Raw genomic sequence first — 57,671 nt, forward strand, 5'->3', positions numbered from 1 at the left:
GAGCATTATCCGGAGGGTTCGTTTTTTTATTTATCATAATCAGAGGAGGCGTCTTTAAGGAGAAAGAATTAACACTATTTCCTTTCGGCAGCAAATTAAGCCTTTTATTACCTAAGAAGAATAGGAGTTAGAAAACCATGGGCAAAACAATTGAAGTTCTCGGTCTAGGAGCGGGAGATCTCGAACAGCTCCCCTTTGGCGTTTACAAAAAATTAATGAAAGCAGGGCATGTTTACTTAAGAACAAGGGAACATCCTGTTATTGAGGAGCTAGTTCAAGAAGGACTGGGATTTACATCATTTGATTCTATTTATGAAAAGCATGACCAGTTTGAAGAGGTATATCAAGAGATTGTTCAGCTTTTGCTTGAAAAGGCAAAAACGGAGCAAGTGATATATGCTGTGCCGGGTCATCCTCTTGTTGCTGAAAGAACCGTTCAATTACTTTTACAATATGGCCCAAAAGAGGATGTAGGTATTATCATCGGCGGAGGTCAAAGCTTTATCGACGCTATTTTTCAATCATTAAAAATCGATCCTGTAGAAGGTTTTCAGCTGCTAGATGGGACCTCACTCCAATCCAGTCAACTGCAAATTGACCAGCATATTTTTATAAGTCAAGTTTATGACCAGTTTGTCGCTTCAAATATTAAATTGACCCTAATGGAAAGACTTCCTGATGATTATGAGGTTGTCATTGTTCGGGCTGCTGGGAGCAGGAATGAAAGCATAGAGCACGTTCCTTTGTATGAGTTAGACCGTAAAGTAACCCTTGATAATCTTACATCTGTTTATGTACCTCCTGTAGAAGATGAACAAATTTTGTTGAAAAATTTCTCAAAGCTGCGGGAAATTATTGCTGTATTAAGAGGCCCGAATGGTTGTCCATGGGATAAGGAACAAACACACGAGTCATTAAAAAAGTACTTGATTGAAGAAACCTATGAAGTAATTGATGCCATCAATAGTGGTGATATTGATCATTTAATAGAAGAGCTTGGTGATGTGTTGCTACAGGTTATGCTTCATGCACAAATTGGTGAGGATGAAGGCTATTTTGCAATTGATGATGTCATAGAGGTACTAGCAGCTAAAATGATTCGCAGACATCCACATGTTTTTGGGGATGTTCAAGCAGAGGATTCTAAAGAAGTACTACGTAACTGGCAGGAAATAAAGAAGCAGGAAAAGGGCGAAAAGGAGTCTTCGCTACTCGACGGAATTTCCAAATCTTTGCCGAATTTAGTGAGAGCCTTCGAAATTCAGAAGAAAGCGGCAAAAGTTGGCTTTGATTGGAAGGAGATTACACCGGCTTTAGAGAAAGTGAAAGAAGAACTTGGTGAGTTTGAGAATGAGGTTCAGCAAGAACGCCTTGTTCATGCAAAAAAAGAATTTGGTGATATCCTATTTGCTTTTGTGAATGTTGCAAGGTTTTTAGATATACATCCTGAAGAGGCGTTATTTGAGACCAATCAAAAGTTTATTAGAAGGTTTCAATTTATAGAAGAAAAGGTAAAGAAAAGTGGTAAGGCTATTGAGGAGCATTCACTTGAGGAACTCGATCAATTTTGGGATGAAGCAAAATTAAAGGGACTATAGAAACGGGGGATCATTTGTGAGATTAGATAAGTTTTTAAAGGTATCAAGATTAATAAAAAGAAGAACTCTGGCAAAAGAGGTATCCGATCAAGGGAGAATTCTTATAAACGGGAAAGAAGCAAAAGCAAGCTCAACAGTAAAAGTTGGGGATGAGCTTACTATTCGTCTTGGTCAAAGACTTGTTACGGCAAGAATTGACCAAATTCAAGATACAACTCGCAAGGAAGCGGCAGCTGAAATGTACACGATTATTAAAGATGAAAAAACCGGTGAATCACAGTTCTAACAGACGCCGGTAAAAGGCTTGTTCTAATTCATTTATCCCTTACATAAAATTGTACTAAATGGTTGTACAAATGATTGTGAGGGATGAATGATGAGCCAATATTATGAAACAAACCCTGTCAAAAGTACCGTTCCAGAGCATGATGTTATCATGAGGGGAAGAAAACTTCTCGATATAACAGGCGTTAAACAAGTAGAGAGTTTTGATAATGAGGAGTTCTTATTAGAAACTTCCATGGGCTTTTTAGCGATTAAAGGGCAAAACCTGCAAATGAAAAATCTTGATGTAGAAAAGGGGATTGTCTCCATTAAGGGAAAGATATTTGATTTAGTTTACTTAGATGAACAGCATGGGGAGAAAGCTAAAGGGTTCTTTAGTAAGTTGTTCCGATGACACTCTCCACTCAATTTCTTACCATGCTTTCGATGATTGGAATGGGCTCGTTGTTTGGGGTTATGTTTGATACCTATCAGCGCTTCTTAAATCGGCCTAATCGCAAATCATGGATTGTTTTTATAAATGATTTGTTGTTTTGGGTAAGCCAAGCCCTAATTATTTTCTACACTCTATTCCTTGTGAACAATGGAGAACTGCGTTTTTATATTTTCGTTGCTCTTCTTTGCGGTTTTGCGGCCTACCAAAGTCTATTTAAAGGGATATACTTAAAACTGCTTGAAGCCATAATAAAAAGTGTAATAGCACTTTATCAATTTTTCAGAAGGGCTTTTCAACTGCTTATCTATAAACCTGTCGTAGGCATTATTCAGTTGTTAATTTCTATTGTAATTCTACTTGGCAGGGGGACTTTTTCCCTTGTCAAATTTGTTTTAAAGATTTTATTATTTATTGTTAAGCTAGTTTGGGTCCCAATTGTGAAGATAATGATAATACTTTGGAAACTTTTGCCGAAAGGTATTAAAAAATACGTCGAGAAGTTATATAATAAAACGGCAGGAATTTTTATGGAAATCAAGAACTATTTAGTAAAGTGGAGTAAAAAGTGGAAAAGACCCAAAAAGTAAGGAGGGATGGGAACTGAGTTCAGTAAACGAAAAGAATATAGCCAGAATTCAATCAACGTATGTCCACCAGCAAGAAGTAGCAGAAATAGCTTCAGCTAGAAAAAGGAAGTTATTGTATAGAAGACTTTCCTTGTTTTTAGTTTTTGCTGCCGTCATGTCATATTTAATGATTACTAGCTTTATTTCCCAGTCCTCAGCATTAGATAAAAAGGTTGCACAAAAGAGGCACCTGGAACAAGAGCTGAAACAGTTAAAAAAACAACAGGAAATCCTAAAGGAAGATATCATTAAGTTAAATGATGATGATTACCTTGCAAAGCTTGCTAGAAAAGAATACTTTTTCTCAGAGAATGGTGAGATTATCTTCAATATACCGGAGAAAAATGAAGATAAAAAACCCAATAACTAGTCTTATTGACACTTATTTTTCCCATTTTGTATAATATAAAGTAAGTATGATTTTTTTATTTCTTAAGGAGGAAAATTCTTTTTATGTCAATCGAAGTAGGCAGCAAGTTACAAGGAAAGGTAACAGGGATTACAAATTTCGGAGCTTTTGTGGAGCTGCCTGGTGGCTCAACTGGACTCGTCCACATCAGTGAGGTTGCTGACAATTATGTGAAAGATATCAATGATCATCTTAAGGTTGGTGACCAAGTAGAGGTTAAAGTCATCAATGTCGAGAAAGATGGGAAAATTGGGCTATCCATAAAAAAGGCAAAAGATAGACCAGAGGCACCGCAAAGATCCCATTCAAACTCAAACTCACATTCACAACGTCCTCCTCGTCAGGGCAGACAAAATGATCGGAATGCTCCAAGAGTAGAGACGTTCGAGTCAAAGATGGCGAAGTTTTTAAAAGATAGTGAGGATCGTTTAACTTCTTTAAAACGCCATACTGAATCTAAGCGTGGCGGAAGAGGAGCTAGAAGGGGTTAACTTGTTGCTTATTTATATAGACATATATTGCCTATTTAAGACAGGTCTAGTGGCTTGTCTTTTTTTGTTTGCCAAAAAATAAAAAGCGTCGAAATTATCGACGCTTCCGCTTTTCTGATTGTCTAGCTGCAGCGCCTAGGGGCTCGGGTCATAAGCCAATCCGTCAAAAAGGTTTAAAGAGCAACCTTTCTGCCGGCTCGTCTTATGCCTGTCGCCCCTGGACACTAAGGGAAGCTCCCTAGAATAACCCTCGCAGGAACAAGCTGTGCTTGTTCCGAAGGCGCTTTCGCTTTTCGTATAGCGGCGGAGGGGATCGAACCCCCGACCTTACGGGTATGAACCGTACGCTCTAGCCAGCTGAGCTACACCGCCAAGTATCTAAGACACAAGGAATATAATACAGATGAAAACAAATAGTGTCAATAAATTTTTTTAAAACTTTATTTTTCGCTCCCTATTCCGACATCTTTGCGATTTGCCAACATTATTTGAATAAATATAGTGGAAACCGTCGAACGAAACTTTGCATATGTTCACTAATTTGACAAAATTTTGAATCTATTAATTTTATAATAGTCGTTAACAAGAATTAATAGAGGAGTGTGACTTATGGAAAAGCTAGAACGGAGTTTACTAGAACCGGTCGGAGAGGTTAACTTTCGATCCTCTAAATGGTCTTGGGACAGCGTCTTGAAGAAATTCCAGTTAAAAGTTGAATCCTTCTTCCTTATAAAGGGTTACCTATTACTAATTGTTGGTTTTTTATTAGGAAGGGCTTTAATATTATCCACGCTTGCTCCCTTTAGTCTTCCTTTTTTCGCTGCCGTCTTTTTAATAAAAAGAGATCGGTCACCACTAGCATTAGTAGGATTGGTTGCGGGCGCAGCAACTGTCTCTTTGAAAAATGCAGCATTTACCTTTTTAGTATCCATCCTTTTTCTAGTCATCTATCGAATTAGCGAGAGATGGATCAAAAATGAAATGAGAATCATTCCGCTTTTTGTTGCGATCATTCTAGGGATGGGGAAGTTGGCTGAAGCCTTTATTATTTCTAGACAGCTGACACTTTATGATGCGATGATGGTAGGTGTCCAGGCGAGTCTGTCGTTTATTCTAACGCTTATTTTCTTGCAGAGCATTCCCTTATTAATTCTGAACAAGCGCAGACAATTGTTAAAAACGGAGGAAATTGTATGCATAATTATTATGCTTGCTTCCATCATGACCGGAACAATTGGCTGGAAAATTTACGATTTATCACTTGAGCATATAATGTCTCGCTATCTCGTATTAGTATTTTCATTTATCGCCGGTGCTACAGTGGGTTCGACAGTAGGTGTCGTAACGGGTTTAATCTTTAGCCTTGCGAGTGTTTCAAGTTTCTATCATATGAGCCTTCTTGCGTTTTCGGGTGTATTAGGCGGCCTATTAAAAGAGGGGAAGAAGATAGGCGTTGCAATTGGTTTGTTTATTGCAACACTTTTAATTGGAATGTATGGTCAGGAGGGCGGTACCGGCTCTTTAGCAACTACACTTTTGGAGTCCGCGGCAGCCATTGTCCTTTTTCTATTAACACCGCAGCTTTTTACTTCTAAATTGGCCAAATATATTCCAGGTACACCAGAATATACAACGGAACAGCAAAAGTACATGAGGAAAATGCGTGATGTGACAGCACAAAGAGTGGCTCAATTTTCTAGTGTCTTTCATGCACTTTCTAATAGTTTCTCGCAAATGGAAACAAAGCCTCATGATAGAGAAGATGAACGAGAAATGGATTATTTTATGAGCCATGTAACGGAAAAAACCTGTAATACTTGCTTTAAAAAGGAGCAGTGCTGGGCGAAGAATTTTAATACGACCTATGGATATCTAGAAGAAATTATTCATGAAATGGATCAAAACGAAGGTGTTGTTTCGCCTAGGTTATCTCGTGAATGGGATAAACACTGTACCCGGTCAAAAAGAGTATATGAGGCTGTCGGACAGGAGTTGACCTTTTATCAAGCTAATCAAAAATTAAAGAAACAAGTTCAGGAAAGCAGGAAACTAGTAGCAGATCAACTTCTTGGTGTCTCAGAGGTCATGGAAAACTTTGCAAAAGAGATACAGCGAGAAAGAGAGAACCATCATAAGCAGGAAGAGCAAATTCTGGAATCCATACAGGCATTTGGAGTTCAAGTTGAACATGTCGAGATTTATAGTCTTGAGTCAGGAAATGTGGATATCGAAATGTCTGTTCCATTTTGCAATGGACATGGGGAGTGTGAAAAATTAATCGCACCCATGCTATCTGATATCCTCGGCGAACAAATTATTGTTACCTCTGAAGAATGTGCTGCCTATCCTAACGGGTTTTGCCATGTAGTGTTCCAATCATCAAAAGCCTATACTGTTGAAACGGGAATGGCCCATGCTGCCATGGATGGCGGTTTTGTTTCAGGTGACAGCTATTCAACAATGGAACTTGGGTTAGGAAAGTTTGCTATTGCAATAAGTGATGGAATGGGGAATGGAGAAAGAGCTCATTATGAGAGCAAAGAGACACTACAGCTATTACAAAAAATACTGCAATCAGGTATTGATGAGAAAGTTGCTATAAAATCAGTCAATTCAATACTATCGCTGCGAACAACAGACGAGATTTTTGCCACATTGGATTTAGCTATGATTGATCTTCAAAACGCTTCAGCGAAATTCTTAAAGATAGGCTCAACACCTAGTTTTATTAAAAGGGGAAATAAAGTAATTAAAATACAAGCTAGTAATTTGCCGATTGGAATACTAGAGGAATTCGAAGTGGATGTAGTGAGTGAGCAACTAAAAGCAGGAGATTTACTCATTATGATGAGTGATGGAATCTTTGAGGGGCCTAAGCATGTAGAAAATTATGATTTATGGATGAAACGAAAAATACAAGAATTGCAAACCGATGATCCTCAGGAAATTTCTGATTTAATATTAGAAGAGGTGATTCGTTCACGTGATAATTTGATTGGTGACGATATGACTATTGCTGTAGCAAAGATAAAGCACAATACACCTAAATGGGCTAGCATCCCTGTGACAAAGATGAAGAAACGAGCGTAATCAATTATTTTACCCTGTTTATCCTTTAATATGTATAAATCGCCCCCACAGTGTCGAAAATGGGAATAACTCGAAACGTGGAGGGAGAATGGGTATGTATACAGGGAAAATTCGTCAGATTTTATTAATAACGGACGGCTGTTCCAATCAAGGGGAAGATCCGATTGCTATGGCTGCATTAGCAAAAGAACAAGGTATATCTGTAAATGTTATCGGTGTAATGGAGCAAGATGTGATTGATGAAAAGGGAATGACGGAAATTGAAGGAATAGCCATGTCTGGAGGCGGAGTGAGTCAAATTGTTTATGCTCAGCAGCTCTCACAAACCGTTCAAATGGTTACAAGGAAAGCAATGACACAGACAATCCAAGGGGTAGTAAACCGAGAACTTCAGCAAATTCTTGGTCGTTCACAGACAATAGAAGATCTTCCGCCTGAGAAAAGAGGGGAAGTAATGGAAGTAGTCGATGAACTTGGAGAGACTGTCGAATTAGAGGTGTTGATTCTTGTCGATACAAGTGCAAGTATGAAACACAAGCTTCCAACCGTTAAAGAAGCCCTGCTTGACCTATCCCTTAGCTTAAATGCGCGTTCAGGTGATAATCAGTTTGCTGTTTTTGTATTTCCCGGGAAAAAGAATGATGTCGAAAAAATACTAGATTGGACACCAAAACTACAATCTTTGACAAGTATCTTCTCTCAGCTGACAACAGGCGGAATCACTCCAACAGGACCAGCCATCCGTACAGCACTATCATCATTTGATTCAAAACGTTCATTAAGGAGTCTCATGACCGGTGATGATGAATCATTCCTTGAAGAGTCGATGTAAAGTAGCTCCAGGCACAGTTATAACAGGGAAATGGCATTCAAATAAATATACAGTTTTGAAGGAACTAGGATATGGAGCAAACGGCATTGTCTACCTTGCAAAGTCTAAAAATTCGCAAGTAGCCTTAAAAATGAGCGATAACGGGATGTCCATTACCTCAGAGGTGAATGTATTAAGGTCGTTTGCAAAGGTCCAAGGGTCTACCCTCGGGCCTTCTTTACTTGATGTAGATGATTGGACTAGTAATAAAGGGCAGATTTCCTTTTATACGATGGAATTTATTCAAGGACCAGATTTGCTCACTTTTATTCAGAATAAGGGGAAATCATGGACCACTGTTCTCTTTCTTCAATTATTAAATGACCTGAATAAACTTCATGAGAATGGCTGGGTATTTGGCGATTTAAAACCAGAAAACCTAATTGTTACAGGCCCAACCCCTAAGATTAGATGCATTGATGTTGGCGGTACAACGATTCAAGGGAGAGCCATTAAAGAATTCACTGAATTTTATGATCGGGGATATTGGGGATTAGGCACGAGAAAGGCAGATCCCGCTTATGACTTATTTGCTCTTGCTATGATTATGATTAATACCGCCTATCCAAAACGCTTTAACAAAACAACAGGCGGTATTTCACAGCTCAGAGAGTCGATTAGAAGACAAAAGGAATTACATCCATACGAAAAGGTCATCGTAAAAGCACTCCAAGGACACTACACCAATGCACTTCAAATGAGAACAGAATTAATGATGCTTGCAATGGACAAGAATAATCCTGGTCTAAACAATAGATCGACCGCAGCGAAACCCACTAGCACCATTCAAACTCAAAAGTTCAGTCAGACAGGAAGTCAGCCAAAGACTCGGCAAAATTACCGAAAGAAAAAGAAAAAAAGCCGCTGGGCAGAAACATTCATCATCACGATGTCTATTGCACTTTTATACTTTCTGTATATTTTTCAAAAACTTCTTTAATTTTTTGAAACCAATCGTTATTCATAACGTATAAAAGGGAAGCAAAAAAAGACCTAAACAAATAGGTCTTTGTTTTTGATACTTTTGTCATAAAAGTGGTAAGCTAGGGTTATTAAATAAATCAGTAAAGAAATTTTTTTAAGGAAGAATGCAGAATGTTAGAAGCAAAGGTAGCAGCACTGCTTAACCGCCACTTATTTGATATTAATAATAAAAAGATAGTGGTTGGTGTTTCGGGCGGTCCCGATTCACTTGCATTGCTTCACTATTTGTGGGTACAACAGGAAAAGAAGAACCTCTCCATTGTTGTCGCACACGTCGATCATATGTTTCGCGGCCAAGAGTCATTAGAAGATGCTTTATTCGTGAAGGATTATTGTGAACAAAAGGATATTCCTTTTGAAATGGCACGAATAAATGTTCCTGAGATAATTAAAAAAACCAAGAAAAATGCACAGCTGGCTTCAAGACAGGCGAGATATGATTTTTTTGGAGAAATAATGGAGAAATATGGTTATAACTATCTGGCCCTGGGTCATCATGGAGATGACCAGGTTGAGACAATCTTAATGCGGATGACAAGAGGAAGTTCCAGTGCCGCGAGAGCGGGTATTCCATTTATGAGACCATTTGCAACTGGATACATTTTTCGGCCTTTCTTGTCTTTAACGAAGGCAGAGCTTGAGGAATATTGTCAGCAGCAAAATTTGGTGCCAAGAATTGACCCAAGTAACAAGAAAAGTATTTATAGCAGAAATCGCTTTCGAAACGAAATTCTTCCATTTTTAAAAGCAGAAAATCAACATGTTCATGAACATTTTCAACGGTTTAGTGAAGAACTACAGAATGACGAAATACTTCTTCAGGAATTAACTGTCCAAAGAATGAATAAAGTAATGAAAAAGAAAGAAAAGAATAAAATTACCATTGACATAATTCCTTTTTTGGAAATGCCAATTTCTTTACAAAGAAGAGGTATTCAACTAATATTAAACTATCTTTACAAAGTAATACCAGTGTCACTTTCCGCTTTACATATTGATCATGTTTTATCTTTAATTCGACATCATCATCCTTCTGGAACACTTGATTTTCCCGACGGTTTAAAGGTCATTCGCTCGTATTCACTACTCTGTTTCGATTTTGAAAAAAGTGAGCCGCTCACTTATTATTTCGAAATGATGGAACCTGGTGTGATTGAATTACCCAATGGGGGAAGTGTGAAAATGGATGTTATTGATGATAAGAATAACATCATTGAAACAAAGGGAAATTATGCATTATTTCCAGCTGAAAAGATTAAACTTCCCATTACGATTCGAACGAGAAAAATGGGGGACCGTATGAACTTAAAAGGTATGTCAGGCACAAAAAAGCTAAAAGATATTTTTATTGATAGCAAAATTCCTATCCAGGATCGCGATGCTTGGCCTGTAATTACTGACAAAAATGGGTGTATTCTTTGGCTTCCTGGAATAAAAAAATCAGCTTTTGAAGGCATTAATCATTCAACAAGTCAGTATATACTACTCTCATATCATAAGTAATGATCTTCTAGGAGGCACAATTATTATGAAACAGGATATTGAAAAGGTATTATTTTCTGAAGAAGAGATTCAGGAAAAAATCAAGGAATTAGGGGCCCAATTAACTGAAGAATATCAGGACCGCTTTCCGCTTGCAATCGGCGTCTTAAAGGGTGCTATGCCGTTTATGGCTGATCTGCTAAAACGTATGGATTGCTATTTGGAAATGGATTTTATGGATGTATCCAGTTATGGTACAGCAATGGTTTCTTCAGGAGAAGTAAAAATCCTCAAGGATTTAGATACTTCAGTAGAGGGAAGAGATATCCTAATTATTGAGGATATAATTGATAGCGGGTTAACACTCAGCTATCTAGTGGATTTATTCCGTTACCGAAAGGCAAAATCAATTAAAATTGTTACCTTACTTGACAAACCAACAGGAAGGAAGAGTGCGATTCAGGCAGATTATGTAGGGTTTATTGTCCCAGATGAATTTGTGGTTGGGTACGGATTAGATTATATCGAAAAATACCGAAATCTTCCATATATTGGTGTTTTAAAACCAGAAGTATATAGCGATAATCTATAAGTGAAAACTAAAAAGGCTATTGCTGCTGTATAGTCAAAAAGGTTACTCAGTAAACACAGTAATTTACGAATTGGAATGATTTTCTATGATACTATCTAAAAAAGTTTTTATCGCGGGAGGAGGTAAGAGATGAATCGGATTTTCCGTAATACCATCTTTTATTTATTGATATTTTTAGTCATTATTGGTGTGGTAAGCTTCTTTAATGGCAGCAACGAACCTACGGATAACATTTCCTACAATGAGTTTGTTGACCATTTAGAAAAGAATGAAGTGGATTCATTTTCTATGCAGCCTGAACGTGGTGTATTTGAAGTTCGGGGAAAGTTTGAGGACGGAGTTAAAGATGGTAAGAACTTTTTAACATACGTTCCAAATAGTGAAAAAATCCTAGAACGAATCGATGCAGCTGGTTCAAAGGTAGAAGTCATGCCTGCTAAGGAAACAAGCGGCTGGGTAACATTCTTTACTTCCATTATTCCATTTGTAATCATCTTTATCCTATTCTTCTTCTTATTAAACCAGGCTCAAGGCGGCGGCAGCCGTGTAATGAACTTCGGGAAGAGTAAAGCTAAGCTTTATAACGATGACAAGAAGAAGGCCCGTTTTAAGGATGTAGCAGGTGCTGATGAAGAAAAGCAAGAATTAGTTGAAGTAGTAGAATTCTTAAAAGATCCAAGAAAGTTTGCGGAGCTTGGTGCACGTATTCCAAAAGGAGTTCTGCTTGTAGGACCTCCGGGAACAGGTAAAACATTACTAGCACGTGCAGTAGCAGGTGAAGCTGGTGTTCCTTTCTTCTCAATCAGTGGATCTGACTTTGTTGAAATGTTTGTCGGGGTCGGTGCTTCCCGTGTACGTGATTTATTTGAAAATGCAAAGAAAAATGCTCCTTGTATCATTTTTATTGATGAAATTGATGCAGTAGGCCGTCAGCGTGGTGCAGGTTTAGGCGGCGGTCACGATGAACGTGAACAAACATTGAATCAGTTGCTCGTTGAAATGGATGGATTTGGCGCTAATGAAGGAATTATCATTATTGCAGCAACAAACCGTCCGGATATCCTTGACCCTGCATTATTACGTCCTGGACGTTTTGACCGTCAAATCACTGTTGACCGCCCTGATGTAAATGGCCGTGAAGCAGTCTTAAAAGTACATGCAAAGAACAAACCGTTGGATGAATCTGTTAACTTAAAAAATATCGCCATGAGAACACCTGGTTTTTCTGGTGCTGACTTGGAAAACTTATTGAATGAGGCGGCCTTAGTGGCAGCACGTCAAAATAAGAAAAAGGTTGATATGGAAGATATTGATGAGGCAACAGACAGGGTTATTGCGGGCCCTGCTAAAAAGACTCGTGTGATTTCTGAAAAAGAACGCCGAATTGTTGCTTTCCATGAAGGCGGGCATACCGTAATCGGATTAATTCTTAATGAAGCAGATATGGTTCATAAGGTTACGATTGTTCCTCGCGGTCAAGCGGGCGGTTACGCAGTTATGCTTCCAAGGGAAGACCGTTACTTTATGACGAAACCTGAATTACTTGATAAAATCGTTGGCTTATTGGGTGGACGTGTTGCCGAAGAAATTGTTTTTGGTGAAGTAAGTACAGGTGCTCACAACGACTTCCAGCGTGCAACAGGGATTGCCCGAAGAATGGTCACTGAATTTGGTATGAGTGAAAAACTTGGAGTTGGACAGTTTGGTCAATCTTCAGGAGGTCAGGTATTCTTAGGGCGTGATATTCATAATGAGCAAAACTATTCTGATGCCATTGCCTTTGAAATAGACCTTGAAATTCAACGCATTCTTAAAGAATGTTATGAAAGAGCGAAAACCATTCTTACTGAGAATAGAGATAAGCTTGATCTGATTGCTAAGACTCTTCTTGAAGTTGAAACACTGAACGCAGAACAAATTGAATACTTAATTAAAAATGGGCGTATGCCTGAAACTGCTTCAGAGTTAGAGAGCTTTCAAGCTGATACTAAGAAGTCAGATGACGTCAAAGTAAATATTAATAAAAAGAAGGATGAAGATCCTTCCAGTCAGAATTCTGACTCTGAAGAAAAATAATTTTTTTAAAAGAGTGCTTATAAAAAAGCACTCTTTTTTTTCACGATAAAAGTAATTGTGATATGATGTTTGCAGTGTGACACAAGAAAAATCAGAAAAGTGAGTGATTCTTTTGATTTTCGTATTTGACGTGGGTAATACCAATACTGTTTTAGGTGTATATAAAGGGGAAGAACTTAAATATCACTGGCGGGTAGAAACGAACAGAAATCGAACAGAGGATGAGTTCGGGATGATTATTAAATCCCTTTTTGATGCTTCTGGGCTCTCTTTTTCGCAAATTGATGGAATTATCATCTCATCGGTTGTTCCGCCAATCATGTTTGCCTTAGAAAGAATGTGTAAAAAATACTTCAATCTGACTCCACTGGTAGTTGGACCGGGTATGAAAACGGGCTTAAATATTAAGTATGAAAACCCGAGAGAGGTAGGCGCAGATCGAATTGTTAATGCAGTTGCAGCTATCCATGAATATGGCAGTCCTTTAATTGTTGTCGACTTTGGTACGGCAACAACATATTGCTATATTAATGAACAGCGTCAATATATGGGTGGTGCTATTGCCCCTGGGATTGGTATTTCGACGGAGGCGCTATATTCAAAGGCTGCAAAACTGCCAAGGATAGAGATAGCACGTCCAGAGGGCGTAATTGGAAAAAATACCATTGCTGCAATGCAGGCAGGAATTGTCTACGGATATGTGGGTCAGGTCGAAGGTATTGTAAAAAGAATGATGGATCAGAGCGATCAAAAACCAACAGTTATCGCCACAGGAGGATTATCCTCTTTGATAGCTCAAGAATCAAAGATTATTGATATCGTCGACCCATTTTTAACGTTAAAGGGATTACAGCTAATCTATAAGAGAAATATGGAGAATATAAAGAGTAACAACTAGAAAGGAGTTACATAATGAGTGATTATTTAGTAAAGGCTTTGGCTTATGATGGACAAATTAGAGCGTATGCAGTCCGCTCAACGGAAATAGTTTCAGAAGCACAGCGCAGGCACGAAACATGGCGAACAGCCTCAGCTGCCCTAGGACGTTCCTTAACAGCGGGGGTTATGATGGGGGCAATGTTAAAGGGTGAAGATAAATTAACGATAAAGATTGATGGAGGCGGCCCAATTGGTGTCATCTTAGTTGACAGTAATGCCAAGGGTGATGTTCGTGGGTATGTATCAAATCCCAAAGTTGATTTTGAAGCAAATGAACATGGAAAGTTAGATGTACGCCGTGCGGTTGGCACTGAGGGCACTCTTTCTGTCGTAAAAGACACGGGCCTTCGTGATTTCTTCTCAGGTTTAGTACCAATCGTCTCTGGTGAATTAGGGGAAGACTTTACTTATTACTTTGCTACTTCGGAACAAGTACCTTCCTCAGTTGGAGTAGGTGTTCTTGTAAATCCTGATGACACGATCCTTGCGGCGGGAGGATTTATTTTTCAACTAATGCCTGGAATTAAGGATGAAACCATTACTAAGGTAGAGGAACGATTAAAAACAATTGCGCCTATTTCAACATTGGTAAAACAAGGTCTGTCACCAGAAGAAATCTTAGAAGAGCTTTTTGGGAAGGATCAGGTAAATGTATTAGAGACAATGCCTGTTCAATTTAAGTGTGTATGTTCTAAGAATCGTTTTGCAGACGCGATAGTTGGTTTAGGGAAAAGTGAAATTGACGATATGATTACTGAAGACGGACAGGCTGAAGCACACTGCCATTTTTGTAATGAAAAGTATCTATTCACAAGGGAAGAGTTAGAGGAATTAAAGAGTCAGGCAAAATAAAAGCGCAGGGGGAGGAGTAGGTTGAGGCGAAAGCATCTATGGATTGTGATTGCAGCACTTATTCTGTTGAACTGTCTAACGCTTATGTTTTTTCTTGCCAAAGTGAATGAGTTGAGCGGGACAGCTGTCAGCAAAGAAGTCGTAGCATCAGTGGGGAGTAGTGAAATTACAAGGCAGGAATGGCTCAATGAATTAGAAGTAAGATATGGCAAAGATGTTTTAAAAGACATGATCGATCAAAAAGTGATAAAAGAAATGGCTGCTAAATATAATATAAAGGTTTCCGAAAAAGACGTGGAACGGGAGTATAGAATTCTCCAGACTACATATAGCTCGCCGGGTGAAAATAAAAGGACATCCGAGAAGAACTGGAAAGAGCATATTCGAAACAGTCTTTTGCAGGAAGAAATTTTGACAAGAGATGTAGAAGTGACAGAAAAAGAAATGAAAGCCTATTTTGAGGAGAATAAAAAGCTCTTTACCATTCCTGATGCCTACCATGTATCACATATAATTGTAAAATCAAGTAACGAGGCGGAAAAGGCAATCAAGGAGCTCGAGGAAGGTTCTAGTTTCTCTGCATTGGCGATGGAGCGTTCCATTGAGGAATTTTCTGCTAATGATGGTGGAGATATTGGTTTTATTATGGAAGGGGAAGAACGCTATCCTTCTGAATATTTAAAAGTGGCAAAGAAGTTAAAAGAAGGTACTTGGAGTGACCCCATTCAGGTAGAGCAGGGTTTTGCTATTGTTAAACTTGAAGGGAAAATGAAGGGCAAAAAGTATTCCTATAAGGATGTTAAACAGCAAATTCGCCGAGAAATCGCTCTCGAACAAATGAAAAACTCAGCTTCTGCCTCAACCTTCTGGGATGAAGTGAAGGTTAACTGGTTTTATGGGAAAAAAGAAGCAAATTAAGAAAGTACAGAAAATTTTTCTGTGCTTTTGTTTTATCATTTTGGCAATTATGCTGTGTGAAATGGTTGACAAAAGTACTAGAAAACTGGTAAATTCTTTATAATACCAATAAAAATACTCGGAATAAAGAAAGAGGTGCTCTAATGGTACGTGTAGCAAATTCAGTTGCAGAATTAGTTGGTCAAACTCCTATTGTCAAATTAAACAGATTAGTAGATGAAAACAGTGCAGAGGTTTATTTAAAGCTTGAATATTTTAATCCAGGCAGTAGTGTAAAAGACCGTATTGCTTTAGCGATGATTGAAGCAGCGGAAGAGAAGGGTTTAATTAAGCCTGGTGTCGATACGATTATTGAGCCTACAAGTGGAAATACAGGTATTGGTTTAGCTATGGTTGCAGCAGCAAAAGGATACAAGGCGATTTTTGTTATGCCTGAAACGATGAGCTTAGAGAGAAGAAATTTACTTCGTGCTTACGGAGCGGAGTTAGTACTTACTCCAGGACCTGAAGGAATGAAAGGTGCGATTGCTAAAGCAAATGCACTTGCTGCTGAAAATGGATACTTCGTACCGCAGCAGTTCGAAAACGAAGCAAATCCTGAAGTACACCGCAGAACAACTGGTAAAGAAATTGTGGAGCAAATGGACCAGCTTGATGCGTTTGTTTCAGGAATTGGTACTGGCGGTACTATTACCGGTGCGGGTCAAGTCATTCGTGACAAGTTCCCAAATGTAAAAATTTATGCGGTGGAGCCTACTGATTCACCAGTATTATCTGGTGGTAACCCAGGTCCACACAAAATTCAAGGAATTGGAGCAGGATTTGTTCCTGCCGTTTTAAATACAGAAGTATACGATGAAGTGATTCAAGTTCAAGCTGAAGAAGCTTTTGCAGCTTCTCGCAGAGCAGCAAAAGAAGAAGGAATCCTTGGCGGAATTTCTTCAGGAGCAGCTATCCATGCCGCTTTAGAAGTTGCCAAGAAACTTGGAAAAGGTAAAAAGGTACTTGCTATTATTCCTGATAATGGAGAACGTTATTTGAGCACACCGCTTTACCAATATGAAGGTTAATTCATAACTCGAAAGAGGTTCTAGCACTAAAGCTAAAACCTCTTTTTTGCTTTAAAAAACAATCTTCTTGTATGATGTAAGAAGTAAACAAATTATGTGGAGGTTATAAGTGTGCATACATCAGGGGATTACAGTATTAAATGCGGACCGTATCATTTGGATTTCAGTAAAAAGACATATATTATGGGGATTCTAAATGCGACCCCTGACTCTTTTTCAGATGGAGGAAAATATAATAGTTTGGAACAGGCTGTGGAGCGCGCAAAGGAAATGGTTGAAAATGGCGCAGATATCATTGATATTGGCGGTGAGTCAACGCGTCCAGGATATACAGTTATTTCTGAAGATGAGGAAATTGAGCGTATTGTTCCAGTTATTGAAGCCATTTCTAAGCATGTAAGTGTTCCTATTTCCGTCGATACATATAAAGCAAAGGTTGCACAGCGTGCGCTTGAGGCCGGTGCCCATATCATTAATGATATTTGGGGGGCTAAGGCAGATGATAAAATGGCAGTTGTAGCAGCAGAATATAATGTTCCCATCATTCTTATGCATAATCGACATGAACGAAACTATAACATTTTTATAAGAGATGTGTTAAATGATCTTTACGAGAGTATAAACATTGTGAAGCATGCCGGTGTTAGAGACGATCAGATTATTTTAGACCCAGGCATTGGTTTTGCGAAAGATTTAACAGAAAATATTTTAATGATGCAGCACTTAGATACGTTAACGGCACTCGGTTATCCTGTACTTTTAGGGACATCAAAAAAATCGATGATTGGACAAGCTTTAAATCTTCCTGTGAATGAAAGGATGGAAGGGACTGGAGCAACGGTATGCTTTGGTATACAAAAAGGATGTCAAATTATTCGTATACATGATGTTAAAGAGATGAGCAGAATGGCGAAAATGATGGACATTCTAATGGGGAAGGGTGTCAGCCATGGATAAAATATTCGTTAATCAAATGGAATTTTACGGATATCATGGTGTTTTTCCAGAGGAAAACACTCTAGGACAGCGTTTTATCGTAGATTTAATGGTTCTGGCGGATTTAAAAAAAGCTGGTGAAACAGATGAACTAGCATATTCGGTTAACTATGGTGAATTATTTAAAGTATGTAAGGAAGTTGTGGAGGGTAAACCATATAAGCTTGTTGAAGCAGTTGCAGAAAAAATTGCAAAAACTGTTTTGGGGCAATTTCCTCTTGTTTCAGAGGTAACAATAAAGGTAATTAAACCAGATCCGCCAATTCCTGGTCATTATCGATCTGTAGCAGTTGAAATAACAAGGAGAAGATAATTATGGGAAATACAGCATTTATTGCCCTTGGATCTAATATCGGAAACAGGTATGATTATTTATCGGAAGCCATTGAACACCTGGCAAAACATCCAAAAATCAAGTTGGTAAATACATCCTCTGTATATGAAACGGATCCTGTTGGATACGAAGAACAAGATTTATTTTTAAATATGGTGGCCGAGATTCAAACGGACATGAGTGCCTTTGAATTATTAGATTTTTGTTTGAAAGTCGAATTAGAACTTGGGAGAAAAAGGGAAATTGTGTGGGGACCAAGAACAATCGACCTTGACATTCTTCTTTATAACCAAGAAAATATAAAATCAGAGAAACTTATTATTCCGCATCCAAGGATGCTAGAGCGGAATTTTGTCATGATTCCATTGTCAGAGATAAGAACTGACATTATCATTCCAAATTTAGAAAAACCACTTGAAGCATGGATCAAAGAATTACCTAACAAAGAAGGAGTCCGAATATGGAAGCGGAAAAATGGGGAAGACGTATTCGAGCCTATCGGAAGCTAAAAGGCTACACACAGGAGAGCTTCTCGAAGGAGCTTGGTGTATCAGTATCAATTATTGGTGAGATTGAAAGAGGCAACCGCCTGCCGACAGGTGAGCTGCTTAAGAAGATCGGTCAAACCTTAAATATTACCATAGAAGAACTATCACCGAATGAATAGGGAGGGATTAAAAATATGTTGAAAATCGGCAATATTGAAATGAAAAATCCAGTCGTTTTGGCGCCGATGGCAGGCGTATGTAACTCTGCCTTTCGTTTAACGGTTAAAGAGTTCGGAGCTGGCTTAGTTTGTGCGGAAATGGTCAGTGACAAAGGGATTGTCCTTAAGAATGAAAAGACGATGAATATGCTTTATATCGACGAACGTGAAAAACCACTAAGCCTGCAAATTTTCGGCGGGGAAAAGGAAACACTTGTAGAAGCAGCACGATTTGTAGATAAAAATACAAATGCGGATATCATTGATATCAACATGGGATGTCCTGTACCGAAAATTACTAAATGTGATGCAGGAGCGAAATGGTTGTTGGACCCAGATAAGATTTATGAAATGGTAGCCTCAGTTGTAGATGTTGTTGAAAAACCTGTTACTGTTAAAATGCGTATGGGCTGGGATGAGGAACATATCTTTGCCGTTAAAAACGCTCAGGCAGTAGAAAGAGCTGGCGGTCAAGCTGTTGCACTTCATGGGCGTACACGTGTTCAAATGTACGAAGGAACCGCAAACTGGGATATTATGAGAGAAGTAAAGCAGGCTATTAATATCCCATTGATCGGGAATGGTGATGTTCAAACTCCACAGGACGCAAAAAGAATGCTGGATGAAACAGGTGTGGATGGGGTCATGATAGGAAGGGCTGCCTTAGGAAACCCATGGATGATCTACCGTACAGTTCAATACCTTGAAACAGGAATTTTAATGGACGAACCAACTGTTCGTGAAAAAATGAATGTATGTATCTTGCATCTTGACCGGCTAATTGCTCTTAAAAGTGAACATATTGCTGTTCGTGAAATGCGTAAGCATGCGGCATGGTATCTAAAAGGTGTAAAAGGAAATGCACGAGTGAGAAATGCGGTTAATGAATGTAATACTCGTGATGAATTAGCAGGGTTGTTAAATGGTTTGGCAGCTGAAGCAGAAGAAAAAGAAAGCCAACTTATCGTAGGATAAATTTGACTTTAGCAATAAGCTTTCCTATAATATTTTTATTTGATAAACACTGCCAGTGAATATACTGGCAGTTTTCTTTTATATTAATCTTTTTTGATGTCTGAATTGTCGAGATTGTGTAAAATAATAAAGTATGCATAAAAAGTGAACTATTTACAGCATTAAATCTTAGTTTACATAAAAAGAAGTAATTGGAGTTGATAAAGCATGAGTCAAGAGGAATTAAATGACCAGTTGAGGGTCAGACGGGAAAAAATGAATACGATGCGTGAAAACGGACTAGATCCGTTTGGGAAACGTTTTGAACGTACTCACAGTATCATTGAGTTAGTAGAACAGTATGGAGAGTCAGAGAAGGAAGAACTCGAGGCTAAAAATGTGGAAGTGACTCTTGCAGGCCGGATGATGACAAAGCGCGGAAAAGGTAAGGCGGGATTTGCTAACATTCAGGATCTTACTGGACAAATTCAAGTATATGTTCGTGTAGATGCGATTGGCGCGGAAGCTTATGAAGTGTTTGATTCATCTGATTTAGGAGATATCATCGGTGTAACTGGAACTTTATTTAAAACAAAGGTTGGAGAATTATCAGTTAAGGTTCAAAACTATACATTTTTAACAAAAGCACTCCGACCGCTGCCAGATAAATTCCATGGTCTAAAGGATGTAGAGCAGCGATATCGTCAGCGTTATTTAGATTTAATCGTAAGCCAAGAAAGCAGAGAAACCTTTATTACACGCAGTAAAATTATCCAAGCAATGCGCCGTTATCTTGATGACCATGGCTATTTAGAGGTTGAAACTCCGATGATGCATTCGATTGCCGGAGGTGCTTCTGCAAGACCGTTTATTACACATCATAATGCACTTGATATGGAACTATACATGCGTATCGCTATTGAACTTCATCTAAAGCGATTAATCGTTGGCGGACTTGAAAAGGTGTATGAAATTGGCCGTGTATTCCGTAATGAAGGTGTCTCTACACGCCACAATCCAGAGTTTACGATGATCGAGTTATACGAGGCTTATGCAGATTATCAGGACATTATGAGTCTGACTGAAAATCTGATTGCACACATAGCGCAAGAAGTATTAGGCACAACTACTGTCCAATATGGAGAATATGAAGTCAACTTAAAGCCAGAGTGGAAAAGACTGCACATGGTAGATGCGATCAAAGAATATACAGGAGTGGACTTCTGGAATCATATGAGTGTAGAAGAAGCCCGCGCGCTTGCAAAGGAACATGGAGTAGAAATTACTGAACATATGCTATATGGCCATATTGTTAATGAATTCTTCGAGCAAAAGGTTGAAGAAAAGCTAATACAGCCAACTTTCATTTATGGTCATCCAGTTGAAATTTCTCCACTTGCTAAGAAAAATGAAGAAGATCCAAGGTTTACAGATCGTTTCGAATTATTTATTGTAGCTCGTGAACATGCAAATGCATTTACGGAGTTAAATGATCCAATTGACCAAAGAGAACGCTTTGAAGCGCAATTAAAAGAGCGTGAACAAGGTAATGATGAAGCACATGAAATGGATGAGGATTTTGTAGAAGCATTGGAATATGGTATGCCTCCTACAGGTGGATTAGGGATTGGTATAGATCGTCTTGTTATGCTGCTAACCAACTCTCCATCGATTCGCGATGTATTATTATTCCCATTAATGCGTCATCGTTAAGAAGAAATAAGAAAAAACACCGCGATAATAGTGCTGAGGCTGTCGAGAAAATTTCGACAGCCTTTATTTTTTCTATTAACTTTATTCATACACCGGCATTAGTACCAATCCTCTTAGTGGCACGTGGGATTTGTCCTTAAGGGCGTGGATGAAGGACAAAACTTTTTGATGGGACGAGAGATTTTTCCTTAAGGGTGAGGATGAAGGACAAATCTTTTTGGTGGGACGAGAGATTAGTCCTAAAGAAGATAGATGATAATCAAATCTTTCAGGCAGTACCTCATGAATAAATGCTCACTCCTTTAAATTAAAAAAGAAATTTGAAAATTATTATTTTAGTATATTTCATAAATATGTTGGAAAAGCTATTGCACTGAATCAATAATGGTGGTATATTAATATCTGTTGTTGCGAGACAACAAGCATTTAAAAAGTTTTTTAAAAAAGTTATTGACTTTTAGTTAACAACTTGATAAGATAATAAAGTCGCCTTTGAGCGAAGTAAGTAATTAATTGTTCTTTGAAAACTAAACAAACAAGAACGTCAACAAACAATTTTTTAGCTTTTTAAAAAGCTAAGCCAACGTAACAAAATGAGCTATATCAACTTTCTTGGAGAGTTTGATCCTGGCTCAGGACGAACGCTGGCGGCGTGCCTAATACATGCAAGTCGAGCGAATCTTGAGGTGCTTGCACCTCTTGGTTAGCGGCGGACGGGTGAGTAACACGTGGGCAACCTGCCTGTAAGACTGGGATAACTTCGGGAAACCGGAGCTAATACCGGATAATCCTTTTCCTCACATGAGGAAAAGCTGAAAGTCGGTTTACGCTGACACTTACAGATGGGCCCGCGGCGCATTAGCTAGTTGGTGAGGTAACGGCTCACCAAGGCGACGATGCGTAGCCGACCTGAGAGGGTGATCGGCCACACTGGGACTGAGACACGGCCCAGACTCCTACGGGAGGCAGCAGTAGGGAATCTTCCGCAATGGACGAAAGTCTGACGGAGCAACGCCGCGTGAGCGATGAAGGCCTTCGGGTCGTAAAGCTCTGTTGTTAGGGAAGAACAAGTACCGGAGTAACTGCCGGTACCTTGACGGTACCTAACCAGAAAGCCACGGCTAACTACGTGCCAGCAGCCGCGGTAATACGTAGGTGGCAAGCGTTGTCCGGAATTATTGGGCGTAAAGCGCGCGCAGGCGGTCCTTTAAGTCTGATGTGAAAGCCCACGGCTCAACCGTGGAGGGTCATTGGAAACTGGGGGACTTGAGTACAGAAGAGGAAAGCGGAATTCCACGTGTAGCGGTGAAATGCGTAGAGATGTGGAGGAACACCAGTGGCGAAGGCGGCTTTCTGGTCTGTAACTGACGCTGAGGCGCGAAAGCGTGGGGAGCAAACAGGATTAGATACCCTGGTAGTCCACGCCGTAAACGATGAGTGCTAAGTGTTAGAGGGTTTCCGCCCTTTAGTGCTGCAGCTAACGCATTAAGCACTCCGCCTGGGGAGTACGGCCGCAAGGCTGAAACTCAAAGGAATTGACGGGGGCCCGCACAAGCGGTGGAGCATGTGGTTTAATTCGAAGCAACGCGAAGAACCTTACCAGGTCTTGACATCCTCTGACACTCCTAGAGATAGGACTTTCCCCTTCGGGGGACAGAGTGACAGGTGGTGCATGGTTGTCGTCAGCTCGTGTCGTGAGATGTTGGGTTAAGTCCCGCAACGAGCGCAACCCTTGATCTTAGTTGCCAGCATTCAGTTGGGCACTCTAAGGTGACTGCCGGTGACAAACCGGAGGAAGGTGGGGATGACGTCAAATCATCATGCCCCTTATGACCTGGGCTACACACGTGCTACAATGGATGGTACAAAGGGCTGCAAGACCGCGAGGTTTAGCCAATCCCATAAAACCATTCTCAGTTCGGATTGCAGGCTGCAACTCGCCTGCATGAAGCCGGAATCGCTAGTAATCGCGGATCAGCATGCCGCGGTGAATACGTTCCCGGGCCTTGTACACACCGCCCGTCACACCACGAGAGTTTGTAACACCCGAAGTCGGTGGGGTAACCGCAAGGAGCCAGCCGCCTAAGGTGGGACAGATGATTGGGGTGAAGTCGTAACAAGGTAGCCGTATCGGAAGGTGCGGCTGGATCACCTCCTTTCTAAGGATAATGCAGTCCTTATGGACTGATAAGAAGTTGACCGTTACTTGTTTGTTTAGTTTTGAGGGAGCAATTCTCTCAAAGCTTTTTTTAATCGTTCTTTGAAAACTAGATAATCGTAAGAAGAAGTCAAAGTAAAACCGAGAATCGCCATTTTAGTTTTTCTCTCTTATTAAATTAAGAGTATAACCATTTAGGTTAAGTTAGAAAGGGCGCACGGTGGATGCCTTGGCACTAGGAGCCGATGAAGGACGGGACTAACACCGATATGCTTCGGGGAGCTGTAAGTAAGCTTTGATCCGGAGATTTCCGAATGGGGGAACCCACTGTTCGTAATGGAACAGTATCTTTACCTGAATACATAGGGTATTGAAGGCAGACCCGGGGAACTGAAACATCTAAGTACCCGGAGGAAGAGAAAGCAAACGCGATTCCCTGAGTAGCGGCGAGCGAAACGGGACATAGCCCAAACCAAGAGGCTTGCCTCTTGGGGTTGTAGGACACTCAACATGGAGTTACAAAGGAACGGGGTAGATGAAGCGATCTGGAAAGGTCCGTCATAGAAGGTAAAAACCCTGTAGTTGAAACTTCGTTCCCTCCTGAGTGGATCCTGAGTACGGCCGGACACGTGAAATCCGGTCGGAAGCTGGGAGGACCATCTCCCAAGGCTAAATACTCCCTAGTGACCGATAGTGAACCAGTACCGTGAGGGAAAGGTGAAAAGCACCCCGGAAGGGGAGTGAAAGAGATCCTGAAACCGTGTGCCTACAAGTAGTCAGAGCCCGTTCATGGGTGATGGCGTGCCTTTTGTAGAATGAACCGGCGAGTTACGATCCCATGCAAGGTTAAGTTGAAGAGACGGAGCCGCAGCGAAAGCGAGTCTGAATAGGGCGAATGAGTATGTGGTCGTAGACCCGAAACCAGGTGATCTACCCATGTCCAGGGTGAAGTCCAGGTAACACTGGATGGAGGCCCGAACCCACGCACGTTGAAAAGTGCGGGGATGAGGTGTGGGTAGCGGAGAAATTCCAATCGAACTTGGAGATAGCTGGTTCTCTCCGAAATAGCTTTAGGGCTAGCCTCACGTTGTAAGAGTCTTGGAGGTAGAGCACTGTTTGGACTAGGGGCCCTCATCGGGTTACCGAATTCAGACAAACTCCGAATGCCAAAGACTTATCCGTGGGAGTCAGACTGCGAGTGATAAGATCCGTAGTCAAAAGGGAAACAGCCCAGACCACCAGCTAAGGTCCCAAAGTTTACGTTAAGTGGAAAAGGATGTGGAGTTGCTTAGACAACCAGGATGTTGGCTTAGAAGCAGCCACCATTTAAAGAGTGCGTAATAGCTCACTGGTCGAGTGACTCTGCGCCGAAAATGTACCGGGGCTAAACGTAACACCGAAGCTGTGGATTGACACCGTTGGTGTCAGTGGTAGGAGAGCGTTCTAAGGGCGTTGAAGCTAGACCGTAAGGACTGGTGGAGCGCTTAGAAGTGAGAATGCCGGTATGAGTAGCGAAAGATGGGTGAGAATCCCATCCACCGTATGCCTAAGGTTTCCTGAGGAAGGCTCGTCCTCTCAGGGTTAGTCGGGACCTAAGCCGAGGCCGAAAGGCGTAGGCGATGGACAACAGGTTGATATTCCTGTACCACCTCTTTATCGTTTGAGTGATGGGGGGACGCAGGAGGATAGGGTAAGCGCACTGCTGGATATGTGCGTGTAAGCAGTTAGGCTGGTGAATAGGAAAATCCGTTCACCTTAAGGCTGAGCTGTGATGCCGAGGGAAATATAGTACCGAAGTTCCTGATTCCACACTGCCAAGAAAAGCCTCTAGCGAGATAAAAGGTGCCCGTACCGCAAACCGACACAGGTAGGCGAGGAGAGAATCCTAAGGTGAGCGAGAGAACTCTCGTTAAGGAACTCGGCAAAATGACCCCGTAACTTCGGGAGAAGGGGTGCTTTTTGAGGTGAATAGCCTCGAAGAGCCGCAGTGAATAGGCCCAGGCGACTGTTTAGCAAAAACACAGGTCTCTGCGAAGCCGCAAGGCGAAGTATAGGGGCTGACGCCTGCCCGGTGCTGGAAGGTTAAGAGGAGGGGTTAGCTGCTAAGCGAAGCTCTGAATCGAAGCCCCAGTAAACGGCGGCCGTAACTATAACGGTCCTAAGGTAGCGAAATTCCTTGTCGGGTAAGTTCCGACCCGCACGAAAGGCGTAACGATCTGGGCACTGTCTCAACGAGAGACTCGGTGAAATTATAGTACCTGTGAAGATGCAGGTTACCCGCGACAGGACGGAAAGACCCCGTGGAGCTTTACTGTAGCCTGATATTGAATTTTGGTACAGCTTGTACAGGATAGGTAGGAGCCTGAGAAACCGGAGCGCCAGCTTCGGTGGAGGCGTCGGTGGGATACTACCCTGGCTGTATTGAAATTCTAACCCACACCCCTCATCGGGGTGGGAGACAGTGTCAGGTGGGCAGTTTGACTGGGGCGGTCGCCTCCTAAAGAGTAACGGAGGCGCCCAAAGGTTCCCTCAGAATGGTTGGAAATCATTCGCAGAGTGTAAAGGCACAAGGGAGCTTGACTGCGAGACCTACAAGTCGAGCAGGGACGAAAGTCGGGCTTAGTGATCCGGTGGTTCCGCATGGAAGGGCCATCGCTCAACGGATAAAAGCTACCCCGGGGATAACAGGCTTATCTCCCCCAAGAGTCCACATCGACGGGGAGGTTTGGCACCTCGATGTCGGCTCATCGCATCCTGGGGCTGTAGTCGGTCCCAAGGGTTGGGCTGTTCGCCCATTAAAGCGGTACGCGAGCTGGGTTCAGAACGTCGTGAGACAGTTCGGTCCCTATCCGTCGTGGGCGCAGGAAATTTGAGAGGAGCTGTCCTTAGTACGAGAGGACCGGGATGGACGCACCGCTGGTGTACCAGTTGTCTTGCCAAAGGCATCGCTGGGTAGCTATGTGCGGACGGGATAAGTGCTGAAAGCATCTAAGCATGAAGCCCCCCTCAAGATGAGATTTCCCATAGCGTCAAGCTAGTAAGAACCCTGAAAGATGATCAGGTTGATAGGTCAGAGGTGGAAGCGCGGTAACGTGTGGAGCTGACTGATACTAATCGTTCGAGGACTTAACCAATATTAAGGTGAACTCGTTTTACAAACTTCTTCTGAAATTATCTAGTTTTGAGGGAATGAAACCTCAAAAACAGTCTGGTAATAATGGCGAGAAGGTCACACCCGTTCCCATACCGAACACGGAAGTTAAGCTTCTCAGCGCCGATGGTAGTTGGGACTTTGTCCCTGTGAGAGTAGGACGTTGCCAGGCTGTATTATATGGAGGATTAGCTCAGCTGGGAGAGCATCTGCCTTACAAGCAGAGGGTCGGCGGTTCGATCCCGTCATCCTCCACCATAATATCTAGCAATAATGAAAATATTGCTTATTAATGCCGGTTTAGCTCAATTGGTAGAGCAACTGACTTGTAATCAGTAGGTTGGGGGTTCAAGTCCTCTAGCCGGCACCATGCTTCTTACTTCGTTGAATTAAATCAGTGGAAGCATACGCAAAATCCCGACGGGATTTTAAGCAAAAAGAACTAGTTTCTTTTATACGAATAATTTTTTGAGCCATTAGCTCAGTTGGTAGAGCATCTGACTTTTAATCAGAGGGTCGAAGGTTCGAGTCCTTCATGGCTCACCAGAATTTTTTACGGTAGTAAAATAATTTTCCATATGCGGGTGTGGCGGAATTGGCAGACGCACCAGACTTAGGATCTGGCGCCGCAAGGCGTGGGGGTTCGACTCCCTTCACCAGCACCAAGATTTTTTGCGAAGCGAAATAATTTTCCATATATGCGGAAGTAGTTCAGTGGTAGAACACCACCTTGCCAAGGTGGGGGTCGCGGGTTCGAATCCCGTCTTCCGCTCCATAGTAAGTTGCCGGGGTGGCGGAACTGGCAGACGCACAGGACTTAAAATCCTGCGGTAGGTGACTACCGTACCGGTTCGATTCCGGTCCTCGGCACCATTCATACTAATTAATAATAAAATATTGCGCCCGTAGCTCAATTGGATAGAGTGTCTGACTACGGATCAGAAGGTTATGGGTTCGACTCCTTTCGGGCGCGCCATTTTTTACGGGAAGTAGCTCAGCTTGGTAGAGCACTTGGTTTGGGACCAAGGGGTCGCAGGTTCGAATCCTGTCTTCCCGACCATTCACTTAATCTAATAAATTGGGGCCTTAGCTCAGCTGGGAGAGCGCCTGCTTTGCACGCAGGAGGTCAGCGGTTCGATCCCGCTAGGCTCCACCAAAATAATAAATTAATATGTTGACAATGTTACATTACATCTGTTAAGATATTAAAGTCGCTAACACGACAACATATTGTTCTTTGAAAACTAAACAAACAAGAACGTCAACAAACAATTTTTTAGCTTTTTAAAAAGCTAAGCCAACGTAACAAAATGAGCTATATCAACTTTCTTGGAGAGTTTGATCCTGGCTCAGGACGAACGCTGGCGGCGTGCCTAATACATGCAAGTCGAGCGAATCTTGAGGTGCTTGCACCTCTTGGTTAGCGGCGGACGGGTGAGTAACACGTGGGCAACCTGCCTGTAAGACTGGGATAACTTCGGGAAACCGGAGCTAATACCGGATAATCCTTTTCCTCTCATGAGGAAAAGCTGAAAGTCGGTTTACGCTGACACTTACAGATGGGCCCGCGGCGCATTAGCTAGTTGGTGAGGTAACGGCTCACCAAGGCGACGATGCGTAGCCGACCTGAGAGGGTGATCGGCCACACTGGGACTGAGACACGGCCCAGACTCCTACGGGAGGCAGCAGTAGGGAATCTTCCGCAATGGACGAAAGTCTGACGGAGCAACGCCGCGTGAGCGATGAAGGCCTTCGGGTCGTAAAGCTCTGTTGTTAGGGAAGAACAAGTACCGGAGTAACTGCCGGTACCTTGACGGTACCTAACCAGAAAGCCACGGCTAACTACGTGCCAGCAGCCGCGGTAATACGTAGGTGGCAAGCGTTGTCCGGAATTATTGGGCGTAAAGCGCGCGCAGGCGGTCCTTTAAGTCTGATGTGAAAGCCCACGGCTCAACCGTGGAGGGTCATTGGAAACTGGGGGACTTGAGTACAGAAGAGGAAAGCGGAATTCCACGTGTAGCGGTGAAATGCGTAGAGATGTGGAGGAACACCAGTGGCGAAGGCGGCTTTCTGGTCTGTAACTGACGCTGAGGCGCGAAAGCGTGGGGAGCAAACAGGATTAGATACCCTGGTAGTCCACGCCGTAAACGATGAGTGCTAAGTGTTAGAGGGTTTCCGCCCTTTAGTGCTGCAGCTAACGCATTAAGCACTCCGCCTGGGGAGTACGGCCGCAAGGCTGAAACTCAAAGGAATTGACGGGGGCCCGCACAAGCGGTGGAGCATGTGGTTTAATTCGAAGCAACGCGAAGAACCTTACCAGGTCTTGACATCCTCTGACACTCCTAGAGATAGGACTTTCCCCTTCGGGGGACAGAGTGACAGGTGGTGCATGGTTGTCGTCAGCTCGTGTCGTGAGATGTTGGGTTAAGTCCCGCAACGAGCGCAACCCTTGATCTTAGTTGCCAGCATTCAGTTGGGCACTCTAAGGTGACTGCCGGTGACAAACCGGAGGAAGGTGGGGATGACGTCAAATCATCATGCCCCTTATGACCTGGGCTACACACGTGCTACAATGGATGGTACAAAGGGCTGCAAGACCGCGAGGTTTAGCCAATCCCATAAAACCATTCTCAGTTCGGATTGCAGGCTGCAACTCGCCTGCATGAAGCCGGAATCGCTAGTAATCGCGGATCAGCATGCCGCGGTGAATACGTTCCCGGGCCTTGTACACACCGCCCGTCACACCACGAGAGTTTGTAACACCCGAAGTCGGTGGGGTAACCGCAAGGAGCCAGCCGCCTAAGGTGGGACAGATGATTGGGGTGAAGTCGTAACAAGGTAGCCGTATCGGAAGGTGCGGCTGGATCACCTCCTTTCTAAGGATAATGCAGTCCTTATGGACTGATAAGAAGTTGACCGTTACTTGTTTGTTTAGTTTTGAGGGAGCAATTCTCTCAAAGCTTTTTTTAATCGTTCTTTGAAAACTAGATAATCGTAAGAAGAAGTCAAAGTAAAACCGAGAATCGCCATTTTAGTTTTTCTCTCTTATTAAATTAAGAGTATAACCATTTAGGTTAAGTTAGAAAGGGCGCACGGTGGATGCCTTGGCACTAGGAGCCGATGAAGGACGGGACTAACACCGATATGCTTCGGGGAGCTGTAAGTAAGCTTTGATCCGGAGATTTCCGAATGGGGGAACCCACTGTTCGTAATGGAACAGTATCTTTACCTGAATACATAGGGTATTGAAGGCAGACCCGGGGAACTGAAACATCTAAGTACCCGGAGGAAGAGAAAGCAAACGCGATTCCCTGAGTAGCGGCGAGCGAAACGGGACATAGCCCAAACCAAGAGGCTTGCCTCTTGGGGTTGTAGGACACTCAACATGGAGTTACAAAGGAACGGGGTAGATGAAGCGATCTGGAAAGGTCCGTCATAGAAGGTAAAAACCCTGTAGTTGAAACTTCGTTCCCTCCTGAGTGGATCCTGAGTACGGCCGGACACGTGAAATCCGGTCGGAAGCTGGGAGGACCATCTCCCAAGGCTAAATACTCCCTAGTGACCGATAGTGAACCAGTACCGTGAGGGAAAGGTGAAAAGCACCCCGGAAGGGGAGTGAAAGAGATCCTGAAACCGTGTGCCTACAAGTAGTCAGAGCCCGTTCATGGGTGATGGCGTGCCTTTTGTAGAATGAACCGGCGAGTTACGATCCCATGCAAGGTTAAGTTGAAGAGACGGAGCCGCAGCGAAAGCGAGTCTGAATAGGGCGAATGAGTATGTGGTCGTAGACCCGAAACCAGGTGATCTACCCATGTCCAGGGTGAAGTCCAGGTAACACTGGATGGAGGCCCGAACCCACGCACGTTGAAAAGTGCGGGGATGAGGTGTGGGTAGCGGAGAAATTCCAATCGAACTTGGAGATAGCTGGTTCTCTCCGAAATAGCTTTAGGGCTAGCCTCACGTTGTAAGAGTCTTGGAGGTAGAGCACTGTTTGGACTAGGGGCCCTCATCGGGTTACCGAATTCAGACAAACTCCGAATGCCAAAGACTTATCCGTGGGAGTCAGACTGCGAGTGATAAGATCCGTAGTCAAAAGGGAAACAGCCCAGACCACCAGCTAAGGTCCCAAAGTTTACGTTAAGTGGAAAAGGATGTGGAGTTGCTTAGACAACCAGGATGTTGGCTTAGAAGCAGCCACCATTTAAAGAGTGCGTAATAGCTCACTGGTCGAGTGACTCTGCGCCGAAAATGTACCGGGGCTAAACGTAACACCGAAGCTGTGGATTGACACCGTTGGTGTCAGTGGTAGGAGAGCGTTCTAAGGGCGTTGAAGCTAGACCGTAAGGACTGGTGGAGCGCTTAGAAGTGAGAATGCCGGTATGAGTAGCGAAAGATGGGTGAGAATCCCATCCACCGTATGCCTAAGGTTTCCTGAGGAAGGCTCGTCCTCTCAGGGTTAGTCGGGACCTAAGCCGAGGCCGAAAGGCGTAGGCGATGGACAACAGGTTGATATTCCTGTACCACCTCTTTATCGTTTGAGTGATGGGGGGACGCAGGAGGATAGGGTAAGCGCACTGCTGGATATGTGCGTGTAAGCAGTTAGGCTGGTGAATAGGAAAATCCGTTCACCTTAAGGCTGAGCTGTGATGCCGAGGGAAATATAGTACCGAAGTTCCTGATTCCACACTGCCAAGAAAAGCCTCTAGCGAGATAAAAGGTGCCCGTACCGCAAACCGACACAGGTAGGCGAGGAGAGAATCCTAAGGTGAGCGAGAGAACTCTCGTTAAGGAACTCGGCAAAATGACCCCGTAACTTCGGGAGAAGGGGTGCTTTTTGAGGTGAATAGCCTCGAAGAGCCGCAGTGAATAGGCCCAGGCGACTGTTTAGCAAAAACACAGGTCTCTGCGAAGCCGCAAGGCGAAGTATAGGGGCTGACGCCTGCCCGGTGCTGGAAGGTTAAGAGGAGGGGTTAGCTGCTAAGCGAAGCTCTGAATCGAAGCCCCAGTAAACGGCGGCCGTAACTATAACGGTCCTAAGGTAGCGAAATTCCTTGTCGGGTAAGTTCCGACCCGCACGAAAGGCGTAACGATCTGGGCACTGTCTCAACGAGAGACTCGGTGAAATTATAGTACCTGTGAAGATGCAGGTTACCCGCGACAGGACGGAAAGACCCCGTGGAGCTTTACTGTAGCCTGATATTGAATTTTGGTACAGCTTGTACAGGATAGGTAGGAGCCTGAGAAACCGGAGCGCCAGCTTCGGTGGAGGCGTCGGTGGGATACTACCCTGGCTGTATTGAAATTCTAACCCACACCCCTCATCGGGGTGGGAGACAGTGTCAGGTGGGCAGTTTGACTGGGGCGGTCGCCTCCTAAAGAGTAACGGAGGCGCCCAAAGGTTCCCTCAGAATGGTTGGAAATCATTCGCAGAGTGTAAAGGCACAAGGGAGCTTGACTGCGAGACCTACAAGTCGAGCAGGGACGAAAGTCGGGCTTAGTGATCCGGTGGTTCCGCATGGAAGGGCCATCGCTCAACGGATAAAAGCTACCCCGGGGATAACAGGCTTATCTCCCCCAAGAGTCCACATCGACGGGGAGGTTTGGCACCTCGATGTCGGCTCATCGCATCCTGGGGCTGTAGTCGGTCCCAAGGGTTGGGCTGTTCGCCCATTAAAGCGGTACGCGAGCTGGGTTCAGAACGTCGTGAGACAGTTCGGTCCCTATCCGTCGTGGGCGCAGGAAATTTGAGAGGAGCTGTCCTTAGTACGAGAGGACCGGGATGGACGCACCGCTGGTGTACCAGTTGTCTTGCCAAAGGCATCGCTGGGTAGCTATGTGCGGACGGGATAAGTGCTGAAAGCATCTAAGCATGAAGCCCCCCTCAAGATGAGATTTCCCATAGCGTCAAGCTAGTAAGAACCCTGAAAGATGATCAGGTTGATAGGTCAGAGGTGGAAGCGCGGTAACGTGTGGAGCTGACTGATACTAATCGTTCGAGGACTTAACCAATTTAAGGTGAACTCGTTTTTACAACTTCTTCTGAATTATCTAGTTTTGAGGGAATGAAACCTCAAAAAAACAGTCTGGTAATAATGGCGAGAAGGTCACACCCGTTCCCATACCGAACACGGAAGTTAAGCTTTTCAGCGCCGATGGTAGTTGGGACTTTGTCCCTGTGAGAGTAGGACGTTGCCAGGCACACGAAGCACAACCTGATAAAGGTTGTGCTTTTTTGTATCTCCTAAAGGAAAAAGCTATTAAATAATATGATGAAATAAGATTCGTGCCCGTTCGACAATAATTTTAGAGAAAATGGTAACGAATAGAGACTATTCGTGCCCGTGTAATGACACTTTTCAAAAAAACGGTAAAGAATAGCTTTTATTCATGCCCATGAAGCCTACTTTTTAGAAAAAACGGTAAGGAATAGAAGAAGCCCGCCAAACACATCAATTACCTCCAACCAATCCATCCCGCACGCAAATCCAGTACTAATCTCCTAAAAACAAATTAATATACTTAAACAGGTTTCACACCTGCGAAATATGGAGAAAATCATTAGTAGCATGTTGTTTGCAACTACATAAAATTTTCAGTATAATTAATGTCAAATATAGTCAAAGTCAGAAGGAGGTGGGAAGATGAGAAACATCTCCGATATTATTGAAAAGTATTTAAAACAAGTATTAGAAATGAGTGAAAAAGAGCTTGTTGAAATTAAACGCAGTGAGATTGCGGATAAGTTTCAATGTGTTCCATCACAAATCAATTATGTCATAAATACACGCTTTACCATTGAACGAGGATATATCGTGGAAAGTAAACGCGGGGGAGGCGGATATATTCGAATCATGAAGGTTCAATCCCATGATTCAGTCGACTTAATTGATCATTTGTTGTCACTCATTGATAATCGGATTGCCCAAACTACTGCAGAAGATGTGATTTACAGACTGGTACATGAGGAGATAATTACAAAACGAGAGGCAAAAATAATGTTAAGTGTTATTGACCGTTCAGTCCTTTATATTGATCTTCCATTCCGAGACGAACTACGAGCTAGAATGTTAAAAGCGATGTTAACATCATTGAAATATAAATAATTTAAACCAGCTAGAGAGGTGAAATAAAAATGATTTGCCAGGAATGTAATCAAAGGCCTGCTGCGCTGCATTTTACAAAAATCGTTAACGGTGAAAAAACCGAAGTAAACCTTTGTGAAAAATGTGCCCAAGAAAAAGGTGAAATGTTTATGTTTACTGGAGGATCAGGTTTTACTTTTAATAACCTATTGGCCGGTCTATTAAATATTGATCCTACTGTTCAAAAGCAAAATCAAAATACGTTTCATCAAGAAGAAGTACTTCAATGTAATAGATGTTCAATGACATTTCCACAATTTATTAAAGTGGGACGTTTCGGATGTGCGCATTGCTCTGAAACGTTTAAGGAACAGCTCCCACCGGTCTTAAGGAGACTTCACAGCGGAAATTGGACCCATAACGGTAAAATTCCTAAGAGAATTGGTGGGGGAATTCACCTTAAGAAGCAAGTTGAAAATCTTAAAAATGAATTAAAAGAATTAATTCAACAAGAGGAATTTGAAAAAGCTGCTAAGATTCGAGATGAAATTCGCACTCTAGAAAAAGAATTACCTGGCAGCAGTAAGGGAGGGGAATAACGTGTCGCTTGAACGTTTTATCAATCAAGCAGTCAGCTCGTGGATGAGCGAGGAGGGACCTGATTCAGATATCGTCCTTAGTTCCCGAATCCGTTTAGCCCGAAACTTCGAGAACTTTAAATTTCCAACACTATTTTCGCATGAAGAAGCACAATCAATCATTTTAAAAATGGAAGAAATCTTGCGTGATTCTAACTTCACAAAGTTTGGACAAATGGATTTACTGAAAATCGATGACATACAGCCTCTTCAGAAAAGGGTTTTGGTAGAAAAGCATTTAATTAGTCCTAATTTAGCTGAAGACTCACCTTATGGTGCCGTTCTATTAACCGAAAACGAAGAAGTTAGTATTATGATTAACGAAGAGGATCACATTCGTATTCAGTGTTTGTTTTCTGGGTTGCAATTAACGGAGGCGTTGGAGGCTGCTAATGAAGTAGATGACTGGCTAGAAAGCCACATTCACTTTGGCTTTGATGAGAAGTATGGCTATCTTACAAGCTGCCCTACAAACGTCGGAACAGGACTTCGTGCTTCAGTAATGATGCATTTGCCAGGATTAATGTTAACACAGCAAATCAATCGTATTATTCCGGCTATTAATCAGCTGGGTTTAGTTGTTAGAGGGATCTATGGTGAGGGGAGTGAGGCACTCGGAAATATATTTCAAATCTCTAATCAAATTACTTTGGGAAAATCCGAAGAAGACATTTGCCGTGACCTTAAAGACGTTGTGAGTCAGTTAATTTCACAAGAAAGGTCCGCCCGTGAAGCATTACGCAAAACTTCAAACATACAATTAGAAGACAGAGTGTTTCGTTCCTATGGTGTGTTATCAAACTGTAGGATTATTGAAACAACAGAGGCGGCAAAGTGCCTATCAGATGTTCGACTAGGAATTGATATGGGATATATTGACCATCTGCCTAAGAATATATTAAATGAATTAATGATTTTAACTCAGCCGGGTTTCCTGCAGCAGTATGCAGGCGGGCATTTAAGAGCAAATGAAAGAGATATACGACGAGCAGCATTAATTCGTGAACGACTAAAAATGGAGCAGGATAAACAGTGAGGAGGAATGGAATATGATGTTTGGCCGTTTTACTGAAAGAGCTCAAAAGGTATTAGCATTAGCGCAAGAGGAAGCAATCCGACTTGGACACAATAATATTGGAACTGAACATATCTTATTGGGCTTAGTCCGAGAGGGAGAAGGCATTGCTGCCAAAGCACTTTATGGGCTTGGGCTGGGTTCTGAAAAAATTCAAAAAGAAGTGGAGTCGTTAATCGGCAAAGGCCAGGAAGCATCTCAAACGATTCACTACACACCAAGGGCGAAAAAGGTAATCGAATTATCTATGGATGAGGCTCGAAAATTAGGACATTCTTATGTGGGAACAGAGCATATCCTGCTTGGTTTAATCCGAGAAGGTGAAGGTGTTGCTGCGAGAGTTCTAAATAATCTTGGAGTAAGCTTAAATAAGGCTCGCCAGCAGGTATTACAATTACTTGGCAGTAATGAATCAGGTGGTCATCAGGGAGGGGCGTCAGTAAGTGCCAACACTCCAACGCTTGACAGCCTTGCAAGAGACTTAACTACCATTGCCAGAGAAGGAAGTTTGGATCCTGTTATTGGCAGAAGTAAGGAAATTCAGCGTGTCATTGAAGTATTAAGCCGCCGTACAAAAAATAATCCTGTGTTAATCGGTGAACCAGGTGTAGGGAAAACGGCTATCGCTGAAGGCCTTGCACAGCAAATTGTGAATAATGAAGTGCCGGAAATTCTTCGTGATAAGCGCGTTATGACGCTAGATATGGGTACGGTGGTTGCCGGTACTAAATACCGCGGTGAATTTGAGGACCGTTTAAAAAAGGTAATGGATGAAATTCGCCAGGCTGGTAACATCATTCTCTTTATTGATGAGTTACACACTTTGATCGGGGCAGGAGGGGCGGAAGGAGCCATTGATGCTTCTAACATCTTAAAGCCTTCCCTGGCACGTGGAGAGCTCCAATGTATCGGTGCAACGACACTAGACGAATATCGAAAATATATTGAAAAAGATGCGGCATTAGAACGTCGTTTCCAGCCAATTCGTGTTGACGAACCAACGGCTGAAGAATCCATTCAAATTTTAGAAGGTCTTCGTGACCGTTATGAAGCACATCACCGAGTTTCCATTACGGATGAAGCTATTGAAGCAGCGGTAAAATTGTCTGATCGCTATATTTCTGACCGGTTCCTTCCGGATAAAGCAATTGACTTAATTGATGAAGCGGGTTCAAAGGTTCGTTTACGTTCCTATACGACTCCGCCAAATTTAAAAGAATTAGAAGTGAAGTTAGAAGAAGTACGCAAAGAGAAGGATGCTGCCGTTCAAAGCCAGGAATTTGAAAAAGCGGCATCACTGAGAGATACGGAGCAGCGCCTTCGTGAGCAGCTTGAAGAAACAAAGAAAACGTGGAAAGAAAAGCAAGGAAAAGAAAATAGTGAAGTGACTGTAGAGGATATTGCAAGTGTAGTTTCAAGCTGGACGGGAATACCAGTTTCGAAGCTTGCTCAAACCGAAACGGCTAAATTACTTAACTTAGAGGAACTCTTACATTCACGAGTAATTGGCCAGGAAGAAGCCGTCAAGGCTGTTTCAAAAGCTGTCCGCCGTGCAAGAGCAGGCTTAAAGGATCCAAAACGTCCTATTGGCTCTTTCGTTTTCCTTGGTCCTACTGGTGTAGGGAAAACTGAATTGGCCAGAGCACTTGCTGAAGCAATGTTTGGTGATGAAGATGCCATGATTCGAATCGATATGTCGGAATATATGGAGAAGCATTCTACATCACGTTTGGTTGGATCTCCTCCAGGGTATGTGGGTTATGAAGAAGGCGGTCAATTAACGGAAAAGGTAAGAAGAAAACCATATTCCGTAATCCTGCTTGACGAAATTGAGAAGGCACATCCGGACGTATTCAATATCTTACTGCAAGTTCTTGAGGATGGCCGATTAACGGATTCTAAGGGAAGAACGGTTGACTTCCGTAATACGGTTTTGATTATGACTTCTAACGTTGGTGCAGAAGCGCTAAAACGAAATAAATATGTCGGCTTTAATATTCAAGATGGCGAACAGGATTATAAGGACATGAAGGGTAAGGTTATGGAAGAATTGAAAAAGGCTTTCCGTCCTGAATTCTTAAACCGTATTGATGAAATCATTGTCTTCCATGCTTTAGAGAAAAAGCATCTTGGAGAAATTGTTACTCTATTATCTGATCAGCTTGTAAAACGATTAAAAGAGCAGCATATTTCTTTAGAGTTAACCGAAGCTGCAAAGGATAAAATTTCGATTGAGGGTTATGATCCAGAATACGGTGCCCGTCCATTGCGCAGAGCTATTCAAAAGCATATTGAAGACCGTCTCTCTGAAGAACTGTTAAAAGGTACAGTATTAACAGGGCAGCATGTTATAATTGATGTTGATAATGGTGAGTTCTTAGTTAGAACGGCAGAAAAAACGACTCTAACTAAATAACCAGATGCGTTTTTAACAATTAAAAGGGGTACACGTTATATGTCTCGACCGTGTACCTCTTTTTCTATTTAGAGTCAGGAGTAGATAGTTATGGTCAAACGAAAAACGAAGTTTATGTGTCAGGAGTGTGGATATGAATCTCCTAAATGGCTGGGGAAATGTCCAGGGTGCGGGGAATGGAACAAAATGGTCGAGGAAGTTGAGGTAACAGGTGGAAATAGAAGAGGCGCCTTTGCCCATTCTCAGGGTGGGGCAACACTAGCTTCAAAACCAACACCGATTACAGCGATTGAATCCTTGTCAGAACCGAGAATACTAACCGAACTAAATGAACTTAACCGAGTTTTAGGCGGAGGCGTGGTAAAAGGATCGCTGGTTTTAATCGGTGGTGACCCCGGCATCGGTAAATCGACACTCCTATTACAAGTATCCTCACAGCTTGCTAATAAAGGGAATCAGGTCTTATACATATCTGGTGAGGAATCGCTGAGGCAAACAAAGCTTCGAGCTGAAAGACTAGGGATTAAATCTGAAAACCTGCTCGTATATGCTGAAACCAATTTAGACGAAATAAACCGGACGATTGAAAACTCAAATCCTAGCTTTGTGATTATTGATTCCATACAAACCGTTTTCCACCCGGAAGTAACTTCCGCACCAGGGAGCGTTTCTCAAGTACGTGAATGTACATCTGAATTAATGCGGATTGGAAAAACGAAAGGAATTGCTATCTTTATTGTTGGTCATGTAACAAAAGAAGGGTCCATTGCAGGACCAAGACTGCTCGAACACATGGTAGATACTGTTCTCTACTTTGAAGGGGAAAGGCATCATACGTATCGTATTTTACGTGCAGTAAAAAATCGTTTTGGATCAACCAATGAAATGGGTATCTTCGAGATGAAAGAATTTGGACTTGATGAGGTTGCAAATCCATCGGAAATTTTCCTTGAAGAGCGGTCACAAGGTGCTGCAGGCTCTACTGTGGTTGCCTCAATGGAAGGGACCCGTCCTGTACTAGTCGAAATCCAGGCGTTAATTTCTCCAACCAGTTTTGGAAACCCAAGAAGGATGGCAACGGGGATTGATCATAACCGTGTTCCCCTATTAATGGCCGTTTTAGAGAAGCGGATGGGAATGCTGCTTCAGAATCAAGATGCGTATCTTAAGGTTGCTGGAGGTGTGAAGTTAGACGAACCAGCTATTGATTTGGCCATTGTTGTTAGTATTGCTTCAAGCTTCCGCGATAAACCGACAAGGGCAACGGATTGTATTATAGGAGAGGTTGGGTTAACCGGAGAGGTTAGAAGAGTGTCCAGGATTGAACAGCGTGTTCAGGAAGCCGCAAAGTTAGGTTTCGAACGGGTTATTTTACCTGCTAATAATTTGAGCGGCTGGCAAGGTCCTAAAGGTGTAGAGTTAATTGGTGTGTCGACTGTAGCAGAAGCTTTAAAAGCAGTGTTAGGGGTGTAGAACATGGAGAATAAAAGGATGGGCGAACAAAATGTCAGTGAAGTTCTACAGTTTATAGCCCCAGGTACACCTATTCGGGAAGGAATTGATAATGTCTTACGAGCAAATACTGGAGGGCTTATTGTTGTCGGTTACAATGATAAGGTTAAAAGTATCGTCGATGGCGGCTTTCAAATTAATTGTCCCTTTTCGCCAAGTTATCTTTATGAGTTAGCAAAAATGGATGGTGCCATTATTTTAAATGAATTAGGTAATACCATTCTTATTGCGAATGCGCAGCTCGTCCCTGATTCTGATATTCCTGCCTCGGAAACAGGTATGCGGCATCGTACAGCTGAACGAGTGGCCAGACAAACAAAGGCATTAGTCATTGCTATATCTCAAAGACGAAATGTCATAACCTTATATCAAGGGAACTTTCGTTATGCCCTTAAAGATATTTCTGTCATTTTAACGAAGGCGAATCAGGCGATTCAAATGCTTGAAAAGTATAAGGTCGTCCTTGAGAGAAGTATTGCCGGGTTAAGTATTTTAGAGTTCGAAGAATCCGTTACATATAACGATTTCTTACTTGTTCTTCATCGATTTGAAATGGTGCTTAGAATTAAAAATGAACTTATCACTTACTTAAACGAATTAGGAACAGAAGGCCGGCTTATTCGGTTACAAATGAATGAAATATTGACAGATCTAGAAGAAGAGACTGCGCTGATTATTAAAGACTACGCACTCGATAGAGAGATCAAGTCAAACGATGTTCTCAAGCGCATGCAGTTGTTAACTAGTAACGGGTCATTAGATGATATAACAATATTGAAATTAATGGGGTATCAAGGGTATATTCCTCTTGATGAGAGCAAACATCCCCGAGGGTATCGGATTCTGAATAAAATCCCCCGTCTTCCAATTGTCATAATTGAAAACATAATTACTAACTTTGGCGGGTTTTCAAACATTGTATCAGCTTCTGTTGAAGAACTAGATGATGTTGAAGGCATTGGTGAAATCCGGGCGAAAAAAATCAAGGAAGGCCTGAGATTGATTAAAGAGAGATTATATACAGAGCGGCATTTATAGACTTATTTTAAGAATTAAAGCAGCAAATTTACGTTTGTTTGACAGAGTTTTTTTCCAGTGCTACCCTATGAAGTGAAAAATATATTTTACTATTAAAAGTTAACTTTCATGTTTTAAAATTCGTACTTTGACTAAAATAATCATTAATCGAAGGTTTCATTTTAGGGAATATGTTTATAATGAGTAGAGGAGGTGAAGGAATGTTAAAACGTATTGTTCAAGCATGCTTTCTTATAACGGGAGGTACGCTTGGAATATTATTAATCCCACAATTGTTAAAAGTAATTAATTTCAATGACATTCCGATAATCAGTAACTCATATGCAGCGGCTATTATAGGTGCAATTATTTTTTATCTTATTACTTTTTGGGCAGTAGATTATGTACTAGAGTTTATTAAATGGGCGGAAGACTCGCTGGTGAAAATCCCGGTAACAGACGTGATTTTTGGCAGTTTAGGGTTAATTTTTGGGTTATTAGTGGCCTTTTTAATCGGTTTTGCTCTAAATGCAGTTCAAGTACCTATTCTTAATGCTGTCGCTCCTATTTTGCTGACGTTATTATTTGGATACCTTGGCTTTCAGGTTGGATTTAAGAAAAGAGATGAGCTGCTTAATCTTTTTGGAAATCGAGGAAAGAAGAAATCCGGAGAAGAGGACACTGAAAAGCCAGAGGGAAAATCATTAAAGATTCTCGATACAAGTGTAATTATTGATGGCCGTGTCGCGGATATATGTCAAACAGGTTTTCTAGATGGAACCATTGTAATTCCCCGCTTTGTACTAGAGGAATTACAGCATATTGCTGATTCTTCTGATGTCCTGAAGCGAAACCGCGGGAGACGGGGCTTGGATATACTAAATCGTATTCAAAAGGAATTAGCGATAAAAGTAGAGATTTATGAAGGCGATTTTGATGAAATACAAGAAGTAGACAGCAAGCTTGTGAAACTAGCGAAGATTACAAATGGAATGCTTGTTACGAACGATTTTAATCTTAATAAAGTATGCGAATTACAGAACGTTTCTGTATTAAATATTAATGATTTAGCCAATGCCGTAAAACCAGTGGTGCTTCCTGGGGAAGAGCTTTCTGTACAGGTAATCAAGGATGGTAAAGAATATCATCAAGGTGTAGCCTATCTTGATGATGGAACGATGATTGTGGTTGAAGAGGGAAGAGAATATATAGGAAAAAGAATCGATGTTCTCGTAACGAGTGTTCTTCAAACCTCAGCTGGTAGGATGATTTTTGCAAAACCGAAACTACTGGAAAAGGCACTATAGGAAGCAAACCAATAGACAGAAAGAATAGAATGGAGTTTTGATATGGCTTATCAAGTCATTATTCCGGCCGCTGGTCAAGGGAAGAGGATGGGGGCAGGGAAAAACAAGCTTTTGTTAGAAGTAAATAATGTACCTGTATTAATCCATACCTTAAAGGTCTTCGATGAAGATGAGTTATGTGAAGGAATTATTTTAGCAGTTAACCCGCTGGATACAGAGGAAATTAAAATTCTGTTAAATAAGTATAAGGTGAAGAAGGTGTTAAATTTAGTTCCTGGTGGAAAAGAACGTCAGGAGAGCATTTATAATGCATTGAAAACCGTAAAGAACGATGGAATTATTCTTGTTCATGATGCTGCTCGCCCTTTTATTCTTAAGGAACATATCCACCGATTACTTGAAACAGCACAAGAAACAGGTGCAGCTATTATTGGAGTGCCAGCAAAGGATACCATGAAAACGGTACGTAATCACGTGGTAATGGCAACTGTCGAAAGATCCAGCTTGTGGGCCGTTCAGACCCCACAAGCTTTTCGTTTTTCCCTCTTGTATAGGGCTTATGAACAAGCAGAGAGGGAACAGTTTATCGGTACGGATGATTCCAGTTTGGTAGAAAGAATTTCTCATCCAGTCACAATGGTGGAAGGTGATTATGATAACATTAAGCTAACTACCATAGAGGATTTATTTTTTGCACAGGCAATTCTAAAGAAAAGACAAGGGAGTTTTTAAAAATGTTTCGTATTGGACAAGGCTTTGATGTGCACCAATTAACCGAGGGCAGACCGCTTATCATTGGCGGCATTACAATTCCCTATGAAAAAGGACTGCTGGGCCATTCCGATGCAGATGTATTATTACATACTATCTCGGATGCTTGTCTTGGGGCGATTGGTGAAGGGGATATTGGCAAGCACTTTCCAGACACAGATCCAAACTATAAGGATGCAGATTCTGCTAAGCTTATGGAGCATGTATGGCAGCTCGTCAAGGACAGAGGGTATGAACTTGTTAATGCAGATTGTACAATTATTGCACAAAAGCCAAAAATGGCACCCTATATACAGCCGATGAAGGAGAGAATCGCTGAACTACTTAATGCTTCTCCTGAACAAATCAATGTAAAGGCAACGACAACAGAGCAGTTAGGCTTTACAGGCCGCGGTGAAGGAATTGCCTCACAAGCTGTCGTTTTGTTAAAAAAGGTTAACATATAGTCTTTATTGCTGAAATCTAGAATGGTAAAATAAATCAGATATAATTTTTAAACTTAGAGAATTGTCTAGCTCCAGCGCCTAGGGGCTCGGGGTCATAAGCCAATCCGTCAAGAAGGTTAAAGAACAACCTTCTCGCCGGCTCGTCTAGACTCACGCCCCTGGGCAAGGCGCTTCCGCTTTTCTAATAGGAGGCATAATAATGTCAAATGAAGTTCGTGTAAGGTATGCTCCAAGTCCAACTGGACATTTACATATTGGAAATGCCCGTACTGCATTATTTAATTATTTGTTCGCACGCAGTCAAGGCGGCAAATTTATTATCCGTATTGAAGATACCGATAAAAAACGGAATATTGCCGGCGGGGAAGAGAGTCAATTAAAGTACCTTAAATGGTTAGGAATGGATTGGGACGAAAGTGTGGATGTCGGGGGCGAATATGGACCTTACCGTCAGTCAGAAAGAAATGATTTTTATCAAATTTACTACAATCAATTACTAGAAAATGGGCATGCCTATAAATGCTACTGTACAGAGGCAGAAATTGAAGCAGAGCGCGAAGAACAGACAGAGAGAGGAGAAACTCCTCATTATTCTGGGAAGTGCCGCCATTTAACAGCTGAAGAACGTGCAAAATTGGAAAGTGAAGGACGCGAGCCGAGCATTAGGATCGTTGTACCGGAAAAAAAGACCTATGCTTTTGATGACATGGTAAAAGGGACAGTATCCTTTGAATCTGAAGGAATGGGCGATTGGGTCATCATCAAGAAGGATGGAACACCTACTTATAATTTTGCGGTAACCGTTGATGACTATCTAATGAAAATTTCGCATGTACTTCGAGGAGACGACCATATCTCCAACACTCCAAAGCAGCTAATGGTTTATGAAGCGTTAGGCTGGGAACCGCCGATTTTTGGCCATATGACACTAATTGTGAACGAAAGTAGAAAGAAACTAAGTAAACGAGATGAATCAATTATTCAATTCATCGAACAATATGAAGAATTAGGCTATCTGCCTGAGGCTCTGTTTAACTTTATTACGTTACTTGGATGGTCTCCAGCAGGGGAAGAGGAAATTTACTCTAAAGAGGAATTTATTAAAATTTTCGATGCTAATCGCTTATCGAAGTCACCTGCATTATTTGATACGAATAAGCTTACATGGATGAATAACCAGTATATGAAAAAAGTTGAAGCTGACCGAGTTCTAGAGGTTTCTATGCCGCATCTAGTAAAGGCTGGACGTTTAAATGAGAACATCACCGATGAAGAACTACAATGGGTGAAAAGTTTGGTTTCACTTTTACAAGAAAAGATGAGCTATGGGGCAGAGATTGTTGAACTTTCTGATCTGTTTTTTAAAGATGAAGCGGAGTATGAAGAAGAAGCAAAGGAAGTATTGTCAGGGGAGACAGTTCCTCAAGTACTAAACGCGTTTGCTGAGGAGCTTGAGAAGTTAGAAAACTTTAAAGCAGATGAAATCAAGGCGGCGATGAAGGCTGTTCAAAAATCTACCGGTCAAAAGGGGAAAAATCTGTTTATGCCAATTCGTGCTGCTGTTTCAGGTCAAACCCATGGTCCTGATTTACCTCAAGCAATTGAGCTTTTAGGAAAAAGGAAGGTTTTAAACAGAATTCAAAAAATTATTGGTTAACATCCGCTTAAAAATGTAATATAGTATAAGAAATAAACTTCCATATGAAAAAGTGTAGATGAGGAAAAGTAAAATATGACGCTTTAAAGAGAAGACCATCACCGGCTGAAAGTGGTCTAAGCCTCTCATGTTTGAAAATGCACCTCTGAGTCCCATATTGAAAAGATGTAATTCTGTGTAAATTTGGGCGGAACCTTTCCGTTAACAGGTAGAGTGAGATCATGATAAGCTTTAAGCTGTAAGCTTATGCGGTCTAATCAGAGTGGAACCACGCCAAACGCGTCTCTGTCGTAATGACAGGGGCGTTTTTTATTTATTAGAGAAGACAAGGGGAGTATTTAAAAAACAAAAGCTTCATTACATTTAAGGGGGAAATGAGAAAATGTTCAAAAGAATGAGGGAGGATATTGAGGTAGTTTTTGAACAAGATCCTGCAGCAAGAAGTTACTTAGAAGTTATCCTGACATATTCAGGCTTACATGCTATTTGGGCACACCGAATTGCACATGCATTTTTCAAAAGGAAGTTTTATTTTCTTGCACGGGTCATTTCTCAAATAAGTCGCTTTTTCACAGGTATTGAAATCCATCCAGGTGCAAAAATAGGCAGGAGATTATTTATTGATCACGGTATGGGGGTAGTTATTGGAGAAACCTGTGAAATTGGTGATAATGTAACGGTATTTCAGGGTGTGACACTTGGTGGAACGGGGAAAGAGAAAGGGAAACGCCATCCAACCATTAAGGATAATGCGTTAATTGCAACAGGTGCAAAGGTGCTGGGATCCATAACCATTGGTGAAAATTCAAAAATTGGTGCAGGATCTGTCGTTTTAAAAGAAGTACCGCCGAATTCCACGGTTGTTGGGGTTCCGGGAAGGGTAGTTATTCAAGATGGTAAACGAATCGGCAAAGATTTAGATCATTGTAATCTTCCAGACCCGATTGCAGACAGGATTATAGACTTGCAAGTTGAACTAACGGAATTAAGACAAGAGTTAATTGAATTGAAGAAAGAAAGGAATAAAGTGAATGACCATACAACTGTATAATACACTAACCCGTAAGAAAGAAGTATTTGTCCCGCTTGAAGAAGGAAAAGTAAAAATGTATGTTTGCGGTCCGACTGTCTATAATTATATTCACATTGGTAATGCCCGCCCGGCTATAGTATTTGATACGGTTCGCCGTTATTTTGAATATCGCGGCTATAACATACAGTATGTATCTAATTTTACTGATGTGGATGATAAGTTGATTCGTGCGGCTAATCAGCTTGGGGAAGATGTTCCTACGATAGCTGAGCGATTTATCAATGCATATTATGAAGATGTTTCTGCTTTGGGGTGCAAAAAGGCAGATATCCATCCACGAGTAATGGACAATATGGATATAATTATTGAATTTATTAGTAAGCTTATTGAAAAAGGCTTTGCCTATGAATCTGAAGGTGATGTTTACTACCGGACAAGAAAGTTTGAAGATTACGGCAAGCTCTCCCATCAATCAATTGATGACCTTCAGGTTGGTGCCCGAATTGAAATTGGTGAAAAGAAACAAGATGATTTAGACTTTGCGTTATGGAAAGCGGCCAAAGAAGGGGAAATATACTGGGATAGTCCTTGGGGTATTGGACGTCCTGGCTGGCATATTGAGTGCTCGGCAATGGCAAAAAAATACCTAGGAGAAACAATCGATATTCATGCGGGCGGCCAAGATTTAACGTTTCCGCACCATGAAAATGAAATCGCCCAATCAGAAGCACTTAGTGGAAAAACATTTGCCCGATATTGGATGCATAATGGGTATATTAATATTGATAATGAAAAAATGTCTAAATCGCTCGGAAACTTTGTTCTTGTACATGACATTATTAAAAAGCATAATCCCCAAGTATTGCGGTTTTTTATGTTATCTGTTCATTACCGGAATCCGATTAATTACAGTGAAGAGTTGTTAGAAAGTACAAAGGCAGCGTTTGAACGCCTAACCACCTCTTATCAAAATTTACAACACCGCAAAGAATCAAGTACAGACCTAACAAACAATAATCAGGAATGGCTAGACAAGATAAATGCATTACAGGATGAGTTTATAAAAGCGATGGACGATGACTTCAACACAGCAAAAGCAATTTCTGTTTTGTTTGATCTTTCAAAGCTGGCAAATTACTACCTTTTAGAAAAAAACACGGCGGTAGAAGTCATTAATAAATTCACCGCACAATTTAATGAGTTATTTAATGTCCTCGGTCTAACCATAGAAACGGCAGAAATGCTAGATGAAGAAATAGACGCATTAATTGAAAAAAGAATTCAGGCTCGAAAAGACCGAAATTTCCAGCTATCCGATCAAATAAGAGATCAATTAAAGGAAATGAATATTATTTTAGAAGATACGCCGCAAGGTACGAGATGGAAAAGAGGCTAATTCATGCTTGATTATCACGAAAAAGTAAATGCCAATCAATTGAATAGTCTTGCCTTAGCTTATATGGGTGACGCTGTCTATGAGACTTATGTCAGACGTCACCTCCTGCAAAGCGGGAAGGTAAAACCCAATCAGCTGCATCGCGAAGGAACAACCTATGTTTCTGCAAAGGCGCAATGCCAAGTACTATTTCGGATGATGGATGAAAACCTTCTGTCAGAAGAAGAGCTGGCGGTAGTCAAGCGTGGGAGAAATGCCAAATCAGGCACTGTTCCTAAAAACACAGATGTCCAAACCTATCATTATAGCACCGCATTTGAAGCATTAGTGGGTTTTTTGTATTTATCAGAGAAAACAGAACGATTAGAAGAACTTATCGTAAAGTCCTTTGAGTTTGTAGAGGATAGAAAGGAGGAACAAGCGAGTGAACGAAAATAAGGACTATATCATTGGAAAAAATCCTGTAATGGAGGCACTAAGATCAGAAAGGGATATTAATAAGATTTTGATTGCCGAGTCCTCACAGCGTGGTCAAATGCAGCAGCTAATTCAATTAGCAAAAGAGGCCAACGTGATTGTTCAATTTGTCCCAAAGAAAAAAATTGACCAGATTACTGATGAAAACCATCAAGGTGTGCTTGCTTATGTAGCTGCGTATCAGTATGCAGAAATGGACGACCTATTTGCAGCGGCAGAAAAGAAAAGTGAATCTCCTTTCTTTTTGTTATTAGATGAAATTGAGGATCCTCATAATCTAGGTTCCATTATGAGAACGGCTGACGCAGTAGGGGCTCACGGAATTATTATTCCAAAAAGGAGAGCGGTTGGATTAACGGCAACCGTTGCAAAGGCTTCAACAGGTGCAATTGAGCATATCCCGGTTGTCCGTGTAACCAATATGGCACGGACGATAGATGAATTAAAAGAGCGCGGTATTTGGATAGCTGGAACTGACGCAAGTGGAAAGCAGGATTATCGCCAATTTGATGGAACGCTGCCACTTGGTCTTGTCATTGGAAGCGAAGGAAAAGGGATGGGGCGTCTTGTTAGAGATAAATGTGACTTCCTTATCAACCTGCCGATGGCTGGAAAGGTAACATCATTAAATGCATCTGTGGCAGCCGCGTTATTAATGTATGAGGTATACCGCAGGCGGCATCCTCTAGAGGGATAGAAATGGATATTTTGCTTGTCGATGGATATAACATAATCGGAGCATGGCCTGAATTGAGAGTATTGAGGGACCATGATTTGCCGGCCGCTCGGGACCGATTGATAGAAAGGATGGCAGAATACCAGGCTTTTACAGGCTACCGTGTCATTATTGTATTTGATGCCTACTTTGTTCAAGGAACTGAAAAGAAATATAAGAATCATAAAGTAGAGGTAATTTTTACAAAAGAAAACGAGACAGCAGATGAGCGAATTGAAAAGCTGGCGATTTCTTTAAACAATCGTAGAACTCAAATACATGTGGCTACTTCCGATTATACGGAGCAATGGGCGATTTTTGGACAAGGCGCTCTAAGAAAGTCTGCCCGGGAATTGCTTATAGAGATGTCCTCGATAGAAAAAGGAATTGAAAAAAAGGTAAAAAAAATTCAAGAAAAAAGACCAGTCTCAAAAATACCGATTAGCACCGAAGTGGCAGAAATTTTTGAAAAGTGGCGCAGAGGACAAAAGTAAGCGTTGACGTTCAAAAGTTACGGGCAGTATAATAATACTATCTATGCTTGTTCGGTGGAGGGGGATCTTAATTGGGTACAGACTTCGGGGAAAAAAGCAACGAGCTATTTTTTTCAATGGAAGACGAGGAAATTGTTGATCTAGTGCACCAAGGGAATAGTGAGGCACTTGATTATTTAATTCACAAATATCGTAATTTTGTACGTGCAAAGGCAAGATCCTACTTCCTAATCGGTGCAGATAAGGAAGATATAGTCCAAGAAGGAATGATTGGGCTATATAAGGCAATTCGTGATTTCCGTGAAGACAAGCTTACATCTTTTAAAGCGTTTGCAGAGTTATGTATAACGCGACAAATTATTACTGCAATCAAAACAGCAACACGGCAAAAGCATATACCGTTAAATTCCTATGTATCGTTGGACAAGCCTATATATGATGAAGAGTCGGACCGTACCCTAATGGACGTCCTATCTGGTGCTAAGGTTCTTGACCCAGAAGAATTGATTATTAATCAAGAAGAATTTGATCACATCGAAGTTAAAATGACCGAATTATTAAGTGACCTAGAACGAAAGGTTTTGGCACTATATCTCGATGGACAATCCTATCAGGAAATATCTGAAGAGCTGAACCGTCATGTTAAATCCATTGATAACGCCCTTCAGCGTGTGAAAAGAAAGTTAGAGCGTTATTTAGAAATTAGAGAATTTAGTCTTTAATGTGGAAACGACATTGTATGAATCCGCTCACACAGGCTGTTGACAATAATTAGGGTGCATGTTACATTTTTAAAGATATATTAGATGGATGATGAAGGTGTTTAAAGATGAGTAAAAAGATTATTCTAGCATGTGCAGAATGTGGTTCACGTAATTATTCGACTCATGCAAATCAGTTGCAATCAGAACGCTTGGAATTAAAAAAATATTGCAAAACATGCGCCTCCCATACAATCCACAAAGAAACAAAATAAGTTTAATCTATACTAGCAATGTTATTCCGATAGTTGGAGGGTTATAGATATGCAACGCTTAAAGACATTCTTCAGTGACATTTTCCGTGAAATGAGAAAAGTTAGTTGGCCTAAACGGAAAGAACTAACACGATATACCATTACAGTTTTCTCAACAGTTGCTTTCTTTTCATTGTTTTTTGCTGTCCTAGATTTAGGAATTTCAAAATTGATTCGTCTTATTCTTGAATAATAAAAGGTATTTCATGGTATAATGGTGAATAATACAGGAAATTTTATGTAAAGCCCGTTTAACGGGTTTTTTCATTTGTCTAAAAAGTTATATATTATGATAAAAGAACGGGGAGGGATGGACGTTTAGTCCTCTTGAATGGAAAAGAATTGGTATGTATTACATACTTACTCAGGTTATGAGAATAAAGTAAAAGCAAACTTAGAAAAACGCGTTGAATCTATGGGTATGACGGATAAAATTTTCCGTGTAGTTGTCCCTGAAGAAGAAGAAACAGAGCTGAAAAACGGCAAAAAGAAAGTAGTTAAAAAGAAAGTATTCCCTGGTTATGTACTGGTTGAAATCGTCATGACAGATGACTCATGGTATGTGGTTCGTAATACACCTGGCGTAACTGGATTTGTTGGTTCTGCCGGAGCAGGATCTAAACCAACTCCGCTTCTGCCTGAAGAAGTTGTCGGCATCCTAAAACGTATGGGTGTGGATGAGAAACGCATCGACGTTAACTATGAAATTGGTGAAACGGTTCGTGTTAAAGAAGGTCCATTTACGAACTTCACAGGAACCGTTGAAGAGATGGATAAAGACAAGTCCAAACTTAAAGTTCTTGTTAACATGTTTGGTCGTGACACCCCGGTTGAACTAGAATTTACACAGATTGAAAAGCTTTAATTTAAAGAAATATGAATAGTAATTTTAAAAAAACTTGAAATCATTTTTAAAAAGTGGTAATATTTCATAGGTCAGTATGTCTCTTATGAGACAAAGACTTTTGCTAAGATCTTTATCTTTATATAAAGACAGATACCTGAGTGGGAGGGTAAAAACCCTATTACCACATCACGGACTTTAAGGAGGTGTGTCTCGTGGCTAAAAAAGTAATTAAAGTTGTTAAATTACAAATCCCTGCTGGTAAAGCGAATCCTGCACCGCCAGTTGGTCCTGCACTAGGTCAAGCCGGTGTTAATATCATGGGATTCTGTAAAGAATTTAACGCTCGTACAGCAGATCAAGCTGGATTGATTATCCCTGTTGAAATTACGGTATTTGAAGACCGTTCATTTACATTTATTACGAAAACTCCTCCTGCTGCAGTTCTTTTGAAAGTAGCAGCTGGAATTCAGTCTGGTTCTGGCCAGCCTAACCGTAATAAGGTAGCAACAGTTAAGCGTAATACAGTACGCGAGATTGCGGAACAGAAAATGCCTGACCTAAACGCAGCAAGCGTTGAAGCAGCAATGCGCATGGTTGAAGGTACTGCACGCAGCATGGGTATCGTTATCGAAGACTAATCCATGTAAACTGTTTTTGTAATGAAGGGGGTTGCGTTACTTACGCAACCTTTATTCGTGGGAGTTAGTTATTAGAACAACGTTAAAACCACAATCTAGGAGGAAATAAAAATGGCTAAAAAAGGCAAGAAGTATTTAGAAGCTGCTAAGCTTGTGGATAACACAAAAGCTTACCCAGTTGCTGAAGCAATTGAACTTGCGAAGCAAACAAACTACGCTAAATTTGATGCAACTCTTGAAGTAGCATTCCGTTTAGGTGTAGACCCTAAGAAAGCTGACCAACAAATTCGTGGTGCAGTAGTACTTCCGAATGGAACTGGTAAGACTCAACGCGTTTTAGTATTCGCTAAGGGTGAAAAAGTGAAAGAAGCAGAAGCCGCTGGTGCAGACTATGTTGGCGATGCAGAATACATCAACAAAATCCAACAAGGTTGGTTTGAATTTGATGTAATCGTAGCTACTCCTGACATGATGGGTGAAGTTGGTAAACTTGGTCGTACATTAGGACCAAAAGGTTTAATGCCAAACCCTAAAACTGGTACTGTAACTTTCGATGTAACAAGAGCTATTAATGAAATTAAAGCAGGTAAAGTTGAATACCGTGTTGATAAAGCTGGAAACATCCACGTTCCAATCGGTAAATCATCTTTCGAAAACGAAAAACTTGTTGAGAACTTCAACACTGTATTCGAAACAATGTTAAAAGTTAAGCCTGCAGCTGCAAAGGGAACATATATGAAGAACGTAACTGTTACTTCAACAATGGGACCTGGTGTGAAGGTTGATCCTTCAACTGCTTCAGCTAAGTAATTTTTTACCAATTGACAAATATAGATACATTTTATATAATCTATTTTGTTGTTAAAATATAAACATTTGTACTGAAGACAGCAGGTGCGTTTACGCTTAATTTCCTGCCGAGGTAATGCGATAGAATTGGCTGAAATCTTCGGCTATTGTATGCACCTCCATGTCTGACTCTTGATATGGAGGTTTTACTTTGCCTGGTATAAATGTAGAGAATCTACAGGAGGTGTAAAGATGAGCAGCGCAATCGAACAAAAGGTTCAAATCGTTGATGAAATCACAGCTAAGTTAAAAGCTAGTGTTTCAACAATCGTAGTTGACTACCGTGGGCTAACTGTTGCTGAAGTAACTGAACTTCGTAAGCAACTTCGTGAAGCTGGTATCGACTTCAAAGTTTACAAAAACTCTATGGCTCGTCGTGCGGCTGATGCAGCTGAACTTTCAGGGTTAAACGCAGCATTAACTGGTCCGAACGCTATTGCGTTCAGCACAGAAGATGTAGTAGCACCTGCAAAAATTCTTAACGACTTTGCTAAAAAGCACGATGCACTTGAAATTAAAGCTGGTGTAATCGAAGGTAACGTAGCAACAGTTGAAGAGGTTAAAGCACTTGCAGAACTACCATCTCGCGAAGGCTTGCTTTCTATGCTACTCAGCGTACTACAAGCTCCAATCCGCAACCTTGCTCTTGCTACAAAAGCAGTTGCAGAACAAAAAGAAGAACAAGGCGCGTAAGCTAAAACTTATCGCTTAACAAATAACGGAACGAAAACTAAGGAGGAAAATTAAAATGACTAAAGAACAAATCATTGAAGCAGTTAAATCTATGACTGTTTTAGAACTTAACGATCTAGTAAAAGCAATCGAAGAAGAATTCGGCGTAACTGCTGCTGCTCCTGTAGCAATGGTTGGCGGCGCTGCTGGTGCTGCTGTTGAAGAGCAAACTGAATTTGATGTAATCCTAGCTAGCGCTGGCGATCAAAAAATCAAAGTTATCAAAGTTGTTCGTGAAATCACAGGTCTTGGTCTTAAAGAAGCAAAAGATCTTGTTGACAACACTCCAAAGCCAGTTAAAGAAGGCGTATCTAAAGAAGAAGCTGAAGAACTTAAAGCTAAACTTGCTGAAGTTGGAGCTAACGTTGAAGTTAAGTAATAACCTTATAGAAAAGCTCGCTGTATAAGCGGGCTTTTTTTCGATAGATTTTTTTCCTCGAATAACCTCATTAATGACACTCCCCAGGAGGTGAGTTTATTGTCTGAACATTACTATTCTCGCACCCAAAAAGTCGAAAGTGATCCGAAATTTTGGGATTTTACCTTAAGGAATCAGATATTTCGATTTAAAACGGATAATGGAGTATTTTCAAAAAAGGAAGTTGATTTTGGATCGCGTTTACTAATAGAAGCTTTTGAAGTACCAAGTGTAGATGGACCTGTTCTAGATGTAGGCTGCGGGTATGGTCCGATTGGTCTTTCAATAGCAAAAATTTATCCGGATCGCATTGTACATATGATTGATGTAAATGAACGGGCGATAGAGTTGGCAAAGGCTAACGCTGGGCAAAATGCGGTACAAAATGTTGAAATATATGAAAGTGACACTTTAATCAGTGTAAAGGAATTTGGTTTTGCGGCTATTTTAACAAACCCGCCTATTAGAGCAGGTAAAAAGACAGTCCATGATATTTTTGAACAAAGTTATGAGCATTTAGTCACCGGTGGTGAGCTTTGGGTAGTGATTCAAAAGAAGCAAGGTGCACCATCTGCTATTGAAAAATTAAAAGACTTATATACTACAGTTGTAACTATTGACAAGTCTAAAGGTTATTTTATTATTAAGGCTATAAAATAGTTGACTTGAATTTGTCAAGTGTGTTAGCATTATAAAATGCCATCATAATATTTTCCGAATTATTCCTGAAAATACTTATTTTATTAGTATAAAACATGACTAAGACGGAAAAGATGACAAAATAATAGTCAAAATGTGAAAATGTGGTTTTTAAGAAATAAAAACCCTTTTTCTTTTTTTGTCTGATGGAGGATAGTTTATCCTTACAAAAGACCAAAATATATGTTTTATAAAAACGCTTGATTTGAGGGGTGAATCAGTTGACAGGTCAACTAGTTCAGTATGGACGACACCGCCAACGAAGAAGTTACGCACGAATCAGTGAAGTTTTAGAATTACCAAATCTTATTGAAATCCAAACCTCTTCATATCAATGGTTTCTTGATGAGGGATTGCGTGAAATGTTCCAGGATATTTCACCGATTGAAGACTTTACTGGTAACCTATCACTAGAATTTATTGATTACAGCCTTGGCGAACCTAAGTATTCTGTTGCGGAATCGAAAGAACGGGATGTTACATATTCTGCACCATTGCGTGTGAAAGTACGTCTTGTAAACAAAGAAACAGGCGAAGTAAAAGATCAAGATGTTTTTATGGGTGATTTTCCACTCATGACAGAAACAGGTACGTTTGTCATTAACGGGGCAGAACGTGTTATCGTTTCTCAGTTAGTGCGTTCTCCGAGCGTATATTTTAGTGGAAAACTTGATAAAAACGGAAAAAAAGGATTTACGGCAACAGTAATTCCGAACCGCGGCGCTTGGCTCGAATATGAAACTGACGCCAAAGATGTCGTATATGTGAGGATAGATCGTACTCGGAAACTGCCCGTTACGGTTCTTTTGCGTGCACTTGGCTTCGGATCCGATCAAGAAATCATTGAATTGATTGGAGACAATGAGTACATTCGAAATACTCTCGAAAAGGATAACACTGAGGGAGTGGAAAAAGCGCTTCTAGAAATCTACGAGCGTCTTCGCCCGGGTGAACCTCCGACTGTAGAAAACGCAAAGAGTTTATTGGTATCAAGATTCTTTGATCCAAAGAGATATGATTTAGCCAATGTAGGCCGTTATAAGATTAATAAGAAGCTTCATATTAAAAATCGTTTATTTAACCAGCGTTTGGCTGAATCCCTAGTTGATCCAGAGACAGGTGAAATTATTGCAGAAAAAGGTACGGTTCTGGACCGTAGAAACCTTGATCGGATTATCCCTGCTCTCGAAAAAGATATTAACTTCAAGGGCTTTAATCCTGTTGGCGGTGTAGTAGAGGATGAGATTATTCTTCAGGGTATTAAAATCTACGCACCTAATGACGATGGTGAAAAAGTAATTAATGTGTTGGGCAATGCATATGTTGCTGAACCAATTAAAAATATTACACCTGCTGACATTATTGCATCGATTAGTTATTTCTTTAACTTATTGCATGGTGTTGGCGATACAGACGATATTGATCATTTAGGTAATCGACGCCTTCGTTCTGTTGGAGAATTGCTGCAAAATCAATTCCGTATTGGATTATCACGTATGGAACGTGTGGTTCGTGAAAGAATGTCGATCCAAGATACAGCTACTATTACACCACAGCAGTTAATTAACATTCGTCCAGTTATTGCATCGATAAAAGAGTTCTTCGGAAGCTCCCAGTTATCGCAATTCATGGATCAGACGAACCCACTTGCGGAATTAACGCATAAGCGTCGTTTATCTGCATTAGGACCTGGTGGATTAACACGTGAACGTGCTGGATTTGAAGTGCGTGACGTTCACTACTCTCACTATGGCCGTATGTGTCCGATTGAAACGCCAGAGGGACCAAACATTGGTTTGATTAACTCACTTTCATCATTTGCAAAGGTAAATCGTTTCGGTTTCATTGAAACTCCATATCGTCGAATTGATCCTGATACTGGTAAGGTTACAGGCCGAATCGATTACTTAACAGCAGATGAAGAGGATAACTATGTTGTAGCACAGGCGAACTCTCGTCTTGGTGATGATGGTGCATTCATTGATGAGGACGTTGTTGCTCGTTTCCGTGGTGAAAACACGGTTGTAAAACGCGATCGAATCGATTACATGGATGTATCTCCGAAGCAGGTAGTATCTGCGGCGACAGCATGTATTCCTTTCTTAGAGAATGATGACTCGAACCGTGCCCTGATGGGAGCGAACATGCAGCGTCAAGCCGTGCCGCTCTTGCAGCCAGAAGCACCAAGAGTAGGAACTGGTATGGAATACGTTTCCGGTAAAGACTCCGGAGCTGCTGTTATCTGTAAGCATGAAGGAATTGTTGAGCATGTTGAGGCGCGCGAGGTTTGGGTACGTCGTATTAATACAGTCGATGGTCAAGAAGTTAAAGGTGACCTTGATAAATATAAAATGTTGAAATTCATCCGTTCTAATCAGGGAACCTGTTATAACCAACGACCAATTGTTGCTGTGGGTGACCACGTAACAAAAGGTGAAATTTTAGCAGACGGTCCTTCTATGGAACTTGGAGAACTAGCTCTAGGCCGTAACGTTTTAGTTGCCTTCGTAAACTGGGATGGCTACAACTATGAAGATGCGATCATTATGAGCGAACGTCTTGTAAAAGATGATGTTTATACTTCTATTCATATTGAAGAATATGAGTCAGAATCTCGTGATACAAAGCTTGGACCAGAGGAAATTACACGTGACATTCCGAATGTTGGGGAAGATGCCCTTCGTAATTTAGATGAGCGTGGAATTATCCGTACTGGTGCTGAAGTAAAAGATGGTGACTTACTTGTTGGTAAAGTAACTCCTAAAGGTGTTACAGAACTTACTGCAGAAGAACGGCTTTTACATGCAATCTTCGGAGAAAAAGCACGTGAAGTCCGTGATACTTCTCTAAGAGTTCCACATGGCGGCGGCGGTATTGTCCTTGATGTCAAAGTCTTTAACCGTGAAGACGGCGATGAACTGCCACCAGGTGTAAATCAACTTGTACGTGTTTATATTGTTCAGAAGCGTAAGATTCATGAAGGGGATAAAATGGCAGGACGCCATGGTAATAAAGGGGTTATCTCTCGTATATTACCAGAGGAAGATATGCCGTATTTACCAGATGGTACTCCTGTTGATATTATGTTGAATCCGTTAGGGGTTCCTTCTCGTATGAACATCGGTCAGGTGCTGGAGCTTCATTTAGGTATGGCTGCTAGAGCACTAGGAATTCATGTTGCCTCACCAGTATTTGATGGTGCACGTGAAGAAGATGTTTGGGGAACAATTGAAGAAGCTGGAATGGCTAATGACGCAAAAACAGTTTTATATGATGGACGTACAGGTGAACCGTTTGATAACCGTGTTTCTGTCGGCGTCATGTATATGATCAAACTTGCTCACATGGTTGATGATAAGCTTCATGCTCGTTCAACTGGACCATACTCACTCGTTACACAGCAGCCACTTGGCGGTAAAGCACAATTTGGCGGTCAGCGTTTTGGTGAGATGGAGGTTTGGGCACTTGAAGCATATGGTGCCGCGTACACACTACAAGAAATTCTGACAGTTAAATCAGATGACGTTGTGGGTCGTGTGAAAACATATGAAGCCATCGTAAAAGGTGAAAATGTACCGGAACCAGGTGTTCCTGAATCATTCAAAGTATTAATTAAAGAACTTCAGAGTCTTGGTATGGATGTGAAAATCCTTTCAGGCGATGAAAAAGAAATAGAAATGCGTGATATGGAAGATGACGATGACCT

Annotated in this window: 48 protein-coding genes, 10 tRNA genes, 6 rRNA genes and 2 other annotated features (2 of these 66 running past the window's edge); of the genes, 63 read left to right on the forward strand and 1 reads right to left on the reverse strand. The window is 41.4% G+C overall.

The features are described 5' to 3' along the window. The 7 genes from QNH29_RS00435 to QNH29_RS00465 form a co-directional block, all read left to right on the forward strand. Positions 1–131: the 3' portion of a putative polysaccharide biosynthesis protein gene (locus QNH29_RS00435; protein ID WP_283862984.1), read on the forward strand. The gene continues 1,492 nt to the left of window position 1, outside the view; only the last 131 of its 1,623 coding nucleotides appear in the window; the start codon falls outside the window, past its left edge; the stop codon is at positions 129–131. Positions 132–137: 6 nt separating this feature from the next. After that, positions 138–1,598, forward strand: a complete 1,461-nt coding sequence (gene yabN / locus QNH29_RS00440; RefSeq protein ID WP_283862985.1) for a bifunctional methyltransferase/pyrophosphohydrolase YabN — start codon at positions 138–140, stop codon at positions 1,596–1,598. Positions 1,599–1,614: 16 nt separating this feature from the next. Then, positions 1,615–1,884: an RNA-binding S4 domain-containing protein gene (locus QNH29_RS00445; RefSeq protein ID WP_283862986.1), complete on the forward strand. Its 270-nt coding sequence runs from the start codon at positions 1,615–1,617 to the stop codon at positions 1,882–1,884. Between the two features lie 90 nt (positions 1,885–1,974). Then, on the forward strand, positions 1,975–2,277 hold the full coding sequence (yabP, locus tag QNH29_RS00450) for a sporulation protein YabP (protein ID WP_095250671.1): 303 nt from the start codon (positions 1,975–1,977) through the stop codon (positions 2,275–2,277). Further along, positions 2,274–2,906: a spore cortex biosynthesis protein YabQ gene (yabQ, locus tag QNH29_RS00455; protein ID WP_283862987.1), complete on the forward strand. Its 633-nt coding sequence runs from the start codon at positions 2,274–2,276 to the stop codon at positions 2,904–2,906. The genes yabP and yabQ overlap by 4 nt, the downstream gene beginning before the upstream one ends. A gap of 130 nt (positions 2,907–3,036) precedes the next feature. After that, positions 3,037–3,315 (forward strand): FtsB family cell division protein, encoded by a 279-nt coding sequence (locus QNH29_RS00460; RefSeq protein ID WP_349654878.1) that lies wholly within the window; start codon positions 3,037–3,039, stop codon positions 3,313–3,315. 83 nt (positions 3,316–3,398) lie between these two features. Continuing rightward, entirely contained in the window at positions 3,399–3,845 is a 447-nt protein-coding gene (locus QNH29_RS00465) for a S1 domain-containing RNA-binding protein (RefSeq protein ID WP_283862988.1), read from the forward strand. A gap of 298 nt (positions 3,846–4,143) precedes the next feature. Here QNH29_RS00465 and QNH29_RS00470 read toward each other — a convergent pair. After that, positions 4,144–4,217 (reverse strand) — tRNA-Met (locus tag QNH29_RS00470). A 237-nt stretch (positions 4,218–4,454) separates the two neighbouring features. Here QNH29_RS00470 and spoIIE point away from each other — a divergent pair. The 56 genes from spoIIE to rpoB all read left to right on the forward strand — a co-directional run. Further along, complete coding sequence (gene spoIIE, locus QNH29_RS00475) at positions 4,455–6,935, forward strand: stage II sporulation protein E (RefSeq protein WP_283862989.1); 2,481 nt, start codon at positions 4,455–4,457, stop codon at positions 6,933–6,935. Between the two features lie 34 nt (positions 6,936–6,969). Continuing rightward, entirely contained in the window at positions 6,970–7,767 is a 798-nt protein-coding gene (locus QNH29_RS00480; RefSeq protein ID WP_349654905.1) for a vWA domain-containing protein, read from the forward strand. After that, the gene (locus tag QNH29_RS00485; RefSeq protein WP_283865502.1) at positions 7,736–8,746 is read left to right on the forward strand and encodes a protein kinase domain-containing protein; all 1,011 of its coding nucleotides are present in this window, start codon (positions 7,736–7,738) and stop codon (positions 8,744–8,746) included. The genes QNH29_RS00480 and QNH29_RS00485 overlap by 32 nt, the downstream gene beginning before the upstream one ends. Before the next feature lie 155 nt (positions 8,747–8,901). Continuing rightward, entirely contained in the window at positions 8,902–10,293 is a 1,392-nt protein-coding gene (gene tilS / locus QNH29_RS00490) for a tRNA lysidine(34) synthetase TilS (RefSeq protein ID WP_283862991.1), read from the forward strand. Between the two features lie 25 nt (positions 10,294–10,318). Then, positions 10,319–10,864 carry a hypoxanthine phosphoribosyltransferase gene (gene hpt, locus QNH29_RS00495; protein WP_283862992.1) on the forward strand — a complete coding sequence of 182 codons (546 nt, stop codon included), beginning with the start codon at positions 10,319–10,321 and terminating at the stop codon, positions 10,862–10,864. Positions 10,865–10,993: 129 nt separating this feature from the next. Continuing rightward, positions 10,994–12,940 carry an ATP-dependent zinc metalloprotease FtsH gene (gene ftsH / locus QNH29_RS00500; RefSeq protein WP_283862993.1) on the forward strand — a complete coding sequence of 649 codons (1,947 nt, stop codon included), beginning with the start codon at positions 10,994–10,996 and terminating at the stop codon, positions 12,938–12,940. 112 nt (positions 12,941–13,052) lie between these two features. Continuing rightward, positions 13,053–13,838 (forward strand): type III pantothenate kinase, encoded by a 786-nt coding sequence (locus tag QNH29_RS00505; protein ID WP_283865503.1) that lies wholly within the window; start codon positions 13,053–13,055, stop codon positions 13,836–13,838. Positions 13,839–13,852: 14 nt separating this feature from the next. Then, positions 13,853–14,731, forward strand: a complete 879-nt coding sequence (gene hslO / locus QNH29_RS00510) for an Hsp33 family molecular chaperone HslO (protein WP_283862994.1) — start codon at positions 13,853–13,855, stop codon at positions 14,729–14,731. A 21-nt stretch (positions 14,732–14,752) separates the two neighbouring features. Then, positions 14,753–15,649 carry a peptidyl-prolyl cis-trans isomerase gene (locus tag QNH29_RS00515; RefSeq protein WP_283862995.1) on the forward strand — a complete coding sequence of 299 codons (897 nt, stop codon included), beginning with the start codon at positions 14,753–14,755 and terminating at the stop codon, positions 15,647–15,649. A gap of 143 nt (positions 15,650–15,792) precedes the next feature. Further along, entirely contained in the window at positions 15,793–16,719 is a 927-nt protein-coding gene (gene cysK, locus QNH29_RS00520) for a cysteine synthase A (protein WP_283862996.1), read from the forward strand. A gap of 183 nt (positions 16,720–16,902) precedes the next feature. Continuing rightward, positions 16,903–17,676, forward strand: a complete 774-nt coding sequence (gene folP / locus QNH29_RS00525; protein WP_283865504.1) for a dihydropteroate synthase — start codon at positions 16,903–16,905, stop codon at positions 17,674–17,676. Then, entirely contained in the window at positions 17,669–18,028 is a 360-nt protein-coding gene (folB, locus tag QNH29_RS00530) for a dihydroneopterin aldolase (protein ID WP_283862997.1), read from the forward strand. Before folP ends, folB begins: the two co-directional genes overlap by 8 nt. 2 nt (positions 18,029–18,030) lie before the next feature. Further along, positions 18,031–18,558 carry a 2-amino-4-hydroxy-6-hydroxymethyldihydropteridine diphosphokinase gene (gene folK, locus QNH29_RS00535; RefSeq protein ID WP_283862998.1) on the forward strand — a complete coding sequence of 176 codons (528 nt, stop codon included), beginning with the start codon at positions 18,031–18,033 and terminating at the stop codon, positions 18,556–18,558. Then, the gene (locus QNH29_RS00540) at positions 18,510–18,716 is read left to right on the forward strand and encodes a helix-turn-helix domain-containing protein (protein ID WP_283862999.1); all 207 of its coding nucleotides are present in this window, start codon (positions 18,510–18,512) and stop codon (positions 18,714–18,716) included. The genes folK and QNH29_RS00540 overlap by 49 nt, the downstream gene beginning before the upstream one ends. Positions 18,717–18,731: 15 nt before the next feature. Then, entirely contained in the window at positions 18,732–19,730 is a 999-nt protein-coding gene (dusB, locus tag QNH29_RS00545) for a tRNA dihydrouridine synthase DusB (protein ID WP_283863000.1), read from the forward strand. Positions 19,731–19,937: 207 nt separating this feature from the next. Then, entirely contained in the window at positions 19,938–21,422 is a 1,485-nt protein-coding gene (gene lysS, locus QNH29_RS00550; protein ID WP_283863001.1) for a lysine--tRNA ligase, read from the forward strand. Between the two features lie 609 nt (positions 21,423–22,031). Next, positions 22,032–23,581: ribosomal RNA gene (locus tag QNH29_RS00555) — 16S ribosomal RNA — on the forward strand. A 196-nt stretch (positions 23,582–23,777) separates the two neighbouring features. Next, positions 23,778–26,714, forward strand: a 23S ribosomal RNA gene (locus tag QNH29_RS00560). Positions 26,715–26,787: 73 nt separating this feature from the next. Further along, a 5S ribosomal RNA gene (gene rrf, locus QNH29_RS00565) occupies positions 26,788–26,903 on the forward strand. Between the two features lie 10 nt (positions 26,904–26,913). Continuing rightward, positions 26,914–26,989, forward strand: a tRNA-Val gene (locus QNH29_RS00570). A 36-nt stretch (positions 26,990–27,025) separates the two neighbouring features. Continuing rightward, positions 27,026–27,101, forward strand: a tRNA-Thr gene (locus QNH29_RS00575). A gap of 100 nt (positions 27,102–27,201) precedes the next feature. Next, a tRNA-Lys gene (locus QNH29_RS00580) sits at positions 27,202–27,277 on the forward strand. A gap of 34 nt (positions 27,278–27,311) precedes the next feature. Further along, positions 27,312–27,396: transfer RNA gene (locus QNH29_RS00585), tRNA-Leu, on the forward strand. 35 nt (positions 27,397–27,431) lie between these two features. After that, positions 27,432–27,506, forward strand: a tRNA-Gly gene (locus tag QNH29_RS00590). Positions 27,507–27,515: 9 nt separating this feature from the next. Beyond that, a tRNA-Leu gene (locus QNH29_RS00595) sits at positions 27,516–27,604 on the forward strand. A gap of 26 nt (positions 27,605–27,630) precedes the next feature. Further along, positions 27,631–27,707 (forward strand) — tRNA-Arg (locus tag QNH29_RS00600). Positions 27,708–27,714: 7 nt separating this feature from the next. Next, positions 27,715–27,791, forward strand: a tRNA-Pro gene (locus tag QNH29_RS00605). A gap of 20 nt (positions 27,792–27,811) precedes the next feature. Next, positions 27,812–27,887: transfer RNA gene (locus QNH29_RS00610), tRNA-Ala, on the forward strand. 170 nt (positions 27,888–28,057) lie between these two features. Further along, positions 28,058–29,607 (forward strand): 16S ribosomal RNA (locus tag QNH29_RS00615). Positions 29,608–29,803: 196 nt separating this feature from the next. Beyond that, positions 29,804–32,740 (forward strand): 23S ribosomal RNA (locus QNH29_RS00620). Positions 32,741–32,813: 73 nt separating this feature from the next. Continuing rightward, a 5S ribosomal RNA gene (rrf, locus tag QNH29_RS00625) occupies positions 32,814–32,929 on the forward strand. Together the 16S, 23S and 5S rRNA genes with 9 tRNA genes alongside form the textbook arrangement of a ribosomal RNA operon. A 443-nt stretch (positions 32,930–33,372) precedes the next feature. Next, a complete protein-coding gene (locus QNH29_RS00630; RefSeq protein ID WP_283863002.1) occupies positions 33,373–33,834 on the forward strand; it encodes a CtsR family transcriptional regulator in 462 nt (153 codons plus the stop codon). Positions 33,835–33,863: 29 nt separating this feature from the next. Next, positions 33,864–34,412: a protein-arginine kinase activator protein McsA gene (mcsA, locus tag QNH29_RS00635; protein WP_283863003.1), complete on the forward strand. Its 549-nt coding sequence runs from the start codon at positions 33,864–33,866 to the stop codon at positions 34,410–34,412. 1 nt (position 34,413) lies between these two features. Continuing rightward, entirely contained in the window at positions 34,414–35,487 is a 1,074-nt protein-coding gene (gene mcsB, locus QNH29_RS00640; protein WP_283863004.1) for a protein-arginine kinase McsB, read from the forward strand. 13 nt (positions 35,488–35,500) lie between these two features. Continuing rightward, positions 35,501–37,942 carry an ATP-dependent protease ATP-binding subunit ClpC gene (gene clpC / locus QNH29_RS00645; RefSeq protein WP_283863005.1) on the forward strand — a complete coding sequence of 814 codons (2,442 nt, stop codon included), beginning with the start codon at positions 35,501–35,503 and terminating at the stop codon, positions 37,940–37,942. Between the two features lie 90 nt (positions 37,943–38,032). Further along, entirely contained in the window at positions 38,033–39,415 is a 1,383-nt protein-coding gene (gene radA, locus QNH29_RS00650) for a DNA repair protein RadA (protein ID WP_283863006.1), read from the forward strand. A gap of 3 nt (positions 39,416–39,418) precedes the next feature. Continuing rightward, positions 39,419–40,492 (forward strand): DNA integrity scanning diadenylate cyclase DisA, encoded by a 1,074-nt coding sequence (gene disA, locus QNH29_RS00655; RefSeq protein ID WP_283863007.1) that lies wholly within the window; start codon positions 39,419–39,421, stop codon positions 40,490–40,492. Positions 40,493–40,692: 200 nt separating this feature from the next. Then, on the forward strand, positions 40,693–41,778 hold the full coding sequence (locus QNH29_RS00660; protein WP_283863008.1) for a PIN/TRAM domain-containing protein: 1,086 nt from the start codon (positions 40,693–40,695) through the stop codon (positions 41,776–41,778). 42 nt (positions 41,779–41,820) lie between these two features. Further along, positions 41,821–42,510 carry a 2-C-methyl-D-erythritol 4-phosphate cytidylyltransferase gene (gene ispD, locus QNH29_RS00665; protein ID WP_283863009.1) on the forward strand — a complete coding sequence of 230 codons (690 nt, stop codon included), beginning with the start codon at positions 41,821–41,823 and terminating at the stop codon, positions 42,508–42,510. 2 nt (positions 42,511–42,512) lie between these two features. Beyond that, positions 42,513–42,995: a 2-C-methyl-D-erythritol 2,4-cyclodiphosphate synthase gene (gene ispF, locus QNH29_RS00670; RefSeq protein WP_283863010.1), complete on the forward strand. Its 483-nt coding sequence runs from the start codon at positions 42,513–42,515 to the stop codon at positions 42,993–42,995. A gap of 199 nt (positions 42,996–43,194) precedes the next feature. After that, positions 43,195–44,652, forward strand: a complete 1,458-nt coding sequence (gene gltX, locus QNH29_RS00675; protein WP_283863011.1) for a glutamate--tRNA ligase — start codon at positions 43,195–43,197, stop codon at positions 44,650–44,652. Positions 44,653–44,698: 46 nt separating this feature from the next. After that, positions 44,699–44,942 (forward strand) — a binding site (T-box leader). A 92-nt stretch (positions 44,943–45,034) separates the two neighbouring features. Next, positions 45,035–45,703, forward strand: coding sequence for a serine O-acetyltransferase (cysE, locus tag QNH29_RS00680; RefSeq protein ID WP_283863012.1), 669 nt, complete (start codon positions 45,035–45,037; stop codon positions 45,701–45,703). Continuing rightward, entirely contained in the window at positions 45,684–47,081 is a 1,398-nt protein-coding gene (cysS, locus tag QNH29_RS00685) for a cysteine--tRNA ligase (protein WP_283863013.1), read from the forward strand. Before cysE ends, cysS begins: the two co-directional genes overlap by 20 nt. A 3-nt stretch (positions 47,082–47,084) precedes the next feature. Beyond that, the gene (locus QNH29_RS00690; RefSeq protein ID WP_283863014.1) at positions 47,085–47,519 is read left to right on the forward strand and encodes a Mini-ribonuclease 3; all 435 of its coding nucleotides are present in this window, start codon (positions 47,085–47,087) and stop codon (positions 47,517–47,519) included. Further along, positions 47,506–48,255, forward strand: a complete 750-nt coding sequence (gene rlmB, locus QNH29_RS00695; RefSeq protein ID WP_283863015.1) for a 23S rRNA (guanosine(2251)-2'-O)-methyltransferase RlmB — start codon at positions 47,506–47,508, stop codon at positions 48,253–48,255. Before QNH29_RS00690 ends, rlmB begins: the two co-directional genes overlap by 14 nt. Positions 48,256–48,257: 2 nt before the next feature. Then, a complete protein-coding gene (locus tag QNH29_RS00700; RefSeq protein ID WP_283863016.1) occupies positions 48,258–48,767 on the forward strand; it encodes an NYN domain-containing protein in 510 nt (169 codons plus the stop codon). 116 nt (positions 48,768–48,883) lie between these two features. Beyond that, on the forward strand, positions 48,884–49,489 hold the full coding sequence (gene sigH, locus QNH29_RS00705; RefSeq protein ID WP_052106397.1) for an RNA polymerase sporulation sigma factor SigH: 606 nt from the start codon (positions 48,884–48,886) through the stop codon (positions 49,487–49,489). Between the two features lie 107 nt (positions 49,490–49,596). Further along, positions 49,597–49,743 (forward strand): 50S ribosomal protein L33, encoded by a 147-nt coding sequence (gene rpmG, locus QNH29_RS00710; protein WP_179603667.1) that lies wholly within the window; start codon positions 49,597–49,599, stop codon positions 49,741–49,743. 49 nt (positions 49,744–49,792) lie between these two features. Next, positions 49,793–49,975: a preprotein translocase subunit SecE gene (secE, locus tag QNH29_RS00715; protein ID WP_283863017.1), complete on the forward strand. Its 183-nt coding sequence runs from the start codon at positions 49,793–49,795 to the stop codon at positions 49,973–49,975. 138 nt (positions 49,976–50,113) lie between these two features. Beyond that, positions 50,114–50,647, forward strand: a complete 534-nt coding sequence (gene nusG, locus QNH29_RS00720; RefSeq protein ID WP_283863018.1) for a transcription termination/antitermination protein NusG — start codon at positions 50,114–50,116, stop codon at positions 50,645–50,647. Between the two features lie 194 nt (positions 50,648–50,841). Then, positions 50,842–51,267 (forward strand): 50S ribosomal protein L11, encoded by a 426-nt coding sequence (gene rplK / locus QNH29_RS00725; RefSeq protein ID WP_192654866.1) that lies wholly within the window; start codon positions 50,842–50,844, stop codon positions 51,265–51,267. 111 nt (positions 51,268–51,378) lie between these two features. Further along, on the forward strand, positions 51,379–52,077 hold the full coding sequence (gene rplA, locus QNH29_RS00730) for a 50S ribosomal protein L1 (protein ID WP_283863019.1): 699 nt from the start codon (positions 51,379–51,381) through the stop codon (positions 52,075–52,077). A gap of 53 nt (positions 52,078–52,130) precedes the next feature. Beyond that, positions 52,131–52,275 (forward strand) — a sequence feature (ribosomal protein L10 leader region). A 33-nt stretch (positions 52,276–52,308) separates the two neighbouring features. Beyond that, positions 52,309–52,809, forward strand: a complete 501-nt coding sequence (gene rplJ, locus QNH29_RS00735; protein ID WP_283865505.1) for a 50S ribosomal protein L10 — start codon at positions 52,309–52,311, stop codon at positions 52,807–52,809. A 55-nt stretch (positions 52,810–52,864) separates the two neighbouring features. Continuing rightward, positions 52,865–53,227 carry a 50S ribosomal protein L7/L12 gene (gene rplL / locus QNH29_RS00740; protein WP_283863020.1) on the forward strand — a complete coding sequence of 121 codons (363 nt, stop codon included), beginning with the start codon at positions 52,865–52,867 and terminating at the stop codon, positions 53,225–53,227. A gap of 99 nt (positions 53,228–53,326) precedes the next feature. Continuing rightward, positions 53,327–53,926 (forward strand): class I SAM-dependent methyltransferase, encoded by a 600-nt coding sequence (locus QNH29_RS00745; RefSeq protein ID WP_283863021.1) that lies wholly within the window; start codon positions 53,327–53,329, stop codon positions 53,924–53,926. A gap of 260 nt (positions 53,927–54,186) precedes the next feature. Continuing rightward, a protein-coding gene (gene rpoB, locus QNH29_RS00750) for a DNA-directed RNA polymerase subunit beta (protein ID WP_283863022.1) crosses the window boundary here: on the forward strand, positions 54,187–57,671 show its 5' portion. The gene runs 76 nt beyond the window's last position; 3,485 of the gene's 3,561 nt are visible here — the first part of the coding sequence; the start codon lies at positions 54,187–54,189; its stop codon lies off the right edge, out of view.

It is taken from the genome of Neobacillus sp. DY30, from assembly GCF_030123065.1.
Lineage (GTDB): Bacteria > Bacillota > Bacilli > Bacillales > Cytobacillaceae > Neobacillus.

Bases quoted from the DNA above. Each gene is read 5' to 3' on its own strand.
- yabN (WP_283862985.1), top strand. From the start codon at position 138: ATGGGCAAAACAATTGAAGTTCTCGGTCTAGGAGCGGGAGATCTCGAA.
- yabP (WP_095250671.1), top strand. From the start codon at position 1,975: ATGAGCCAATATTATGAAACAAACCCTGTCAAAAGTACCGTTCCAGAG.
- yabQ (WP_283862987.1), top strand. From the start codon at position 2,274: ATGACACTCTCCACTCAATTTCTTACCATGCTTTCGATGATTGGAATG.
- QNH29_RS00465 (WP_283862988.1), top strand. From the start codon at position 3,399: ATGTCAATCGAAGTAGGCAGCAAGTTACAAGGAAAGGTAACAGGGATT.
- spoIIE (WP_283862989.1), top strand. From the start codon at position 4,455: ATGGAAAAGCTAGAACGGAGTTTACTAGAACCGGTCGGAGAGGTTAAC.
- QNH29_RS00485 (WP_283865502.1), top strand. From the start codon at position 7,736: ATGATGAATCATTCCTTGAAGAGTCGATGTAAAGTAGCTCCAGGCACA.
- tilS (WP_283862991.1), top strand. From the start codon at position 8,902: ATGTTAGAAGCAAAGGTAGCAGCACTGCTTAACCGCCACTTATTTGAT.
- hpt (WP_283862992.1), top strand. From the start codon at position 10,319: ATGAAACAGGATATTGAAAAGGTATTATTTTCTGAAGAAGAGATTCAG.
- ftsH (WP_283862993.1), top strand. From the start codon at position 10,994: ATGAATCGGATTTTCCGTAATACCATCTTTTATTTATTGATATTTTTA.
- hslO (WP_283862994.1), top strand. From the start codon at position 13,853: ATGAGTGATTATTTAGTAAAGGCTTTGGCTTATGATGGACAAATTAGA.
- cysK (WP_283862996.1), top strand. From the start codon at position 15,793: ATGGTACGTGTAGCAAATTCAGTTGCAGAATTAGTTGGTCAAACTCCT.
- folP (WP_283865504.1), top strand. From the start codon at position 16,903: ATGGGGATTCTAAATGCGACCCCTGACTCTTTTTCAGATGGAGGAAAA.
- folB (WP_283862997.1), top strand. From the start codon at position 17,669: ATGGATAAAATATTCGTTAATCAAATGGAATTTTACGGATATCATGGT.
- folK (WP_283862998.1), top strand. From the start codon at position 18,031: ATGGGAAATACAGCATTTATTGCCCTTGGATCTAATATCGGAAACAGG.
- QNH29_RS00540 (WP_283862999.1), top strand. From the start codon at position 18,510: ATGGAAGCGGAAAAATGGGGAAGACGTATTCGAGCCTATCGGAAGCTA.
- dusB (WP_283863000.1), top strand. From the start codon at position 18,732: ATGTTGAAAATCGGCAATATTGAAATGAAAAATCCAGTCGTTTTGGCG.
- lysS (WP_283863001.1), top strand. From the start codon at position 19,938: ATGAGTCAAGAGGAATTAAATGACCAGTTGAGGGTCAGACGGGAAAAA.
- QNH29_RS00630 (WP_283863002.1), top strand. From the start codon at position 33,373: ATGAGAAACATCTCCGATATTATTGAAAAGTATTTAAAACAAGTATTA.
- mcsA (WP_283863003.1), top strand. From the start codon at position 33,864: ATGATTTGCCAGGAATGTAATCAAAGGCCTGCTGCGCTGCATTTTACA.
- clpC (WP_283863005.1), top strand. From the start codon at position 35,501: ATGATGTTTGGCCGTTTTACTGAAAGAGCTCAAAAGGTATTAGCATTA.
- radA (WP_283863006.1), top strand. From the start codon at position 38,033: ATGGTCAAACGAAAAACGAAGTTTATGTGTCAGGAGTGTGGATATGAA.
- disA (WP_283863007.1), top strand. From the start codon at position 39,419: ATGGAGAATAAAAGGATGGGCGAACAAAATGTCAGTGAAGTTCTACAG.
- QNH29_RS00660 (WP_283863008.1), top strand. From the start codon at position 40,693: ATGTTAAAACGTATTGTTCAAGCATGCTTTCTTATAACGGGAGGTACG.
- ispD (WP_283863009.1), top strand. From the start codon at position 41,821: ATGGCTTATCAAGTCATTATTCCGGCCGCTGGTCAAGGGAAGAGGATG.
- ispF (WP_283863010.1), top strand. From the start codon at position 42,513: ATGTTTCGTATTGGACAAGGCTTTGATGTGCACCAATTAACCGAGGGC.
- gltX (WP_283863011.1), top strand. From the start codon at position 43,195: ATGTCAAATGAAGTTCGTGTAAGGTATGCTCCAAGTCCAACTGGACAT.
- cysE (WP_283863012.1), top strand. From the start codon at position 45,035: ATGTTCAAAAGAATGAGGGAGGATATTGAGGTAGTTTTTGAACAAGAT.
- cysS (WP_283863013.1), top strand. From the start codon at position 45,684: ATGACCATACAACTGTATAATACACTAACCCGTAAGAAAGAAGTATTT.
- QNH29_RS00690 (WP_283863014.1), top strand. From the start codon at position 47,085: ATGCTTGATTATCACGAAAAAGTAAATGCCAATCAATTGAATAGTCTT.
- QNH29_RS00700 (WP_283863016.1), top strand. From the start codon at position 48,258: ATGGATATTTTGCTTGTCGATGGATATAACATAATCGGAGCATGGCCT.
- sigH (WP_052106397.1), top strand. From the start codon at position 48,884: ATGGAAGACGAGGAAATTGTTGATCTAGTGCACCAAGGGAATAGTGAG.
- rpmG (WP_179603667.1), top strand. From the start codon at position 49,597: ATGAGTAAAAAGATTATTCTAGCATGTGCAGAATGTGGTTCACGTAAT.
- secE (WP_283863017.1), top strand. From the start codon at position 49,793: ATGCAACGCTTAAAGACATTCTTCAGTGACATTTTCCGTGAAATGAGA.
- nusG (WP_283863018.1), top strand. From the start codon at position 50,114: ATGGAAAAGAATTGGTATGTATTACATACTTACTCAGGTTATGAGAAT.
- rplA (WP_283863019.1), top strand. From the start codon at position 51,379: ATGGCTAAAAAAGGCAAGAAGTATTTAGAAGCTGCTAAGCTTGTGGAT.
- rplJ (WP_283865505.1), top strand. From the start codon at position 52,309: ATGAGCAGCGCAATCGAACAAAAGGTTCAAATCGTTGATGAAATCACA.
- rplL (WP_283863020.1), top strand. From the start codon at position 52,865: ATGACTAAAGAACAAATCATTGAAGCAGTTAAATCTATGACTGTTTTA.